General features: G+C 72.9%; 52 protein-coding genes and 1 pseudogene (1 of these 53 running past the window's edge). 20 read left to right on the top strand and 33 right to left on the bottom strand.

Annotated elements, in window-relative coordinates; genetic code table 11:
• Positions 1 to 40 precede the first annotated feature (40 nt).
• Together RNC47_RS09965 and RNC47_RS09960 are read left to right on the top strand one after the other, a co-directional pair.
• The gene (locus RNC47_RS09965) at positions 41 to 583 is read left to right on the top strand and encodes a DUF1707 SHOCT-like domain-containing protein (protein ID WP_311597469.1); all 543 of its coding nucleotides are present in this window, start codon (positions 41 to 43) and stop codon (positions 581 to 583) included.
• A gap of 106 nt (positions 584 to 689) precedes the next feature.
• A complete protein-coding gene (locus tag RNC47_RS09960; protein WP_311597467.1) occupies positions 690 to 1,451 on the top strand; it encodes a DUF899 domain-containing protein in 762 nt (253 codons plus the stop codon).
• Between the two features lie 16 nt (positions 1,452 to 1,467).
• On the opposite strand, the gene RNC47_RS09955 is transcribed toward RNC47_RS09960, so the two are convergent.
• Positions 1,468 to 2,334, bottom strand: a complete 867-nt coding sequence (locus RNC47_RS09955; RefSeq protein ID WP_311597466.1) for a GNAT family N-acetyltransferase — start codon at positions 2,332 to 2,334, stop codon at positions 1,468 to 1,470.
• A gap of 50 nt (positions 2,335 to 2,384) precedes the next feature.
• Complete coding sequence (locus tag RNC47_RS09950) at positions 2,385 to 2,900, bottom strand: hypothetical protein (protein ID WP_311597464.1); 516 nt, start codon at positions 2,898 to 2,900, stop codon at positions 2,385 to 2,387.
• A gap of 148 nt (positions 2,901 to 3,048) precedes the next feature.
• Here RNC47_RS09950 and RNC47_RS09945 point away from each other — a divergent pair, with 148 nt between their 5' ends.
• The gene (locus RNC47_RS09945) at positions 3,049 to 3,684 is read left to right on the top strand and encodes a GAP family protein (protein ID WP_311597462.1); all 636 of its coding nucleotides are present in this window, start codon (positions 3,049 to 3,051) and stop codon (positions 3,682 to 3,684) included.
• On the opposite strand, the gene ppsA is transcribed toward RNC47_RS09945, so the two are convergent.
• From ppsA to RNC47_RS09930, 3 genes are all read right to left on the bottom strand, one after another.
• Entirely contained in the window at positions 3,665 to 6,085 is a 2,421-nt protein-coding gene (gene ppsA / locus RNC47_RS09940) for a phosphoenolpyruvate synthase (RefSeq protein WP_311597460.1), read from the bottom strand. The genes RNC47_RS09945 and ppsA overlap by 20 nt on opposite strands.
• Before the next feature lie 73 nt (positions 6,086 to 6,158).
• Positions 6,159 to 7,139, bottom strand: a complete 981-nt coding sequence (locus RNC47_RS09935) for an Acg family FMN-binding oxidoreductase (RefSeq protein WP_311597458.1) — start codon at positions 7,137 to 7,139, stop codon at positions 6,159 to 6,161.
• A 28-nt stretch (positions 7,140 to 7,167) separates the two neighbouring features.
• Positions 7,168 to 7,821, bottom strand: a complete 654-nt coding sequence (locus RNC47_RS09930; RefSeq protein ID WP_311597456.1) for a pyridoxamine 5'-phosphate oxidase family protein — start codon at positions 7,819 to 7,821, stop codon at positions 7,168 to 7,170.
• Positions 7,822 to 8,002: 181 nt separating this feature from the next.
• On the opposite strand from RNC47_RS09930, the gene RNC47_RS09925 reads away from it, so the two are divergent.
• A complete protein-coding gene (locus tag RNC47_RS09925; RefSeq protein WP_311597455.1) occupies positions 8,003 to 8,842 on the top strand; it encodes a universal stress protein in 840 nt (279 codons plus the stop codon).
• A gap of 75 nt (positions 8,843 to 8,917) precedes the next feature.
• Here RNC47_RS09925 and RNC47_RS09920 read toward each other — a convergent pair whose 3' ends face one another.
• The 4 genes from RNC47_RS09920 to RNC47_RS09905 all read right to left on the bottom strand — a co-directional run bounded on the left by RNC47_RS09920 (position 8,918) and on the right by RNC47_RS09905 (position 13,306).
• A complete protein-coding gene (locus RNC47_RS09920) occupies positions 8,918 to 10,231 on the bottom strand; it encodes an ABC transporter substrate-binding protein (protein ID WP_311597453.1) in 1,314 nt (437 codons plus the stop codon).
• 42 nt (positions 10,232 to 10,273) lie between these two features.
• Positions 10,274 to 11,140, bottom strand: a complete 867-nt coding sequence (locus RNC47_RS09915; protein WP_311597451.1) for a carbohydrate ABC transporter permease — start codon at positions 11,138 to 11,140, stop codon at positions 10,274 to 10,276.
• On the bottom strand, positions 11,133 to 12,077 hold the full coding sequence (locus RNC47_RS09910) for a carbohydrate ABC transporter permease (RefSeq protein WP_311597449.1): 945 nt from the start codon (positions 12,075 to 12,077) through the stop codon (positions 11,133 to 11,135). The genes RNC47_RS09915 and RNC47_RS09910 overlap by 8 nt, the downstream gene beginning before the upstream one ends.
• Positions 12,078 to 12,259: 182 nt before the next feature.
• A complete protein-coding gene (locus RNC47_RS09905) occupies positions 12,260 to 13,306 on the bottom strand; it encodes a LacI family DNA-binding transcriptional regulator (RefSeq protein ID WP_311597447.1) in 1,047 nt (348 codons plus the stop codon).
• Between the two features lie 167 nt (positions 13,307 to 13,473).
• Between RNC47_RS09905 and RNC47_RS09900 the strand changes: the two genes are divergently transcribed.
• Complete coding sequence (locus RNC47_RS09900; RefSeq protein ID WP_311597445.1) at positions 13,474 to 14,766, top strand: glycoside hydrolase family 27 protein; 1,293 nt, start codon at positions 13,474 to 13,476, stop codon at positions 14,764 to 14,766.
• Between the two features lie 19 nt (positions 14,767 to 14,785).
• On the opposite strand, the gene RNC47_RS09895 is transcribed toward RNC47_RS09900, so the two are convergent.
• The 3 genes from RNC47_RS09895 to RNC47_RS09885 form a co-directional block, all read right to left on the bottom strand.
• Entirely contained in the window at positions 14,786 to 15,499 is a 714-nt protein-coding gene (locus tag RNC47_RS09895) for a FadR/GntR family transcriptional regulator (RefSeq protein ID WP_311597443.1), read from the bottom strand.
• Positions 15,500 to 15,574: 75 nt separating this feature from the next.
• Entirely contained in the window at positions 15,575 to 15,877 is a 303-nt protein-coding gene (locus tag RNC47_RS09890; RefSeq protein WP_311597441.1) for a putative quinol monooxygenase, read from the bottom strand.
• A complete protein-coding gene (locus RNC47_RS09885) occupies positions 15,874 to 16,935 on the bottom strand; it encodes an Ldh family oxidoreductase (RefSeq protein WP_311597440.1) in 1,062 nt (353 codons plus the stop codon). The genes RNC47_RS09890 and RNC47_RS09885 overlap by 4 nt, the downstream gene beginning before the upstream one ends.
• Before the next feature lie 228 nt (positions 16,936 to 17,163).
• Here RNC47_RS09885 and RNC47_RS09880 point away from each other — a divergent pair, with 228 nt between their 5' ends.
• From RNC47_RS09880 to RNC47_RS09870, 3 genes are read left to right on the top strand one after another with little or no spacing between them, the layout of a single operon-like run.
• Positions 17,164 to 18,336 carry an ABC transporter substrate-binding protein gene (locus tag RNC47_RS09880; RefSeq protein WP_311597438.1) on the top strand — a complete coding sequence of 391 codons (1,173 nt, stop codon included), beginning with the start codon at positions 17,164 to 17,166 and terminating at the stop codon, positions 18,334 to 18,336.
• Between the two features lie 50 nt (positions 18,337 to 18,386).
• Positions 18,387 to 20,162 (top strand): ABC transporter permease, encoded by a 1,776-nt coding sequence (locus tag RNC47_RS09875; protein WP_311597436.1) that lies wholly within the window; start codon positions 18,387 to 18,389, stop codon positions 20,160 to 20,162.
• Positions 20,155 to 21,252 carry an ABC transporter ATP-binding protein gene (locus tag RNC47_RS09870; RefSeq protein ID WP_311597434.1) on the top strand — a complete coding sequence of 366 codons (1,098 nt, stop codon included), beginning with the start codon at positions 20,155 to 20,157 and terminating at the stop codon, positions 21,250 to 21,252. The genes RNC47_RS09875 and RNC47_RS09870 overlap by 8 nt, the downstream gene beginning before the upstream one ends.
• Before the next feature lie 538 nt (positions 21,253 to 21,790).
• Here the strand turns inward: RNC47_RS09870 and RNC47_RS09865 are convergent.
• From RNC47_RS09865 to RNC47_RS09850, 4 genes are all read right to left on the bottom strand, one after another.
• Positions 21,791 to 22,507 (bottom strand): FadR/GntR family transcriptional regulator, encoded by a 717-nt coding sequence (locus RNC47_RS09865; RefSeq protein ID WP_311597433.1) that lies wholly within the window; start codon positions 22,505 to 22,507, stop codon positions 21,791 to 21,793.
• 53 nt (positions 22,508 to 22,560) lie between these two features.
• Positions 22,561 to 25,236, bottom strand: coding sequence for an aconitate hydratase AcnA (acnA, locus tag RNC47_RS09860; protein WP_311597432.1), 2,676 nt, complete (start codon positions 25,234 to 25,236; stop codon positions 22,561 to 22,563).
• A gap of 76 nt (positions 25,237 to 25,312) precedes the next feature.
• Positions 25,313 to 26,179, bottom strand: a complete 867-nt coding sequence (locus RNC47_RS09855) for a GntR family transcriptional regulator (protein ID WP_311597431.1) — start codon at positions 26,177 to 26,179, stop codon at positions 25,313 to 25,315.
• A 97-nt stretch (positions 26,180 to 26,276) separates the two neighbouring features.
• The gene (locus RNC47_RS09850; RefSeq protein WP_311597430.1) at positions 26,277 to 27,236 is read right to left on the bottom strand and encodes a GlxA family transcriptional regulator; all 960 of its coding nucleotides are present in this window, start codon (positions 27,234 to 27,236) and stop codon (positions 26,277 to 26,279) included.
• Positions 27,237 to 27,305: 69 nt separating this feature from the next.
• On the opposite strand from RNC47_RS09850, the gene RNC47_RS09845 reads away from it, so the two are divergent.
• A complete protein-coding gene (locus tag RNC47_RS09845; protein ID WP_311597429.1) occupies positions 27,306 to 28,265 on the top strand; it encodes an NADP-dependent oxidoreductase in 960 nt (319 codons plus the stop codon).
• A 471-nt stretch (positions 28,266 to 28,736) separates the two neighbouring features.
• On the opposite strand, the gene RNC47_RS09840 is transcribed toward RNC47_RS09845, so the two are convergent.
• Positions 28,737 to 29,381 (bottom strand): DoxX family protein, encoded by a 645-nt coding sequence (locus tag RNC47_RS09840; RefSeq protein ID WP_311597428.1) that lies wholly within the window; start codon positions 29,379 to 29,381, stop codon positions 28,737 to 28,739.
• Between the two features lie 251 nt (positions 29,382 to 29,632).
• Positions 29,633 to 30,727 carry an RNA polymerase sigma factor SigJ gene (sigJ, locus tag RNC47_RS09835; RefSeq protein ID WP_311597427.1) on the bottom strand — a complete coding sequence of 365 codons (1,095 nt, stop codon included), beginning with the start codon at positions 30,725 to 30,727 and terminating at the stop codon, positions 29,633 to 29,635.
• A gap of 170 nt (positions 30,728 to 30,897) precedes the next feature.
• On the opposite strand from sigJ, the gene RNC47_RS09830 reads away from it, so the two are divergent.
• Positions 30,898 to 31,314, top strand: a complete 417-nt coding sequence (locus RNC47_RS09830; protein WP_311597425.1) for a VOC family protein — start codon at positions 30,898 to 30,900, stop codon at positions 31,312 to 31,314.
• 45 nt (positions 31,315 to 31,359) lie between these two features.
• Here RNC47_RS09830 and RNC47_RS09825 read toward each other — a convergent pair whose 3' ends face one another.
• On the bottom strand, positions 31,360 to 32,130 hold the full coding sequence (locus tag RNC47_RS09825) for an SDR family oxidoreductase (RefSeq protein WP_311597490.1): 771 nt from the start codon (positions 32,128 to 32,130) through the stop codon (positions 31,360 to 31,362).
• 59 nt (positions 32,131 to 32,189) lie between these two features.
• Here RNC47_RS09825 and RNC47_RS09820 point away from each other — a divergent pair, with 59 nt between their 5' ends.
• On the top strand, positions 32,190 to 32,570 hold the full coding sequence (locus RNC47_RS09820) for a MerR family transcriptional regulator (RefSeq protein WP_311597421.1): 381 nt from the start codon (positions 32,190 to 32,192) through the stop codon (positions 32,568 to 32,570).
• Positions 32,571 to 32,652: 82 nt separating this feature from the next.
• Here RNC47_RS09820 and RNC47_RS09815 read toward each other — a convergent pair whose 3' ends face one another.
• The 3 genes from RNC47_RS09815 to RNC47_RS09805 are packed head-to-tail and all read right to left on the bottom strand — an operon-like array spanning position 32,653 to position 33,838.
• The gene (locus tag RNC47_RS09815; protein ID WP_311597419.1) at positions 32,653 to 32,853 is read right to left on the bottom strand and encodes a DUF397 domain-containing protein; all 201 of its coding nucleotides are present in this window, start codon (positions 32,851 to 32,853) and stop codon (positions 32,653 to 32,655) included.
• A 2-nt stretch (positions 32,854 to 32,855) separates the two neighbouring features.
• Entirely contained in the window at positions 32,856 to 33,056 is a 201-nt protein-coding gene (locus RNC47_RS09810) for a DUF397 domain-containing protein (RefSeq protein ID WP_311597417.1), read from the bottom strand.
• A gap of 5 nt (positions 33,057 to 33,061) precedes the next feature.
• Positions 33,062 to 33,838 (bottom strand): helix-turn-helix domain-containing protein, encoded by a 777-nt coding sequence (locus RNC47_RS09805; RefSeq protein ID WP_311597416.1) that lies wholly within the window; start codon positions 33,836 to 33,838, stop codon positions 33,062 to 33,064.
• 307 nt (positions 33,839 to 34,145) lie between these two features.
• On the opposite strand from RNC47_RS09805, the gene RNC47_RS09800 reads away from it, so the two are divergent.
• Together RNC47_RS09800 and RNC47_RS09795 are read left to right on the top strand one after the other, a co-directional pair.
• Positions 34,146 to 34,361: a hypothetical protein gene (locus RNC47_RS09800; protein WP_311597414.1), complete on the top strand. Its 216-nt coding sequence runs from the start codon at positions 34,146 to 34,148 to the stop codon at positions 34,359 to 34,361.
• Positions 34,362 to 34,554: 193 nt separating this feature from the next.
• A complete protein-coding gene (locus tag RNC47_RS09795) occupies positions 34,555 to 35,262 on the top strand; it encodes an SDR family oxidoreductase (RefSeq protein ID WP_311597412.1) in 708 nt (235 codons plus the stop codon).
• 101 nt (positions 35,263 to 35,363) lie between these two features.
• On the opposite strand, the gene RNC47_RS09790 is transcribed toward RNC47_RS09795, so the two are convergent.
• On the bottom strand, positions 35,364 to 36,320 hold the full coding sequence (locus RNC47_RS09790; protein WP_311597410.1) for a MarR family transcriptional regulator: 957 nt from the start codon (positions 36,318 to 36,320) through the stop codon (positions 35,364 to 35,366).
• Positions 36,321 to 36,476: 156 nt separating this feature from the next.
• Here RNC47_RS09790 and RNC47_RS09785 point away from each other — a divergent pair, with 156 nt between their 5' ends.
• The 4 genes from RNC47_RS09785 (at position 36,477) to RNC47_RS09770 (ending at position 43,205) form a co-directional block, all read left to right on the top strand.
• Complete coding sequence (locus RNC47_RS09785; RefSeq protein WP_311597408.1) at positions 36,477 to 36,734, top strand: hypothetical protein; 258 nt, start codon at positions 36,477 to 36,479, stop codon at positions 36,732 to 36,734.
• The gene (locus RNC47_RS09780; protein ID WP_311597407.1) at positions 36,731 to 38,128 is read left to right on the top strand and encodes a serine hydrolase domain-containing protein; all 1,398 of its coding nucleotides are present in this window, start codon (positions 36,731 to 36,733) and stop codon (positions 38,126 to 38,128) included. Before RNC47_RS09785 ends, RNC47_RS09780 begins: the two co-directional genes overlap by 4 nt.
• Positions 38,129 to 38,226: 98 nt before the next feature.
• Positions 38,227 to 42,720, top strand: a complete 4,494-nt coding sequence (locus RNC47_RS09775) for an RHS repeat-associated core domain-containing protein (RefSeq protein ID WP_311597406.1) — start codon at positions 38,227 to 38,229, stop codon at positions 42,718 to 42,720.
• The gene (locus RNC47_RS09770; RefSeq protein WP_311597404.1) at positions 42,717 to 43,205 is read left to right on the top strand and encodes a hypothetical protein; all 489 of its coding nucleotides are present in this window, start codon (positions 42,717 to 42,719) and stop codon (positions 43,203 to 43,205) included. The genes RNC47_RS09775 and RNC47_RS09770 overlap by 4 nt, the downstream gene beginning before the upstream one ends.
• 234 nt (positions 43,206 to 43,439) lie before the next feature.
• On the opposite strand, the gene RNC47_RS09765 is transcribed toward RNC47_RS09770, so the two are convergent.
• From RNC47_RS09765 to RNC47_RS09735, 7 genes are all read right to left on the bottom strand, one after another.
• Positions 43,440 to 44,294 (bottom strand): alpha/beta fold hydrolase, encoded by an 855-nt coding sequence (locus tag RNC47_RS09765; protein ID WP_311597401.1) that lies wholly within the window; start codon positions 44,292 to 44,294, stop codon positions 43,440 to 43,442.
• 75 nt (positions 44,295 to 44,369) lie between these two features.
• Positions 44,370 to 45,308 (bottom strand): PfkB family carbohydrate kinase, encoded by a 939-nt coding sequence (locus RNC47_RS09760; protein WP_311597400.1) that lies wholly within the window; start codon positions 45,306 to 45,308, stop codon positions 44,370 to 44,372.
• Positions 45,305 to 46,771, bottom strand: coding sequence for a purine-cytosine permease family protein (locus tag RNC47_RS09755; RefSeq protein ID WP_311597399.1), 1,467 nt, complete (start codon positions 46,769 to 46,771; stop codon positions 45,305 to 45,307). Before RNC47_RS09755 ends, RNC47_RS09760 begins: the two co-directional genes overlap by 4 nt.
• A 62-nt stretch (positions 46,772 to 46,833) precedes the next feature.
• Positions 46,834 to 47,832, bottom strand: coding sequence for an ADP-ribosylglycohydrolase family protein (locus RNC47_RS09750; protein WP_311597397.1), 999 nt, complete (start codon positions 47,830 to 47,832; stop codon positions 46,834 to 46,836).
• Entirely contained in the window at positions 47,829 to 48,548 is a 720-nt protein-coding gene (locus RNC47_RS09745) for a GntR family transcriptional regulator (protein WP_311597395.1), read from the bottom strand. Before RNC47_RS09745 ends, RNC47_RS09750 begins: the two co-directional genes overlap by 4 nt.
• A 77-nt stretch (positions 48,549 to 48,625) precedes the next feature.
• On the bottom strand, positions 48,626 to 49,363 hold the full coding sequence (locus RNC47_RS09740) for a phosphotransferase (protein ID WP_311597393.1): 738 nt from the start codon (positions 49,361 to 49,363) through the stop codon (positions 48,626 to 48,628).
• Positions 49,364 to 49,427: 64 nt separating this feature from the next.
• Positions 49,428 to 50,450, bottom strand: coding sequence for a pectate lyase family protein (locus RNC47_RS09735; protein WP_311597391.1), 1,023 nt, complete (start codon positions 50,448 to 50,450; stop codon positions 49,428 to 49,430).
• A gap of 225 nt (positions 50,451 to 50,675) precedes the next feature.
• On the opposite strand from RNC47_RS09735, the gene RNC47_RS09730 reads away from it, so the two are divergent.
• Positions 50,676 to 51,710 carry a LacI family DNA-binding transcriptional regulator gene (locus RNC47_RS09730; RefSeq protein ID WP_311597389.1) on the top strand — a complete coding sequence of 345 codons (1,035 nt, stop codon included), beginning with the start codon at positions 50,676 to 50,678 and terminating at the stop codon, positions 51,708 to 51,710.
• A 138-nt stretch (positions 51,711 to 51,848) separates the two neighbouring features.
• On the opposite strand, the gene lnt is transcribed toward RNC47_RS09730, so the two are convergent.
• Positions 51,849 to 53,498, bottom strand: a complete 1,650-nt coding sequence (gene lnt / locus RNC47_RS09725) for an apolipoprotein N-acyltransferase (protein ID WP_311597387.1) — start codon at positions 53,496 to 53,498, stop codon at positions 51,849 to 51,851.
• Positions 53,499 to 53,573: 75 nt separating this feature from the next.
• On the bottom strand, positions 53,574 to 54,212 hold the full coding sequence (locus tag RNC47_RS09720) for a class I SAM-dependent methyltransferase (protein ID WP_311597385.1): 639 nt from the start codon (positions 54,210 to 54,212) through the stop codon (positions 53,574 to 53,576).
• Between the two features lie 207 nt (positions 54,213 to 54,419).
• On the opposite strand from RNC47_RS09720, the gene RNC47_RS09715 reads away from it, so the two are divergent.
• Together RNC47_RS09715 and RNC47_RS37600 are read left to right on the top strand one after the other, a co-directional pair.
• Positions 54,420 to 55,055 (top strand): phage tail tip lysozyme, encoded by a 636-nt coding sequence (locus RNC47_RS09715; protein WP_311597384.1) that lies wholly within the window; start codon positions 54,420 to 54,422, stop codon positions 55,053 to 55,055.
• A 114-nt stretch (positions 55,056 to 55,169) separates the two neighbouring features.
• Positions 55,170 to 55,307 (top strand): annotated as a pseudogene (locus RNC47_RS37600) (FAD-dependent oxidoreductase); the annotation flags it as partial.
• Between the two features lie 189 nt (positions 55,308 to 55,496).
• On the opposite strand, the gene RNC47_RS09710 reads toward RNC47_RS37600, so the two are convergent.
• Positions 55,497 to 55,617, bottom strand: partial view of an alpha/beta hydrolase family protein gene (locus tag RNC47_RS09710; protein WP_394814744.1) — the final stretch only. It continues 824 nt past the right edge of the window; only the last 121 of its 945 coding nucleotides appear in the window; the start codon falls outside the window, past its right edge; the stop codon is at positions 55,497 to 55,499.

Genomic DNA, 55,617 nt, shown 5'->3' with positions numbered 1-55,617 from the left:
CGGTGGGTTCGCCTCGGCGGGACCGCACTAGAGTGCCACCGTGACCTCCCTGCCGGCAGACCCGTCCGCACCGCTCGGCGAAGACGACCGCGACTCGGCCGTCCGGCGCCTCCAGGAGGCGTACGCCGAAGGCCACGTCCCGCACGAGGAGATGGACGGGCTGCTCCACCAGGTGCTCACCGCCACCACGCATGGCGAGTTGGCCGCGGCGCTGGCCTCACTCCCGGCGGAGAAGCCGGCCGGCACGTCGACGATCGCCGCGGCCGGCGGGCGGATCACGCGGCGCGGCGAGTGGCGGGTGCCCCGGACCCTCAGGGTGGCGTCCGCGTACGGGAGCGTGCGCCTGGACCTGTCCCGGGCCGTCTTCGAACATCCGGTGGTCGACATCGAGTTGGAGGTCGGCACCGGCAGCGCCAGGATCACGGTGCCGCGCGACGCGGTCGTCGACCTCGACGCGCTGCGGACCGGGTGGAAGGACTCGCGCTACAAGCCCCGGCGGCCCTCGCGCCCCGGCGGGCCCACGATCCGGATCTCCGGGGTCATGGGCTTCGGGCGCCTGACGATCCGCCACGCCCGGCGGTGACGCCGCGGTCCGCGATGAGTTCCGGCCGGGTCGCGGGTCTGCCCTGGTGACCGCCGTGGGGCGGCGTCCGACGCCGCCCCGGCACGAGAACACCACGGAGGACACCATGACCGCCGCACCGCCCGGCCGCCCGCCCGTCGTCGACCTGGCCACCTGGCAGGCCGCCAGGGACGAGCTGCTGGTCCGCGAGAAGGCCCACACCCACGAGGGCGACGCCATCGCCGCGGCCCGCCGCCGACTGCCGATGGTCGAGTTCGACGGCACGGTCGAGGTCGTCGGCCCCGAGGGACCGGTCCCGTTCCTCGACCTGTTCCAGGGCCGCGACGAGCTCGTGGTCTACCAGCACATGTGGTACGACGGGGCGCCGCACCAGGGGCAGTGCGAGGGGTGCACCACCGCGGCCTGGCACCTGCGGGACGCCGTCTACCTGAACGCCCGCGGCGTCTCGTTCGCCGTGCTGACCACCGGCCGTTGGGACGAGGTGGCCTCCTTCGTCGAGTTCATGGGCTACACCCAGCCCTGGTACTCGGTGCGGGACGTGCCCGCGCCGGTCGGCGGGGAGATGGGCCACCTGACCTGCTTCCTGCGCGACGGCGACCGGGTGTTCCTCACCTACTCCACGACGGGCCGCGGCAACGAGCCGGTCAACGGCTCCCTCAGCCTGCTCGACATGACGCCCTACGGCCGCGGCGAGGCGTGGGAGGACAAGCCGGAGGGCTGGCCCGAGGGACACGCCCCGTGCTGGTACTGGCGCACGGACGCGGCGGGGAACGCCACCTGGGGCCCGACCAGCCGCCCCGTGCCGCAGTGGACCCGCCCCGGCGCGACCCCGGTGGAGACCCTCGGCCGGCACGGCCCCCACCACTGACGCCGCGGGACCGGCGTCAGGCGTCCCGGCGTCGGTCCCTTCGCTCGGGGAGCCGCTCGAAGCCGGCCGAGGCGTAGGTGGCGACGCCGCCGACGTTGGAGCTCGGGGTGCAGACGAGCGCGCTCGACGCGCCCAGCTCCCGGAGCTCGGCCGCCGCGGCGAGGGTGATCGCCCTGCCGTGGCCCCGACCGCGGTGTTCCCGGTGCACCCCCATCGGCTCCAGCACCCCGGGCCGCCCGGGGCCGGCCGCCCAGACCGTCACCACGGCCACCGCGGCGCCCCGGTCGTCGTATGCGACCAGACACCTGGCGTCGGCGTACGGCGATCCGGCCGCCATCGCGTGCCAACGCCCAGCCGTGAACGTCGACCCGTCGAACGACGCCCGCAGCACGTCGGCCCACACCGCCGCCCGCCCGGCACCGATCGCCTCGACCCGCACGCCCGAGTCCGCCACCGGCTCACCGAGGTCGCGGCGCAGCGGCGTCCACGGCTCGTCCTCGGGCCAGCCGTCCTCGCCCAGCAGGTCGTGGACCAGGGCGCCAGGGGGCGCCTCGACGTACGCCTTCCCCGCCGGCAGCACGCCGCGCTCCGGGTCGGTGGCGTCCTCGACCAGTCGCCGCGCCAGCTCCTCGTCCCGCCGGGCGTCCGGGGCCGTCGTCAGCCGCAGCAGCTCGGGGCCGTCGAGCAGCCCGACGGCGAGGATCCGCCCGTCCCGGCTCCAGGTCCTGACCGCCGCGGCCGTCGTCTCCGCGCCGAACCGCCAGAACCAGCCGAGGTCCCCCGGGTGCAGCTGCGTCGGCGCCCCCTCGGACTGCCACTCCCGCAGCGCGCCCACGACCTCGCTCAACCGGTCGGCCGCCGGCCTGCCCAACACGATCGTCATGCCGCAGAGCACACACCACGGCGCCGACGCTCCGCACCTGGTTTCCGACGTCAGTCGACGCGCGCGCAGAGGTCGTCGACGGTGCCGGCGGCCAAGGTCACTTCCTTGAAGCCGCCGGGGTCGATCTCCATGGTGTAGGCGCCGTCGATGACGTAGATGCCACGCGGCAGGTTGCCGCCGTGCTCCGCGAAGCCGACCAGCACCGGGCCGAGCACCCGCCAGGTCTGTGCCCCGTCGGCGTGGTAGGTGACGACCGCCGTGCCGCTCGCGTCCGCGTCGTGGGCGGCGCCGGTGTCGGCGTTGGTGACGCGGACGACCAGGTCACCCCGGTAGGCCACGCGCCGGGGCGAGCCGTCCTGGTGCGTGTCGAGGACCAGTCGCTCGACCTCGTCCACCACGGGCGTGCCGCTCACGGGGAAGTCACAGCGCGCGCCGGCCGCCATCTCCCACGGCGCGGAGGGCGCCGGCTCCCAGCCGGCGGCTGGCCGCGGGTCCGCGGCGGCGGTGGTGGCGGGGACCGCGGTGGCAAGGGCAAGGGCAAGGCTGGAAACGAGAGTTGCTCGCACGGTCGTCCTCCTCGGCGCGGCCCGGTCGCAGGCACCGATGGTAGGGCCGCACCGGGACCCTGCCTACCGGTCGAGGCCCTCGGGGTGCGGGCCGCCGGGTGGCGTAACCCGGCTTGCCCGGCGCGGCGGGCTCGGCGTCGATGGCCCCATGGACCTCCCGATCCTCCCGCTGGCCGTGACGATGATGGCGGGCCCGCAGCTCGTCTCCTCGGTGATCCTGGTGACGACCCCGCGCGCCGTCCGGGTGTCGCTCGCCTTCCTGGCCGGCGTCGCGATCGCCGTGGCGGTGGGGGTGACGGCGATGTTCTTCGTCGCCGCGGCGTTCGGCGGCGCGGTGGGGCTCGGCAGCGAGTCGGACCGGGGCTCGGCCGGCAACGTCGTCAAGTACGTCCTGGTGGGGCTGCTCGTGCTGCTCGCGCTGCGGAACTGGCGGGGGCGGGCCACGGCCGAGCCGCCGAAGTGGCTCGGCGCGCTGATGGACGCCGGCCCCGGCCGGGCCTTCCGCACCGGGCTGCTGGTGATCCTGCTGATGCCGTCCGACCTGATCGTCCTGCTGACGGTCGGGGTGCACCTGCGGCAGACCCACGCCACCCCGCTGGCCGCGCTGCCGTTCTGGGCGCTGACCGTGCTGATCGCGGCGCTGCCGCTGCTCGCGCTGCTGCTGTTCCACCGCCGCGCCGCGACCGCGATGCCCAGAGTGCGGGAGTGGATGAACACCCACAGCTGGCTGATCAACATCGCCGTCTGTGTGCTGTTCGTCCTGATCATCCTGTCGGGTGCGTGACCGCCCCTGAGCCGGCCTCGGCGGCGGCGACGTTCTCCTTGACCCGCAGGAAGCTGTCCGGGCTGACGGAGACGGAGTCGATGCCCGCCTCCACCAGCAGTCGGGCGAAGTCCGGGTCGTCGCTCGGGCGTTGCCCGCACAGCCCGACCGGCCGGTGGCCGGCGTGGGCGGCGTCGACCAGGGTCCTGATGCTGTCGGTGACGGCCGGGTCGCGCTCGTCGAACAGCTCGGCCAGCTGCTCGGAGTCCCGGTCGACGCCCAGGGTGAGCTGGGTGAGGTCGTTGCTGCCGATGGAGAAGCCGTCGAAGCGCTCGGCGAACGCCCGGGCGAGCACGATGTTGGAGGGGATCTCGGCCATCACATAGGTCTCCAGGCCGCCCAGGCCCCGGATCAGCCCGTGGTCCGCCATGGTCGCCAGCACCCGGTCGGCCTCGCCCAGGGTGCGGCAGAACGGGATCATCACGACGGCGTTGGTGAGGCCGATGTCGTCCCTGACCCGGGCGACGGCCCGGCATTCGAGGCCGAAGCCCTCGCGGTAGTCCTCGTGGTAGTAGCGGCTGGCGCCGCGCCAGCCCAGCATCGGGTTGCCCTCGGTGGGCTCGAACGGCAGGCCGCCGATGAGCCGGGCGTACTCGTTGGTCTTGAAGTCGCTCATCCGCACGATGACGGGCCGCGGCCACCAGGCGGCCGCGATGCGGGCGATGCCCTGGGCCAGCCGGTCGACGAAGAAGGCGGACTTGTCCTCGTACCCTGCCGTCAGTTCGGCGATCTCCCGCTTGGTGGTCGGGTCGGCGAGCTCGTCGTAGCGGAGCAGCGCCATCGGGTGGACGCCGATGTGGTTGGCGACGACGAACTCCATCCGGGCCAGGCCGACCCCGTCGGCGGGCAGCCGCCACCAGCGGAACGCGGCGGCCGGGTTGGCGATGTTGAGCATCACCCGGGTCCGCGTCTCGGGCACCCGCGTCAGGTCGAGGTCGCGTTCCTCGTACTCCAGGACGCCGTCGTAGACGGCGCCGCGCTCGCCCTCGGCGCAGGAGACGGTGACCCGGCGGTCCTCGGACAGGGTCGCGGTCGCGTCCCCGGCGCCGACGACCGCGGGCACGCCGAGCTCCCGGCTGACGATGGCGGCGTGCGAGGTCCGCCCGCCGTGGTCGGTGACGATGGCCGCGGCCCGCTGCATCACCGGCTCCCAGTCGGGATCGGTGGCGCTGGCGACCAGCACGGCGCCGTCCTCGAACCGGTCGGCCTCGGCCGGGCTGTTCAGCTTGCGGACCGGTCCCGCGGCGATGGCGTCGCCGATCGCGAGGCCGCTGACCAGGCGCTCGCCGCCCGGCTCGGTGAGCCGGTAGGAGCGCAGGGTGGCGGCCTGCCTGCGGGCCTGCACGGTCTCCGGGCGGGCCTGGACGACGTGCAGCTCGCCGGTGTCGCCGTCCTTGGCCCACTCGATGTCCATGGGCCGGCCGTAGTGCTCCTCGATCACCTCTCCCCAGCGGGCCAGCTGGAGGAGTTCCTGGTCGTCGAGGACCAGCGCCCGGCGCTCCGCGTCGGAGGTCTCCACCGTCCTGGTCGGGGAGTCCCCGGAGTCGCCCGAGTAGACGATCTTGGTCTGCTTGCCGCCGACCCGCCTGGCGATCACCGGGCTGAGGTCCGTCTTGTGCAGGAACGGCTTGAAGACCTCGTACTCGTCGGGGTCCACCGCCCCCGAGACGACGGACTCGCCGAGCCCGAAGGCGGCGTTGACCAGCACCACGCGCGGGAAGCCGCTGTCGGTGTCCAGGGTGAACATCACCCCGGCGCCGGCGCGGTCCGCGCGCACCATCTGCTGCACGCCCACGGACAGCGCCACCCGCAGGTGGTCGACGCGCTGGTGCTCCCGGTAGCTGATGGCCCGGTCCGTGAACAGCGAGGCGCAGCAGCGGCGGCAGGCGTCCACCACGGCGTCCTCGCCGGTGACGCCGAGGAACGTCTCCTGCTGGCCGGCGAAGCTGGCCTCCGGCAGGTCCTCGGCCGTGGCGCTGCTGCGCACCGCCACGTCCACGTCGGCCCGCCCGAGGCGCTCGCACAGCTCGCGGTAGGCACGCCTGACCGCCCCGTCCAGGGCCGGCGGCAGCGGCGTGTCCAGGATCCGTTCGCGGATCGTCCGCCCCACGTCGGCGAGCTCGGCCCCGTCGCGCAGGGCGTCGAGCCGCTCGGCGACGGCCGTGCCGAGCCCGTCGGTGGCCAGGTACTCGCGGTAGGCGTCGGCGGTGGTGGCGAAGCCGGCGGGGACCCGGACGCCGCGCGGGGCGAGGTTGCCGATCAGCTCGCCGAGCGAGGCGTTCTTGCCCCCGACCACCGCGACGTCCCCCGCCGACAGGTCCTCGAACCAGCGGATGCGGTCGTCCTCCGTGGTGCCGGTCATGGCGCCTCTCCCTCGGGTTCTCGTCGGCGTGACTCGGTGCGGCGGGTAGCCGCTCGGGTGGGGCGTGAAACCGTCACCAGGGGGTGCGTGGCTCCTCGCCGGTGATCTCGCTCGCCGGGCGGCGCGGGCTCGCCTGGCCGGGCGGCCCGTAGCCGAGCCTGATCAGCATCTGCACGTGCTCCGGCGGCCGGTCGGGGCCGTGGAGCGCGGCCCGCAGGTCGGGCCACTCCAGTGCCTGGTGCAGCAGCGACGCGCGGACCTCGTGGCCGGTGGCGACCAGCAACACGTGCTGCAGGGCCTCGCCGGCCCGCAGCCAGTCGGTGCGCCGGTCGTGCGGGGTGGCGAGGACGGCGATGATCGGGTTGCGCTCGAAGACCCGGGTGGGCAGGGCGGGGGCGAGGCCGGCGAAGTCCCGGACCGGCACGTTCCCGCTCTGGTCGCCGGGGCCGAGTTGCCCGGGGGCGATGCCGTAGGAACCGGCCTCCCGGACCCAGCCGCGGCTCTCCTCGCGTCGCCCCGGCTCGTGGGCGTTGCGCCACTCGCCCTCGGCGGTCAGCCGCAGCAGTCGCGTCACCTCGTCGGCTTCCGGCAGGTACAGCGTGACGTCCTCCACCCGGGCGGCCGCGACCAGGTCGTTCACCACCCCTGGGGGCAGCGGTCGGTTCTCGAAGGGGAAGCGGCTGCTGTGCCGCTGCCACAGCTCGTCGTACAGGTCCGTCTCGCCCCGCCGGTCCGCGGCGTCGGTGATCCGGACGGCGGCCAGCAGCCCCGGCTCGTGCGGGTCGGGCAGCAGCCGGACGGCCGTGCCGCGGCCGAGGTGGGCGGCCGCCACCCGCATGTTGAACAGCGCGGTGCCCGTCGAGACGTGCAGCGCGCGCCCGGTGGGGTCGGTCTCCTGGAGCGTCCTGCTGGGCACGGCGCGGACCAGCAGCGTGTCCCGTCCGGGGGCCCGCCGGAAGCTCCACGGCTGGGTGTTGTGGATCGAGGGGGCCCTGGTCGCGGCCGACACCAGCTTCTCGGCGGTCGCGGTGTCGAGCTCGGCCGTGGGTGCCATGGGTGTTCTCCTCCTCGGGCTCGGACGTTCACCCGGTCCTGATGCGGCGGCCGGTGACGCGGGCGGTCGTGATCCGCACCCAGCGCCGTCGTTCGCCGCCGGCCCAGGGTTGGCTGCGGGCGGCCTCGTCGAGCCGGCTCACCTCGGCCGGGTCGGTCACCTGCCGGGAGGGGCCGGTGACCAGCACGCTCCAGCCCCGGCTGAGCGCGTCGTCGACGTGGTCCACCTCGAAGGCCACCTCGGCGCCCGCGGCCCGGGCGGCGGGGCTGTCCTCCCCCGTCCGGAAGACGATCGCGTCGTCCGCCACCGTGTAGTTCACCGGGAAGATCGCCGGCCCCTCCGGCGTGGGCACGGCGACCCGGCCGACGCCGTGGGTGGCGAGGTGCTCCCGGCACTCCGCCCCGCTCATGGGCACCAGCTCCGGGCGCGGCCCGGCCTCGCCGAGTCCCGGCGGGAGCTCGGAGCCGCCGCCGAGGAGTTCGGCGGCCGAGGTGTCGAGCGCGGCCGCGAGCCGCAGCAGCGCGGCGGTGTCCGGCGCGTCGGGGCGCCGTTCCGCGTAGCGCACGTAGCTGGCGGCCACGCCGGCGCGCTCGGCCACGTCGTCCGGTGTGAGCCCGAGCCTCTCGCGACGGGCGGCCAGCCGCCGCCCCACGTCGCCGCGTCCGCTCCCCGCTGCCGGCACCTCACCGCTCCTCTCACCGACGGTCTCCCCCTCCCGCACCTCACCGATTTGCCGGGAATGCCCGAACGAAACCGGCTGCGGGGCGCGGATCACCGGCCGGTCGGCGGCCGCGTGGCGCGAACCGGCCGGCGGTGCTGTGCTGGGAGGGGAGACACGGACGCCCCAGGAGGCGGTGACAGCGGTGGAGCAGCCCACGGTGGTGGGGGTCGACGGATCGGAACACAGCCTGACGGCGGTCGACTGGGCGGTGGACGCGGCCGCGCGCCACGGCGGCCCGCTGCGGCTGGTCTACGCCTCCTTCTGGGAGCGCTACGAGGTCGCGCCCTCCGCCGGACTCGACCGGCCCGAGAGCGCGACGCCGGCCCGCGACGTGCTCGCCGCCGCCGAGCGGCGCGCCGCCGACCGGCAGCCCGACGTCAAGGTCTCCGTCGACATCGTCCCCGAGCCGCCGGCGCGGGCCCTGATCGAGGAGGGCCGGCACGCCCGCGCCGTGGTGCTGGGATCCCGCGGCCGGGGCCCGCTGACCAGCATGCTGCTGGGCTCGGTCAGCCTCGGCGTGGCCGGCCGCGCCGACTGCCCGGTCGTGGTGGTGCGCGGCACGCCGCCCGCGGTGACCGGCGGCTTCGGCCGCGTGGTGCTCGGCGTCAAGGAGCCGACGCGGGACGCCGAGGCCCTGGAGTTCGCCTTCCGCGAGGCCGCGGCCAGGTCCTGCGAGCTGTTCGCCCTGCACGCCTGGCGCCCCGCCACGGACGAGGCCCGCGTCGCCGACGAGGCCGCCGCCAGGGACCTGCTGAACGACGCGCTGGCGCGGGGGGCCGAGCGGCATCCGGGCGTCCGGGTGTCCCGCGACATCGCCGAGGGGCCGGCGCGCCCGGCACTGCTGAACGCGGCCGAGGCCGCCGACCTCCTGGTGATCGGCGCCCACCGGCGGCGCGGGGAGGACGGCCTGCGCCTCGGGCTGACCGGCCACGCGCTGCTGCACTTCGCGGCCTGCCCGGTCGCCGTGATCCCCCGGCCCTGACCGCCGGGCGGCGCACCACCCCACGCCGCCGGCCTCCCGCCGCGCGGCGAGCGGTGTCCGCCGGGGTTCCTGCGCTCAGCCGGCCGCGGTGATCGAGTCGCCGAGTTCGCCGAGGAACTCCTCCGCCGCCTCCTCGGGCGAGGCGTCGCCGAAGAGGACCCGCTGGTTGTGGCGTTGGAGCAGGGCGTCGATGTCGCTGGCGCCGTTGGGGATGATCGGCGGGGTCTCGCCGACCTCCTCCGACATGGCCTCGGTGAAGGCGAGCGACTCCTGTCCCGTGGCGTCGAGGGTGGGCTGGACGGCCTCCCGGAAGGCGGGGTTGCCCGGCTCCCCCCGGTCGAGGCCGAAGATCTCGGCGACGCGGGTGTCGTTGGTGAGGAAGTCGATCAACAGCGCCGCCTCGGCCGGGTGTTCCGTCGTCGAGGCCGCCGACCAGTACATGGAGGGCTTCAGGTACTGGAAGCCCGGCTCGGTGTCGGCGTCGGCCGGCCAGTTGGCGAGGGCGTAGTCGAAGTCGGGCGCCGTCGACTGGATGGAGACGAACTGTCCCGCGGGGATGAAGCCCATGGCCGTCGCGCCGGTGACGAGGTCCGTCTGGTCCAGCGGCAGGCCCACGCCCTCGCTGATCTGGTTGGCGGAGGGCGAGGCGCCGCTGTCGATGAGGTCGAGTTCGCGCTGCCAGTAGCCGGCGAGTACCTCCGGGTCGAGGGCGAGGTCGCCCTCCGCGTCGAAGAGTCGGGCACCGTGCTGGCGGGCCCAGACGGTGAGGCTGAACGAGTCGCCGCCGAAGGGGCTGAGGCCGTGGACCTCGCCGCCCGATGCCTCCGTCAGCTCGACGGCGGCCCGCTCGAAGTCGTCCCAGGTCCAGGTGTCGGTGTCGGGGAGGTCGACGCCGTACCGCTCGAAGAGCGTGGTGTTGATGGCGATCCCGTTGGTCGTCGCGCCGACCGGGACGGCGTACAGGGTGTCGCCCACCCGGCCCGAGTCGAGGATCTCCGGCGGCAGGGCGGAGGGGTCGAGGATGTTGTCGACGGTGGCCAGGTCGAGCAGGGCGCCCCGGTCGGCGTAGGAGGCGAGGTAGAGCTGGTCGAACTGGCTGACGTCGGGCATGTCGCCGGCGGCGGTGGTGGTCGCCAGCCGGTCCCAGTAGCCGGCCCAGTCCGAGTACACCGGCTCGACGTCGATGTTCGGGTGCTCCTCCTCGAACAGCTCGATCGCCTGGAGCGTCTGCTGGGTGCGGCCGTCCGGCCCCCACCAGCTCAGGGAGATCGTCACGTCCCCCTCGGAGAGCTCGGGGTGGTGGACGGGGTTGGCGCCCACCCCGCAGCCGGCGAGGACGAGTCCGGCGGTGACGGCGGCGCACGCCGCGCGTGGCGCTCGAAGTGTCATGGTCTTCCTCTCTGTTCCGGTTCCGAACCAGTGCCTCGGTCGCTACTTGCCGCCGGTGGTGGCGATGCCGCGGAGCAGGAACCGCTGGCCGAAGAGGAACACCAGGAACACCGGGACCAGCGAGACGACGCTCATGGCGAACATGGCGCCGAAGTCGGACTGCGACTGCGCGTCGATGAAGGACCGCAGGGCCACGGGCACGGTGTACAGGTCGGGCTTGGTGACGAAGATCAGCTGGCTGAAGAAGTCGTTCCAGGTCCAGATGAAGGTGAAGATCGCGGTGGTGGCCAGGGCCGGGACCATCAGCGGCAGCATGATCCGGCCGAATATCCGGACGTGGCCCGCGCCGTCGATCCTGGCGGCCTCGTCCAGCTCCCGGGGTATGCCGCGGATGAACTGGACCATCAGGAAGATGAAGAACGCGTCCGTGGCCAGGAACTTGGGGAGGATCAGCGGCAGGTAGGTGTTGATCCAGCCCAGTTGGGCGTAGGCCACGTACTGCGGGATGATCAGCACGTGGATCGGCAGCATGATCGTGATCAGCATGATCATGAACGCCCACCGCCGCCAGCGGAACTTCAGCCGGGCGAACGCGTACGCCGCCATGGAGCAGGAGACCAGGTTCCCGATCACCGAGCCCAGCACCACGAGGAACGAGTTGAGCAGGTAGGTGCTGAACGGGAAGCTGAGCGCGTCCCAGCCGGTCGGGTAGTGGTCCAGGTCGAAGGTGTCGACGAAGAGCCCCGAGCTCGTGAAGATGTCGTCGTTCGGCCGCAGTGAACTGGCCACCATCCACAGCAGCGGATAGAGCATCAGCAGGCAGACCGCGATCAGTCCCGCGTGCTTGAGGACGCTGGTGACGCGCCGCCGGGCGCTGGGCCTGAAGGTGGGCTGGTAGGTGTCAGTCATTGTAGAAAACCCAATACTTCGAGGCCCAGAAGTTCAGCGCGGTGAAGGCGCCGACGATGATCAGCAGCAGCCAGGCGAGCGCCGAGGCGTATCCCATGCGGAAGCTGGTGAAGCCCTCCTGGTAGAGGTAGAGCGAGAAGAAGAGGGTCGAGTCGCTGGGCCCGCCGGTCCCGTTGGAGACGACGAACGCCTGGGTGAACGACTGGAAGCTGCCGATCAGGCCGAGCACCAGGTTGAAGAAGATGATGGGGCTCAGCAGGGGAAGCGTGATCGAGAACAGCTGCCGGGTCCGCGAGGCCCCGTCGGTCGCGGCGGCCTCGTACAGCTCGCGCGGGATCTGCCGCAGCCCGGCCAGGAAGATCACCATCGGCGCGCCGAAGGTCCACACGTGCAGGATGATCAGCGTGGAGAGCGCGGTGTCCGGGTCGGAGATCCAGCCGGGGCCCTCGACGCCGAACAGCCCGAGGAACGCGTTCATCAGGCCGTCGACGCCGAACACCAGGCGCCACAGCACGGCGATGGCCACGCTGGTGCCCAGCAGCGACGGCAGGTAGAGCACCGACCGGTAGAGGGAGAGACCGCGCACCCCCCGGTCGAGCAGCAGCGCCAGGCCCAGCGCCACGGCCAGTTGCAGCGGGACCGACACGAGGACGTAGCCGAAGGTGACCTGGAGGGACTGCGCGAGCCGGTCGTCGGTGAGCATCCGCCGGATGTTGTCCAGGCCGGTGAACTCGGGGTCCTGCAGCAGGTTGTAGTCCGTGAAGGCCAGGTAGAGCGAGGCGATCATCGGGCCGAGGGTGATGCCGAGCAGGCCGATCAGCCAGGGCGCGAGGAAGAACAGCGCCGCCCTGTTGTCGCGTTTCTCCTCCGCGTCCGGCGGGCCGGCCCGGCGGCCGCGGGACCGGCTGAGCGACCGGAACTCACCCAGCGCGCTCATCGGGCGCTCCCTCGTGTCGGCGGTGGGACGTGTTCACACACATGGCTGGGCCTTCTCCGTGCGAAGGGAGTGGCGCGCGGCGGCGCCACCGGGATCGTTCGCGCGAACGTGGCGTGGACTCTAAGAGGCGAGTGATCGATAACACAAGGCCTGGGAACCCTTGTTTCGCGAAGATTTCGCGACTACGCGCGGGCGGGCGCGGGTCCCGTGGAGTCGCGCAGGATGACGCGGTTGAGCAGCGCCACGTCGGCCCGCCCGGGCGCGGGTTCGCCCCGCAGCAGGGCCAGCAGTTGGTGGACGGCCTCGCGCCCGCGGCGCTGCTGGTCCACGCGGACGGTGGTCAGCCGGGGCGTCAGGTAGCGGCCGAGCTCGTCGTCGTCCCAGCCGAAGACGCTCACGTCCCTCGGCACCTCGACGCCCACGCTCCGCAGCCCGAGGATGACGCCGAACGCCAGCCGGTCGGAGGCGGCGAACACGGCCGTCGCGCCGGAGCCGGCGATGACCTCGGTCGCCGCCCGCCAGCCGGACCCCGTGCTCCAGTCGCCCTCGACCACGGCGCACGACTCGAACCCGAGCTCGGCGACGGTGGCCTCGTACACCGCCCGCCGGTTCCGCGCCGACGCCCACGCCAGGTGCCCGGTGACGTGCACGAAGCGGCGGTGCCCGAGCTCCGCCAGGTGCCGCAGCAGGTCGGCGGCGGTCGAGGCGTCCGCGTACACGCCGAGCGACCGCATCTCGTCGTCGTAGGCGCCGTCGACGACGACCGGCACCGGGAAGTCCGACAGGGCCGGCCCCTCGGTGCCGTCGCCGAGCGGCGTGAAGGAGAGGATCCCGTCCGTGCTCTCCGGCTGCAGCAGCGCCTCCAGGCGGCTGGCGCGGGTGGCGGCGTCGCCCTCCAGGCTCACCACGTCCAGCAGGTAGCCGGCCTCGTGCGCCGCGGCGGCGGCGCCGCCGAGCAGCCCCGTCGGCATGCGCTCGGTGGAGCCGGGGAGGATGACCGTGAGCCGGTTGGAGCGGCGGGTGCGCATCGTCCTGGCCGCCTGGTTGGGCCGGTACCCCAGCTGGGCGACGGCCCGCGCCACCCGGTCCACCGTCCCGGGGCGCATGCCGGGGTCCTTGCGCAGGAAGCGGGAGACGGTCTGGTGGGACACCCCGGCCAGTTCGGCGACCTCGTAGATGGTCGGGGGCTTCTTCGCGGCGCGCGGGCGCGGCAACGACTCGTCCGCCACGTGGTCCCCCCTTCTCCGCGTTCGGCCCGGTCGTCGGACGCCGGGATCACCGCGGCACAGTGTAAGAGAGCGAGCCGGGCGCGGACCCGCGCGAATCCCTTGTGTGATCGATCAACGCGCCTCTAGAGTCCGGCCCGGGAACGCTCGCCCAACAGAAACGATCAGCCATGACCAGAACCGCACGGCCGCTCCCCGACCGCCGGCTGCGCCCGCCGATGGGGTGGAACAGTTGGGACTGCTACGGCACCACCGTCACCGAGGACGAGGTGCTGGCCAACGCGGTCTTCCTGCGCGATCACCTGCTGCCGCACGGCTGGGACACGGTGGTCGTGGACATCCAGTGGTACGAGCCCACCGCCCGCGCGCACGGCTACAACGCCGACGCCCCGCTGGTCCTCGACGGCCACGGCCGCCAACTGCCCGCGCCCAACCGGTTCCCCTCGGCGGCCGGCGGCGCCGGCTTCGGTCCGCTCGCCGCCCGGGTGCACGAACTCGGCCTGCGGTTCGGCCTGCACATCATGCGCGGCATCCCGCGCCGGGCCGTCGCGGCCCGACTCCCCGTGGCCGGCACCGACTTCACGGCCGACGAGATCGCCGACACCGGCTCGGTCTGCCCCTGGAACTCCGACAACTACGGCCTCAACCACGACCACCCCGGCGCCCAGGCGTACTACGACGCGCAGGTCGCCCAGTTCGCCGCCTGGGGCGTGGACTTCGTCAAGGCCGACGACATGCTCTTCCCGTACCACGAGCGGGAGATCGCCGCCTACGCCCGGGCCATCGCCCGCAGCGGCCGGCCCATCGAGCTGAGCCTCTCCCCCGGCACCGACGTCTCCCTCGCCCACCTCGACCACCTGCGGGCCAACGCCACCATGTGGCGGGTCTGCGACGACCTGTGGGACCGCTGGCCGGACGTCGAGGCCCAGTTCGCCCGCATGGCCCGCTGGGCGCCCTGGCAGTCCGAACACGGCTGGGCGGACGCCGACATGCTGCCCCTGGGCCACATCGGCATCCGCGCCGAACGCGGCGAGGACCGCGTGTGCGGCCTCACCGCCCCCGAGCAGACCAGCCTGCTGACCCTCTGGCTGATCTCCCGCTCCCCGCTGATGATGGGCGGCGACCTGCCCACCAGCTCACCCGGGACCATCGCCCTGCTCACCAACGACGAGGCGCTCCAGGTCCTGTTCCACAGCCGGGAGAACCGCGAGGTGCTCCGCGAACGCGACCTGATCCTGTGGACCGCCCGCGACACCGAGGAACACACCCGCTACGCCGCCGTCTTCTCACTGGCCGACGAGCCCCGCCACCTCACCGTCCCCCTCGGCGACATCGGCGCCCACCCCGACGACCGACTCCGGGAACTGTGGACCCACACCGACACCCCCCACGACGGCCACCACCTACGGATCGACCTCCCGGCCCACGGCGCCGCCCTCTACCGGCTGACGCCGCGCGGCTAGCCGGGCGCCGGCGGGGCCGCTACTGGTTCGCGGCCAGCCGCGCCCGTAGTCGTCTCGTCGCCGAGGTCATGTGGGCCCGCATAGCCTCCCGTGCCGCCCGCGGGTCGCCGGCCCGCACGGCGTCCAGGACGGCGGTGTGCTCGGCGAGCCGTCCCTCGCGTGGGTTGCGGATGTTCTGCTTGATCCAGACGGCGACCAGCGTCTCCAGACGCGCCTGGAGTCCGGCCAGCGTCACGTTGTGGGCGGCCTGGGCGAGCGCCCGGTGGAAGGCCAGGTCGGCCTCCAGGTAGGCGGCCGGGTCCTCGTGGGCCGCCGCCATCCGGGAGAAGTGGGTGTCGAGCGCGACCAGGTCGTTGTCGGTGCGGCGCGCGGCGGCCAGCTCCGCCAGGTCGGTCTCCACGCAGGCCCTGGCCTCCAGCAGGTCGTCCACGGTCTGGTCGCCGAGCAGCAGGCCCCACTCCAGCACCTGCGGCAGCAGGTCGGAGCTGGCGTCGCGCACATAGGTGCCGTCGCCCTGCCTGATGTCGACGAGCCCGAGCAGGCTGAGCGACTTCAGCGCCTCGCGGACCGCCGAGCGCCCGACGCCGAAGGTCTCGGCCAACTGCCGCTCGGGCGGCAGCCGGTCGCCGGCGCGCACCTGGCCCGAGGTGAGGAGGTGGTCGAGGAGGCGTCTGGCCACCTCGACGGCCGGCGTCGCCGGTTCGCCCCGCTCGATCCGTGTCAGTCCTGCCATCGCCGTGCTCTCCCCACCTCGGTTGATTGCTGCACCGTAGCCGACCCGGAAGGCGGTAAGGCGTCCGCGCGCCACTCAGGAGTGGTGGAACAGCAGGCGGGACAGCGTGGTGACGCGGCTGCCCGGCACGACGTACGCGGCGACCGCCCGCTGCCAGGCCGGGTAGTGGGGCGCGGCGCGGTGCGCGTCGACCGCGGCCTCGTCGTCGTACAGCTCGTGGAAGACGAAGTGGTGGTCGTCGGCCAGGTCGCAGACGACGTCGAAGTAGCGGCATCCCGGCTCGTCGGTGAAGGAGCGTTCGGCCTGTTCCCGGATGGCGGCCAGGAAGGCGTCGCGGCGGCCGGGGACGACCTGGAGCGAGACGGTCAGCGCGATCACGCCGCCACCTCCTCGGCGGCCGGCAGGGCCACGCCGGTGTCGGCGGCGATCCGGGTGAGCGAGGCCCAGGTCTCGTCGACGACGCGGACGCCCTCCGCGCGCAGCCGCTCGGCGGTACGGGTCTCCGGCTCGCCCGGCACGAGGACCTCACTGACGCCGGGGGCGGTCGGCGTGGCCTTGGTCTGTTCGACGAGCGTCTCGACCCGCCGGGCGAACTCGTCCTGGTCGGCCATGGCCCTGACGTCGAGACAGATGAGCAGGTGTCCGCAGCCGCTGCGCGCGTCGGGCACGTAGGGGCCGACGACGCCGGTGCCGAAGCCGCTGCCGGTCAGCACCCCGGCCAGCACGTCGAACATGAAGGCGATCGCATAGCCCTTGTGGCCGCCCATCGGCAGGATCAGGCCCTCCACGGCCCGGCGCGGGTCGGTGGTGGGCACCCCGTCGGCGTCGGCGGCCCAGCCCTCGGGGATGGGCTCGCCCCGCTCCTTGGCGTGGTAGATCTTGCCGCGCGCCACCCCGGTGTTGGCGATGTCCGTCACGACGACGCCGTGCCGGCCGCCGGGGGCGGCGATCGACCACGGGTTGGCGCCCACCCGCTTCTCGCGGCCGCCCCAGGGGGCCATGGCCGGGCTGCCGTTGGTGCCGAGGATCGCCACGCAGCCCCGCTCGGCCGCCTTGCGGGTGAAGTAGGCGGCGGTGCCGAAGTGTCCTGAGTTGCGGACGCCGACCGCGCTGATCCCGTGGCGCCGGGCGCGCTCGACGCCGAGTTCGACGGCCCGGTCGGTGATCACCTGCCCGATGCCGTCCCGGCCGTCGAGCACCAGCACCGCGCCGTTGTCGCTGACGACGGCGGGCTCGGTGACGGGGGTCATCGCGCCGTTGGCGAGCCGGTCGAGGTACCAGGGCAGCCGCAGCATGCCGTGGGACGGGTGGCCCCACAGCTCGGCGGTCACCAGGGTGTGCGCGAGCAGTTCGGCGTCCCGCGCCGGGACGCCGTGGGCCTGGGTGGTGGCGGTGGCGAACCGGAGCAGTTCCGGGGCGCCGACGAGGTGGGGCATGGCGGGTCCTCACTTCCATGGTGGGGTGCGAGCATGCCCCGGAAACCCCCACGCATGTCAACCGGTAAACCAGATACGAGAGCCACATCCCCGAACCGAAACCCGTGAAACATCCCCATACCCGGCATCGCGCGCCGAAGTCATGCCGTTCAGACGGTTGACAGGTTGACCGGTTGGCATCCATGTTCGTCGCTGACACGCCGTCGTGCCAGATAGGGAAAGAGCCCCATGTTTCGCATTCGTCCCGGCTCAGGCCCCCGACCCGCCCCCGCTCGCGGCCCCTCGCGCCGCGCCGTCCTCCGTGGCGCCACCGCGGCCGGCGCGCTGGTGGCCGCCGGCGGCGCGCTCGGCGGCTGCTCGGGCCCCGACGCCGACGCCGCCGCCCGGCCCGTCCCCGGCTACTACCCGACCGACTACGCCACGCTGGTCGACGGCTCACGCCGGGAGCTGAAGCTGGTCATCTACTCCCAGACCTCGCAGACCGTCTGGCAGCCGATCTTCGACGCGTTCGCCGACCGCTACCCCTGGCTCACCGACGTCCGGGCGACCAACCTCGGCAACTCGGCCGTCTACGAGCGCTACTACAGCGAGGCGGCGATCGGCACCTCACCGGCCGACCTGCTGGTCTCCAACGGCCCCGGCAACTGGGCCGACTACGCCACCCGCGGGCTCGCCGCCGACTACGTCTCGCCCGAGAAGAGCCGGCTGCCGGAGTTCGCGGAGCTCCTGCCCGGGGTCTGGGCGTTCTCCGTCGACCCGGTCGTCATCCTCTACAACCGGCGGACGCTGGACGAGGCGCGCCGCCCCCGCGGGCTCGCGCACCTGGGCGAGCTCTGCGAGGCCGAACCCGCCAGGTTCCGCGGCAAGATCGGCGCCTACGACCCGTCCAACGCCTTCGGCTACGCCACCAACCACGGCTACACCGGGAGCGTCCCCGGCGGCTGGGAGAACATGGCCCGGGTGCTGCCCTTCGCCAGGGCCGAGCACTCCTCGGGGACCCTGGTCGAGAAGGTCGTGTCGGGCGAGTACGACGCCTCCATCAACATCAGCGGCGCCACCGCCGTCTCCGCCGCCAAGCGCAGCGGCGGGCTGCTCGGCTGGACGTACTGCGAGGAGGGCACCGTCCTGGTGCCCCGCGCCGCCTCGATCGTCTCGACCGCGCCGCACCCGAACGCGGCCCGGCTCTTCCTCGACTTCCTGCTCTCCGCCGACGGACAGGCGGCGGCCGCGGCCGGCGTCCTGACGCCCTACCGGCCGGACGTCGAGCAGTCGGACGTCGACAGCCTCCAGGACGTGCGGCGCCTGCTGGGCGCGGACCGCGTGCACATCCACCCCTACGACCCGGTGGACGAGGCGGACCAGGAGTCCTACCTCCACCGCTGGGAGCAGGCCATGGGCTGACGCCCCCTCCGCCGCACCACGAACCGCCCCCGACACACCACGGAGAGCCCATGGCCATCCAGACCAGCCCGGCGCCCCCCGACGCCCCGCCCGGGCCGCCGCGCGCGGGAGAGCTCGGCGTCCCCGGCTACCGCCGCTTCCTCGGCGCCGGCCGCGAGGTCCTCATCCACTACCTGACGTTCCTGGTCACCGTCGCGCTGGTGCTCGCGCCGGTGCTGCCGATCCTGGCCCAGTCGGTGCGCGACCAGCCGCTGTACGCCGCCGGCGGGGTGTTCACGCTGGAGAACTACGGGCGGCTCTTCACCGAGGCCGGCTTCGGCGGGATCATCCTCGACACGCTGCTCTTCGCCCTGCTGACCACCGTCTTCGCGCTGGCCATCGCGGTGCCGATGGCGATCCTGCTGACCCGCACCCGCTTCCCCGGCGCCCGGCTCGTCGAGCAGCTCGTCCGCTGGCCGATCTACATCTCGCCGCTGGTCCTGGCCTTCGGCTGGATCGTGGTCTACGGCCCGGCCGGCTTCGTCAGCACCGCGCTGCGCGCCTACGGCGGCTTCGTGCCCTGGGACCTGTACACGCTGCACGGCATGGCGTTCGTCGAGGCGGTGGCACAGGTGCCGGTGGCGTTCCTGTTCTGCGCCAACGCGCTGGCCTCCTCCGACACCTCGCTGGAGAGCGCCGCCCGCACGGTGGGCGCGGGCCCGGCGCGGATCCTGCGCTCGATCGTGGTGCCGATGCTGCGGCCGCCCATGCTCTACGCGGGGCTGCTGATCTTCGGCACCGCCGTGGAGACGCTGTCCGTGCCGCTGATCCTGGGCGAGCCGGCCGGCATCACGCTGTTCTCCAGCTTCCTCTACGACGAGGGCATCAACTCCATCAACCCGGACTACGGGCTGCTGGGCGCCGCCTCGACCCTGATCCTGCTGGCCACCATCGGCCTCGTGGTGCTCCAGACCCGGCTGCTCGCCCAGGCGCAGCGCTTCGTGTCGGTGCGCGGCAAGGCCAACCGCTCCCAGCTGCTCGACCTCGGCCGCTGGCGCTGGCTCGGCTTCGCGTTCGTCGGCGCCTACCTGGCCTTCGGCGTGCTGCTGCCGATGATCGCCCTGATCCTGCGGGCGTTCACCACGCTGCTCACGCCGCTGGTGAACCCGCTCTCGCTGCTGACGCTCGACAACTTCGAGCTGATCTTCTCCTACCGCCCCTACACCGAGTCCATCGTCAACAGCATCACGGTGGCGCTGATCGGCTCGGTCGCCGTGACCGTCGTCGGCACCTGCGTGGTGCTGGTCGCCAGGCGCTCCGACTTCCGCTTCGCCCGGCTGCTGGAGACGGCCGCGCTGGCCCCGCACGCCATCCCGGGGCTGATCATCGGCATCGGCTTCTTCTGGGCCTTCGCCTGGGCGCCCGGCGGGGACCTGGTGCGCGGCACGCTGCTGGCGCTGATCATCGCCTTCGGCGTCCGGGCGCTGCCCTCCGCCTTCGGCGCCGTCTCCCCCTCGGTCCTGCAGATCGGCCGGGAGCTGGACAACGCGGCCCGGGTCGCGGGCGCCGACTGGTGGCGGACCGTCTCGCGGGTCCTGCTCCGGCTGCTGGTGCCGGCGATGCTGGCGTCGTTCCTGCTGATCTGGACGCAGATGATCCGCGAGTACGCGCCGGCCATGTTCCTGGCCGGCACCGAGTCCCAGGTGATCGGCACCACCGCCATCGACCTGTGGACGCAGGGCGAGACCGGCTCGGTCGCCGCGCTCGCCACCATCCAGATCGCCGTCACCGCCGTCGTCGCCGGCCTGGCCGGCATCCTGCTGAAGGGAAGGCGCACCCATGCCTGAGCTGGTCGTCGAGAACCTCGTCAAGTCCTTCGGCGGCAACGCCGTGTTGGAGGACATCACCTTCACCGTCGCCGACGGCGAGTTCTTCACCCTCCTCGGGCCGAGCGGCTGCGGCAAGTCCACGACCCTGTCGTGCGTGGCCGGCCTGGAGAACCCGGACGCCGGCACCATCCGGGTCGGCGACCGGGTCTTCTTCGACGGCCGCTCCCGCACCGTGCCGCCCGAGGAACGCAACCTGGGCCTGGTCTTCCAGTCGTACGCGCTGTGGCCGCACATGACGATCGCCGACAACCTGGCGCTGCCGCTGAAGCTGCGCAAGGTGCCGAAGGACCGGCGGCGCGAGCTGATCGACGACGCGCTGGCGAAGGTCGACATGCTGCCGCTGCGCGACCGCTACCCGCACCAGCTCTCCGGCGGGCAGCAGCAGCGGGTGGCGCTGGCCCGCGGCATCGTCTACTCCCCCGGCGTGCTGCTGCTCGACGAGCCGCTCTCCAACCTCGACGCGAAGCTGCGCGACCAGGCCCGCTCCTGGCTGAAGACGCTGCAGCGCGAGGTCGGCATCACCACGGTCTATGTGACGCACGACCAGGTCGAGGCGATGTCGCTCTCGGACCGCGTCGCCGTCTTCATGGACGGACGGATGCGGCAGGTCGGCACGCCGGCCGAGATCTACGAGTCGCCGGCCACCCCGGAGGTCGCCGGGTTCATCGGCCGCTGCAACCTGCTGGCCGGCCGCGTCGACCCGGACCCGGGCGACGGCACGACGGTACGCGTCGAACTCACCGGCAGCGGCCAGCACCTGCGCGTCCCGCACACCGCGGGCGCGGGCGCGGCCGCGGGCCGCACGGCGACGGTCGGCCTGCGGTCCGAACGCATCACCCTGGCGGAACACATCGACGACGCCCCGTCCGGCGTCAACGTGCTGCGCGCCTACATCACCCAACGCTCGTACACCGGCGCCCGCTTCGAGTACGAACTCACCCTCGGCGACCTGACCCTCCAGGCGGAGAGCGCGATCTCCTACGACGCCCGCGAAATCAACCTGCTGATCCGCCCGGAAGACTGCCACCTCTACCTGACAACGGCCTGACGCCTTGGCGGCGGCCCCGAGCCGGCGTACTGAGGACGAGCCGGGCCGACGCCTTGGCGGCGAGCCAGGCGGACGCCCGGCGGCGAGCCGGTACCTCGGTGGCGGGACAGGTAGACACCTGACGGCGCGACAGCGCCTCGGCGGCGGGTCGGCGCCTCGGCGGGCACAAGCGAACACCTGAGGGCGCGACAGCGGTTGGCGGCGGGCCCGAGCCGGCGCCATGGGCCGGGTCGAAGTCCACGCCTGGCGGCGGGACAGGCGGACGCCCCGCGGCGCGCCAGCGCCTTGGCGGCGAGCCGGGCGGACGCCCCGCGGCGAGCCGGCGCCTCGGCGGCGGACCGGGCGGACGCCCCGCGGCGAGCCAGCGCCTCGGCAGCGGACCGGCGCCTCGGCAGCGAACCGGGCGAGTGCCTCGCGACGGGCCGAGCGAACACTGACGGCCGGCCTGGGCGAACGCCTCGCGGCGGGCTCAGCCGGCGTCTCGCAGCCGGCCGATGGGCCGATGCGTCCGAGGAGACCGGCCAAACCGCCGGAGGCGTTACGCGTCGCCGGCGGCCAGCGCGGCGCGCAGCCGTTCCGTCGCGCCCGCCATGTGGTCGGCCATGGCCTGCCGCGCCGCGGCCTCGTCGGCTCGTTCGATGGCCTCGAAGATCGGGACGTGGTCGTCGTAGGCGACGCGGCGGCTGCGGGTCGGCACGGTGCGGTGGATCCAGCCGCGCTGGATCATGGCCCGGATTCCCTTGAGCATGTCGCGCAGCACCACGTTGCCGCAGACGTCGGCGATGGCCGCGTGGAACGCGGTGTCGGCCTCCGCGAACTCCGCGTCGGGCGCGTCCCGCATCGCGGCGAGCCGCTCCCGCAGCAGCTCGACGCCGGCCTCGTCGCGCTCGGTGGCGGCCAGTCCGGCCACCACCACCTCCAGCTCGGCCCGCGCCCGCAGCAGGTCCTCCGCGCCGCGCTCGCCCAGCACCAACCCGAGCTCGAACAACCGGTACAGCACGTCGGAGTCCGGCCCGCGGAAGTACGTGCCGCTGCTCTGCCGGATCTCCACCAGGCCCAGGAAGCCGAGCGACTTGATGGCCTCCCGCACCGTCGGCCGGTTGACGCCGAGCAGCTCGGTCAACTGGCGCTCGGACGGGATGCGTTCCCCCGGCTGGACCTCGCCGGACATCAGGTAGTCGATCAGGCGCCGCGACACCTCGGAGGCCAGCGGCTCGCGCGGCTCCATCCTGATCTTCGACAGCTCGGTACCCATGCGCCGATCCTACCGGGATCGGACAACCGGTAAACCGGTCGCACCGGCGGGAGTCAGCCGACGGCCTTGCGCACCACGTACGGCAGGATGCCGCCGTGCCGCAGGTACGCCACCTCCTGCCGGGAGTGCAGCCGCAGCCGGAGCGGGATCCGCGTCTCGCCGCCGCCCCGCGGCCGACGCACCCGCAGCACGACGGGGTTGGTGCCGGGCGTCGGCTCGTCGAGGCCGAGCAGGTCGAACTCCTCCTCGCCGGTGAGCCCGTACCGGCCGGCGCCGTCGCCCGGCTCGAACTCGATCGGCAGCACGCCCATGCCGATCAGGTTGGACCGGTGGATCCGCTCGAAGCTCTCCGCGATCACCGCCCGCACGCCGAGCAGGGCCTGCGCCTTGGCCGCCCAGTCGCGGCTCGACCCGGCGCCGTAGTTGCGCCCGGCGAACAGCAGCAGCGGCACGCCGGCCGCCCGGTAGCCGGCGGCCGCCTCGTACACCGGCAGGACCGCGCCGCCGTCGACGGTGCGGGCGTGCCCGCCCCGGCCCCGTTCGCCCTCCGGCAGCAGGAGGTTGGCGACGGCCGCGTTGGTGAACGCGCCGCGCAGCATCACCTCGTGGTTGCTGCGGCGGGTGGCGTACTGGTTGAGGTCGCGCGGCGCCGTGCCCCGCTCGGCCAGCCAGCGGCCGGCCGCGCTGTCCCGGGGGATGGCGCCGGCCGGCGATATGTGGTCGGTGGTGACGTCGTCGCCGAGCCGCAGCAGCGCCCGCGCCGACGCGACGACGGGCGGCCCGGCGGCCTCGCGGGCCAGGCCGGTGAGGTACGGCGGCCGGCGCAGGTAGGTGGAGTCGGGGTCCCAGGCGTGACGGACGCCGTCCCGGCCGGAGAGCCGCCGCCAGTGCTCGGTGCCGTCCCGCAACCGCTCGGTGTTCTCCCGGAACATCTCGGGCCGCACGGACGCCGCCACCACCTCGGCGACCTCCTCGTCGCCGGGCCAGACGTCGGCCAGGAACACCGGCCGGCCGTGCGCGTCGTGGCCCAGCGGCTCGCGGGTCAGGTCCCGCAGGACGCTGCCGGCCAGCGCGTAGGCCACCACCAGCGGCGGCGAGGCCAGGTAGGAGTAGGAGACGCGCGGGTTGACCCGGCCGGCGAAGTTGCGGTTACCGGAGAGCACGGCCACCGGCTCGTGCCCGGCGTCCGCCAGCTCGGCCATCCGGGGTTCGAGCGGCCCCGAGTTGCCGATGCAGGTCATGCAGCCGAACCCCGCCAGGTGGAACCCGACGCTCTCCAGCGCCGCCAGCAGGCCGGCGTCGGCGAGGTACCGCTCGACCACCCGGGACCCGGGCGAGAGCGAGGTCTTCACCCACGGCCTGGGCCGCAGCCCGGCCTCGGCGGCCCGCCTGGCGAGCAGCCCGGCCTGGATCATCAGCGCCGGGTTGGCGGTGTTGGTGCAGCTGGTGATCGACGCGATGGCCACCGGCCCGGCCGGCACCGGCTCCCCGTACACCGGGTCACTGTGCGCCGCCGTCGCCGCCCGGACGCCGGCCACCGCCCGGTCGCCGGCCGCCGCGCGGAAGGAGGCCGGCACGGACGAGAGCGGCACCCGCTGGTGGGGCAGCGAGGGCCCGGCCAGGCTCGGCTCGACGGAGCCCAGGTCGAGGTCGATGACGGCGTCGAACCGCGGCTCGGGCGCGCCCGGCAGCCGCTTCAGCCCCTGCGCGGTGAGGTAGGCGTCGACCAGCTCGCGGTGCCCGGCGTCGCGGCCGCTCAGCCGCAGATAGCGCGCGGTCTCCTCGTCGTAGGGGAAGAACACGCAGGTCGCGCCGTACTCCGGGGCCATGTTGGCGACCGCGGCGCGCTCCGCCCACCCGAGGGTGTCCACGCCGTCCCCGGTGAACTCCACGAAGCGGTCCACGACGCCGGTGGCGCGCAGCAGTTCGGTGAGCGTCAGCGCCAGGTCGGTCGCGCCGACGCCGGGGGCGAGCCGGCCGGTCAGCCGCACCCCCACCACCTCGGGGAAGGGGATGGCCACCGGCTCCCCGACCATGGCGGCCTGCCCCTCCAGGCCGCCGACGCCCCACCCCACCACGCCGAGCGCGTTGATCATCGGGGTGTGGCTGTCCGTGGCCACCAGCAGGTCGGGGTGGAGCAGCGGCGGGCCGCCGTCGGCCGCCTCCGTCGGCCACACGACCCGGGCCAGCGACTCCATGTTGACCTGGTGGATGATCCCGGTGCCGGGCGGCACCACCCGGAAGCCGGTCAGCGCCCGCTCGGCCCAGCGGATGAACGCGTACCGCTCGTGGTTGCGCCGGAAGTCGACCCGCAGGTTGCGCTCCAGCGCGCCGGCGTGACCGTACTCCTCGACGACCACCGAGTGGTCGACGACCAGGTCCACCGGCACGGCCGGCCGCAACCCGGCCGGGTCGCCGCCCAGTTCGGCCACGCTGTCCCGCATGGCGGCGAAGTCGGCCAGCGCCGGCAGGCAGGTGGTGTCGTGCAGCATCACCCGGTTGGGCAGCACCGGCACCTCGCATGGCGGCCCCTCGCCCCGGATCCGCGCCCGCACCGCGGCCAGCGCCTCGGGCGAGCGCCGGGCCACGTTCTCCAGCAGGATCCGCACCGCGTACGGCACGGCCGCCAACTCCTCGGGCGGCAGCAGCCGGTCGAGCGGCACGTAACGGTACGCGCGCCCACTGATGCGCAGGGCGGCGGTGGACGGCGGGGCTGGCACGGCACTCATACCCGTGATTGTACGAGCACGCGCATTCGTACAACAATCCCCACGCGGGAACCCCCTGCCCCGGCCGCGCTCCGGCCTACCCGTCGATCTTGCGCCGCCGCACCCGGTCCAGGTGGTCCCGGAGGAAGTCGGCCGCCTCCGCCAGCCGTCCCCGCTCGACCAGGTCGAGCAGCGCGAGATGCTCCCTGGCCTGCTCGACGAGGCGCGCCACGTCGCCCTGGAGGCGGTACTCGATCAGCCGCCGCAGCCGGTTCTGCCGGCGGACCGCGTCCAGCAGGAAGCTGTTGCCCGAGCCACCGACCAGCGTCTCGTGGAACGCCGCGTTGGTCTCGAACAGCTCGGCCGGCGTCAACGCGCCGGCACCGCCCGCCGCCAGCGCCTCCTGGCGCGCCCGGTGCGCCGCCAACTCCCCGGCGTCCACCGCGAACCCGGGTTCCAGCAGCGCGGCCGGCTCGACGATCATCCGGAACCGGTAGCTCTGGTCGTGCGCTCCCGCCGTGGTCAGCACCGGCTCGAACACCCAGCCCCGGGCCGGGCGGCGCCTGACCAGCCCCTCCCCCTCCATCCGGGACAGCAGCCGCTGCCCCTGCCGCGGGTTGAGCCCGTACCGCCGGCCCAGGTCGGACGCCGTGAACTCGCCGCCGAACGCGCCGCCGAGGTGGTCCCTGGCGAGCGCCAGGTACGCCGCCTCCACCTCGTCCCCCGCGTCCTCGCCCGCGATCCGCGTCAACTCCGCGCCGGCCCGCCGCAGGAAGAACCCCCGGTTCGCCTCCCGCACCAGCACTCCGCGCTCGGCCAGCGCCGCCATCGCCCGCCGAGCGGGCGTCCGCGAGACGCCGAGCCGCTCGGCCACCCACTCCTCGGTGAGGTGCTCGCCCTCGCCGACCCCCGCGTCCCGGAGCACGGCGGCCAGCCGGGTCGCGAGAGGCGCTGGCTTGGTCACGGAAAACCTCGGTGCTGGCGTACGACGACGGGTCCGAACGGAAACGGCGGCCCATTCTGGCACGCCGCCCCCTGGCGGACGCGGTCAGCGCCGGCCGTCAGCGCCGGGCGGTCAGGTCGCCGCGGAAGGTGCGCCGGTAGGCGAGCGGCGAGATGCCGATCGCGGCGTGCAGGTGCTCGCGCAGCGAGGTGCCGCTGGCGAAGCCGACCCGGGCCGCGACGTCGTCCACCGGCAGGTCGGTGGACTCCAGCAGGTCCCGGGCGCGGTCCACCCGCTGCCGGATCAGCCAGCGCCCCGGGCTCGTCCCGACCTCCTCGTTGAAGCGCCGCACGAAGGTGCGCAGACTCATCCGCGCGTGCCCCGCCAGGTCCGCCAACGTCAGCGGCTCGTGCAGGTTCTCCAGGGCCCACCGGCGGGTGGGCGCGGTGCCGTTGGCGACCGGCTCGGGGACCGGCCGTTCGATGAACTGGGCCTGGCCGCCCTCCCGCCACGGCGGCGCGACGCAGATCCGGGCCGCGCGGTTGGCGACGGCGATGCCGTGGTCCCGGCGCACGAGGTGCAGGCAGACGTCCACCCCGGAGGTGGCGCCGGCCGAGGTGAGCACGTCCCCGTCGTCGACGAACAGCACGTCGGGGTCCAGGCGCACCCTCGGGTACCAGGCGCGGAAGAGGTCCGCGAGCGCCCAGTGCGTGGTGGCGGGGCGGCCGTCCAGCAGGCCGGCGCCGGCCAGCACGAAGGCGCCCGTGCATATGGACACGACCCGCGCCCCCGGCGGCAGGCTCGCCAACGCGTCCCGCACCCCGGCGGGCGGCTCCCGGGTGAGCTTCGCGGTGTCGAAGGGCGGCAGCAGAACGGTGTCGGCCGTCCGCAACGCCTCGGGGCCCTGCGGCGGTGAGACGGAGAAGTCGGCGTTGGTGCGGACGGGACCGCCGTCGATCGAGCAGGTCAGGACCTCGTAGCGACCGCCGGCCGCGTCGAAGACCCGGCTGGGGATGCCGAGTTCGAACGGGTACACCCCGTCCAGCGCGAGCACCACGACCCGGTGCGGAGTTCCCATGGCACGATCCCGTCGAAAGATGGCATTCATGCCATGGTACGGCCGCCGCCGGCGTACCAGGCTGGTCCCATGACGAACACGACCGCCACTATGCGAGCCATCAGCCAGGACACCGTGGGCAGCCCCGAGGTACTCAGGGAGGCCGAGCTGCCCAGACCGAAGCCGGGCCCCAGCGAGCTCCTGGTCGCCGTCCGGGCCGCCGGGCTCAACCCCACCGACTGGAAGCACCGTTCGGGCAGCGGTTTCGTCAACCGCCTCCCGCTCGTCCTGGGCTGGGACGTCTCCGGGGTGGTCGAGGCCGTCGGCTACGGCGTGACCCTCTTCAAGCCGGGCGACGAGGTCTTCGGGATGCTGCCCTACCCGTACGGGGTCGGGGCGCACGCCGAGTACGTCACGGGCCCGGCCCGCGCCTTCGCGCCCAAGCCGGCCGCCGTCGACCACGTCCAGGCCGCCGCGCTGCCGCTGGCCGCGCTCACCGCGTACCAGGCCATCGTCGACACGGCCGACGTGACCGCGGGGCAGCGGGTCCTGATCCACGCGGCCGCCGGCGGCGTCGGCCACCTCGCCGTCCAGATCGCCAAGGCGCGCGGCGCCCACGTGATCGGGACCGCGAGCGGCCCCAAGCACGACTTCCTGCGCTCCCTCGGCGCCGACGAGACGATCGACTACCGCACCACCGACTTCCGGGAGGCCGCCGGGGACGTCGACATGGTCCTGGACACGGTCTCCGGCGACACCCGCACCCGCTCCCTCGACGTCCTCCGCCCCGGCGGCGTCCTCGTCTCCCTGCTGCCGAGCCCCGACCCCGAGGCGGAGGCCACGAAGGCCGCCGAGCGGAACGTGCGGGTGGAGACGCTCCTCGTCGAGGCCGACCACGCCGGCATGACCGCCATCGCCGACCTCGTGGAGTCCGGCGCCCTCCGTGCCCACATCGAGGCCACGTTCCCCCTCGCCGAGGCCGCGAAGGCCCACGCGCTGGGCGAGACCAACCGCACCACCGGCAAGATCGTCCTCACCGTCGGCGGCTAGGGTCCGTCCTCCGGCGGTCGGGCCCGGCCCTACCGGCCGCCCGGGCGGCTGGGCCAGCTGTATATGGGGCGTTCCTCCGCCGGGCAGGCGGTGGCGCTCAGGGTGGTGTCGGAACAGCCCGCGCGCCGCGTTCGGCGTCGGCCGGGCCGAGCGACGCGGCGCTGGGCGACGCGGACTACCTCTCCCCTGAGCAGTTGCTCAGCGAGCCGGAGACCACGGCTCGGCGCGGTGCGCCACTTCGCGGCGGTGGGCCGGATCAGCAGCCGGAGCGGCTTCCGGTGCTCCGCCGTCGATGCCCGCCGCCCCACCCCACGCGCCCGTGGTTCCCCCGCCGCCTCCCGGGCCCTCGGCGGCGAAGCCGGCGGTCGGCGGCGACCCGAGTGGCGTCGACAGCCTCTTGCCGCTGCGGGTCGCCGGGGCGGGCCATATGCCTGCCGACCACGTGGTGACACCGGTGTCGGCGAGAGACGGTCACGGCCGCTGTTCGTCGACCCAGCCGCGCTCGACTGCCCACTCGTCCGTGATGTCCTCCGCGGCGGGCAGCGTGAGGAGCGAGACGGCAGACAGGACGACGACGAGCCCGGCCGAAACGGCCCAAGCGCGAGGACGGGTTTCCGGCCGCCCCGTGCTGTCCTGGCCGGCGTCAGCGGAGCGGTCCCGGCGGAGCCGGGTTGCCTGGAGTCGACGGTCGGCCGGCCTCAGCGTCCACGACACGACGGCGAGCACCAGGAACATCAGCGGCGGCCCCCACGACTCAGGACCGTCGCCAAGTGCCAGATGTGACACGACGGCACCTCCCCAAAGGAAAAGGACACCCGCGTACGCCCATTCCTTGATCAGCTGGAACCCGGGCACGGCGATCGCGACGGCCGCACCGAATTGACACACGCCCAGAACGTAGGCGAAGTAGTCCGGGTATCCGAGGTGGTCCAACTGGGCTTCGACCCAGTCGATCGTCAGAAGGTTCCACGCCGATCCGGCGATCAACTCGAAGACGATGACGACGGTGGTGAACCAGAAGGCCATGGGGCGGACCCGGTTCCGGTCGGCTTGTCCCGCGGTGGCCGACTTCTCGCCGGTCGCCCGCTGTCGGCTGATGGTCGATTGAGTTTGCATCTCGGTCTCCTTGCCGAACTGGTTGCTGGTTCGAGAGCGGCGTCGGCTTCAGGTGGGTGCTGAAGGCCCGGGAGTCGACGTGCTCGTACGGAGCGGCCAGGGCGAGGCGGCGTTGGCGCCGCCACACGTGCCACACCTCGTGATCGTGTGCGCGGGCGAGTTCGGTGATCCGGTGGAACCCGTCCTGCCGCGTCCACAGCGGTAATGCCGGTGCTGGAAGGCGCTGGAACACCACGGGAGGCCGGCTCCCGCTACCGGCCGATCCGGCGTGGCACCGTCAGCGTGAGGAGCTTGTCCGGGTTGCGGATGACGTAGATGTTGGTGATCTCGTCGTTGGTGATCTCGATCAGGAACACGCCCTCCAGGTGGTCGCCGCGGTAGGCGACCAGCGCGGGCGCGTTGTTGCAGTTCACCATCTCGATCCGCAGGCCCGGTACTGCTCGTCCCTTGTGGAAGAGGTTCGCGAGGTGCGCCGCCACCAGCTCCGCGCCCACCACCGGCTGGCGTGCCGCAGGGGTTTTGCCGCCGCCGTCGGCTGTGAAGGTGGCATCTTTCGCGAGCAGCGCGAGCAGCCCCTGCATGTCACCCGTGGTGGCCGCGGTCATGAACTGATCGGTGATCCGTGCGGTCGTCGCGGTGTCGGCGGGTTCGAAGCGCCTGCGCCGCGCCTGCACGTGCTTGCGGGCACGGTGCGCCGCCTGCCGTACCGTCGCCACGGGTTTGCCCACCGCGGCAGCGATGTCGCTGTGGGAGAAGCCGAACACCTCGTACAGCACGAACACCACACGCTCGTCGGGTGTGAGCGTTTCAAGCACCACCAGCATCGCCATGGACACGGACTCGGCCAGCACCACGTCGGCCGCCGCGTCGTTCTCGTCGAGCAGCACGGGCTCGGGCAGCCACGGACCGACGTAGTCCTCGCGCCGACGCGCGCTCGCCCGCAACGCGTTGAGAGCCTGGCGGGTCACCAGCCGCGCCAGATACGACTTGGTGTCTCGCACCGTCGCGAGGTCCACGTCGGCCCACCGCAGATAGCTGTCCTGCAGCACGTCGTCGGACTCCGTTGCCGAGCCGAGCATCTCGTAGGCGATCGTGAACAGCAGTGGCCGCAGCAGGGTGAACCGCTCGGCGTGCTCGTCGGTGGTCATGGCGACGTGACTCCCCCCGGTGCGGATAGCCGGCCGCTCGTGACGGGGGCCGCCGGTGTGGACGTTCACCGGGTCGTCGTCCCTGCCGGCGAGTTGGCGGACGGCGCTGTGCGTGGCACTGTCGACGACCAGCCGGACCTCCTCGCCGAGCAGCGTGCCGTAGTCGACCTTGTTGCTTGGTGGGCTGTGTTCCGTCATGCCTCCAAGACACCGAGGCCGGCCGAAACGTGACACCGATCGATGTGACACGAGGCACATCACCCCGAAGACCGGTGCTGCGGGCTCTGGTGGAGGACGACCGGTGACGATCGCCTGCGGCTGTGAGGCTCTGGGTAGGCTGAGCCCCCGTTCACACCGTTTGGGGAGTCATGACGAGTAGGTTCACCGAGTTGGTTGTCGACTGCCACGATCCGGAACGCCTCGCGGCCTTCTGGTGCGCGGTCCTGGACTTCAGGGTGATCGACCGGAGCGAGGGCAAGGTCGAGATCGGCTCGTGGGAGCCGACCGTGGAGGAGGTCCGGGCCCGCCAGATGCCGCCCACCCTGGTGTTCATCCGGGTGCCGGAGGGCAAGGCCGTGAAGAACCGGCTCCACCTCGACGTCAGCCCGATCGACGGCAGCACCGACGACGAGGTGAGCAGGCTGCTCGACCTCGGCGCGACGAGGGTGGACGTGGGCCGGCACCCCGGCCAGACGTGGGTCGTCATGGCCGACCCCGAGGGCAACGAGTTCGACGTCCTCCGCTCCCTGGCGCCGGCCAACCAAGCGATCGATCCCGAGGGTTAGCGGTCAGCACGGCCGGTGGTCGGGCGCTCGCCGGAGGACGGTCCGTCAGTGCCCGATGCCCTGGCCGAACCCGCCGTCCACGGGCAGTTCCAGGCCGGTGGTGAAGGTGGCCTCGACGGCCAGGTACAGCGCGGCGGCGGCGACTTCCTCCACGGTGCCGCCGCGCCCCATGGGCGTGGACGCGTTGCCTTGTTCGATGAACTCGGAACGCTGCTCTTCGGTCAGTTCGGCGACTCCCATCGTGGGTGTGAGGATGAACCCGGGTGCGATCGAGTTGACGCGGATATCGCGGGGAAGCAACTCCGCCGCGAGCACCTTGGCGAAGGCGGCGACTGCCTCCTTGGCCCCGGAGTAGGCGCTCAGCCCCGGGAAGATCTGGTCGTTGGAGACGGTGGTGAACACGATGGAGCCGCCCTCGGACACCAGAGGCGCCAGCCGCTGCACGGTGAAGAAGGAGCCCTTGGCGTTGACATCGAAGATGCGGTCCCACGAATCCTCGGTGACCTCTTCGAGAGTCTGGAACTCGGCGACGCCCTGGTTCACGAACAGGTAGTCGATGCTGCCGAGGATGTCGGCGACCTGGTCGCCGAGGGCGTCGATGGCGGCCATGTCGGTGGCGTCGGACCGTATCGGGTGGGCCAGCGGGGTGTCGAGCGCCGCTTGAGCCTCGGCCAGTCGGTTTTCGCTACGTCCGGTGTAGATGACCTCGGCACCACGGTCGGTCAGGGCTCGGACAACGGCCTGCCCCATCCCGATGGTGCCACCGGTGACGACGGCCTTCTTTCCTGCCAGGTCTTTGCTGTGCCTCGTTGTCATGGCGGTTACGCTAAAGCTTGACGTTGACGTGAGAGTCAAACTTCTATGGCGGGGGTCACATGTTCATCGGAGAGCTGTCACGCCGCACCGGCGTCAGCCCCAGAGGGCTGCGGTACTACGAGGAACAGGGCCTGCTACAGCCGGAACGCCGGGCCAGCGGCTATCGCGAGTTCGCCGACTCCGACGTGGCGACGGTGCGTCGGATTCGGGTCCTGCTGACGGCAGGGCTGAACACCGAACTGATCCGGGAGATGCTGCCCTGCGTGGCCGACGAGGGGGCCATACTGGCCCCGACCTGCGAGGAGATGACAGAGGACCTGCGGCGCGAACGCGAGCGCCTCGGCCGCTCCATCGAACAACTCCGGGCCGCCCACGCCATGCTCGACTCGATCATCCACGTGGGCGAATCGGCCACCGCCCGGTCCGGGTGTGACGCATAGGGGCGCGCGGGACCGACCCGGTAGTAGTTCACGACCAGGACGGCGTGACGACGGCGACGGCGACCAACGCACGGCCGAGCGTTCAGCCCTTCACGGACACCAGGAAGGCCGCCCACGCACCGGCCGGAACGACAAGCGCCGGACCGGCCACGGCCTTGCTGTCCCGCACGGGCACGACGCTCGGCAGGCCGTCGGCGACCTCCACGCAGTTGTTGGCTCCCCCGTCGCTGTAGCTGGACTTGCGCCAGGTGACACCGCTCAGATCAGGGCTAGGGAGTCGCATCGTCACCCCTTCACGGCCGCGACAAATGCCGCCCATGCGCCCGCCGGAACGACAAGCACGGGACCGGCCACGGCCTTGCTGTCCCGCACGGGCACCACGCTCGGCAGGCCGTCGGCGACCTCGACGCAGTTGTTGGCTCCCCCGTTGCTGTAGCTGGACTTGCGCCAGGTGAGACCGCTCAGGTCGGGGCTGGGGGATCGCATCGTCTCTAGCCGTCCTTCATCAGGTCGCGGATGAACTCCAAGGAGTCCTTCGGGGATAGTGCGAGTGCGCTGACCTCATCGTAGGAGAGTCTGTACTGTTCCACCTCCTCCGGTTCCTCGATCATCTCCCCGGAACTGCTGCCCTCCGAGTAGACGGCACAGGTGCCGTCCGGGAGCCACATGATGGTCAGGGAGCCGCCAAGCAAGTAGTGCAACCCCGTCTCGAACGGCAGCACCTGAATCGTCACGTTCGGCAGCTCGGCGTCGTCGAGCAGGCGCTGCAACTGCCGCTTCCAGGCGTCCCGGTCCCTCAGCGGCCGGCTGAAGACAGCCTCATCGAGCACCGCCCGCAGATGCGGGGCCGAATTGTCACGGCGCAGTATCCGCTGTCGGTTCAAGCGCAGGACCAGTTGCTCTTCAAAGCCATCTGCCTCGTCCGCGCGGTGCGGCATGGACCATAGCTGCTCCCTCGCGTACTCCTCGGTCTGCAGCAGCCCGGGAATGGTCTGCGGCACATACACCTGGAGGACCCGCGCCAGGTTCTCCAGCGCCATGTATCGCTGATACCGCCCCAGGTACGCGTCGTCCTTGGCCAGCGACCACAGGTTCTGAAGGCTGCGCCGCGTCCCGTAGACCTCGTCGAGCCGCTTGGCCGTGTCCAGATCGCCGAGCCGTTCCCCACGCTCCAACTTGCCGAGGTACGACCGGTCGTACGTCGTCGCCTCCGACAGGTCGCCCAGCGACATGCCGGACTCCTCGCGGAGCTGCAGCAGCTCCTCCATGTATTTCCGCCTGGCCGGTGCCACCTGCTCCGGCTCGGACTTGCGTGGCGCCATCGGCCGCCCCTTCCCGAATGCGCGTTTGTGGCCGGTCTGAGAGGCCACAGCTCCGCTCTGGCCAGCGGCCTACCCACGCGGCAAACCTTGTAGTCACGCGACTACAGAGAGAACGCATGTCCATGCAGCCCCAACCGCCTGCCCCGCCGGTCCGTTGCCCCCACCCCGGTTTCCTCCGGGACATGAAACCGTCCCCCGAGGGCCTGCGGTGCCCCGCCTGCGACGCGCTGATCTACGGCCGGACGGTCGTCAGGTGAACGTCCCCAAGGCCGAGTGGGCCACCGAACTCCCCTTCCCCCGAGGCGCTCTGGTCGAGGACGCGCACGGCCGCCGAGGACGACTGATGGCGAGCCTGATCGAGCGCGACCGCACCACCGACCGGATCGTCCGTCGGACCGCGTTCCTCCGCCCCATCGGCGGCGGCCACGAGTGGCAGGCGCCGCTCGACGAACTCAGGGCCGTCGACTGACCGGTTGAACTCCGACGCCCGTATCCAGAACCGCAGTTGGGGGGGACGCCATCCACTGGGTGTCCGGGATGGGAAGATCACGCGGTGGAAGTCCTCCACCGACCCGCCCCAGATCATCCGGGCGTTCCGGAGAAGGCTACCGGCTGAGCCGGCCCGCGGGTGAGCTGTCCGCCGACTCTTTCAGGAGGCTGTGTTGTCAGGTGCGCACGAGCCGGTGGCGGTCGTCACCGGGGCCAACCGGGGCATTGGGCTGGAGGTCGTCCGCCAGCTGGCGGAACGCGGCTTCACGGCCGTGCTGGGCTCGCGTGACGCGGTGAAGGGCGAGGCCGCCGCCGTGTCGTTGGCCGAGGCCGGGCTGAGCGTGGTCACCCACCAACTCGACGTGGCCGACAGTAAGTCCGTCACCGCGTTCGCACAGTGGCTGACCGCCGAGTACGGGCGCTGCGACGTGCTGGTCAACAACGCCGCGATTCTCTACGACACGTGGCAACGGCCGGCCAGCGCCGATCTGGACGTGGTGCGCCAGGCGCTGGAGACCAACACCCTCGGCGCCTGGCGCACGGCGCAGGCCCTGGTGCCCCTGCTGCGCCGCAGCCCGCATCCGCGCGTCGTCAACGTATCCAGCGGTGGGGGTTCGCTGGCCGGCATGGGCGCCGGTACTCCGGCGTACTCGGTGTCCAAGGCCGCGCTGAACGCCACGACCCGCCTGCTGGCGGCCGACCTCAAGCGCGACCGGATCCTGGTCAACGCCGTCTGCCCGGGCTGGGTGGCCACCGACATGGGGGGTGCCGGGGGGCGGCCGGTGAGCGAGGGCGCCCGCAGCGTCCTGTGGGCCGTGGAACTGCCCGACAAAGGGCCCACCGGCGGTTTCTACCGCGACGGGCGACCGCTGGACTGGTAGCGCGCGCCACGGTCGCACGTTCGGACCTCGCGGGGGGAGTTCACCGCCGGCGCTGTCTCGACGGCCCTGTTTCAGCTACCGCGTGGCACGTGATGGCTCTGTCAGTCGAGCCGACCGAGCGCCGCGCGCTGCGCCGGGCTCAGCCGGTCCGGTCGGGTGGTGAGGGTGTACGTGTGGTCCGCGCCCACCCGCAGGGTCAGCGGGTCGGCGATGGCCGGTCGGCGTCGGATGGCGTCGAGCGCGGCGGTGACCCGGGCGGCGGGCCAGTCGAGCGCGCCGGCCAGCGCGCGCACGCTGAGCGGTCGGCCGGCGTGCACGAGGGCGGCGAGCACGGTGAGCGCGTCGTGCGCGCCGGCCTCCGCCAGCGCGCTGCCGGCCATCTGTTCGCTGAGCTCGGCGAAGAACCGGCCCATCGCGCCGAGTCGGGCGCCGGCGGGCGAGTCGGCGCCGAAGATCGCGACGCCCCGCCGCGCCGCGTCCGCGACGTGGCCGTGTGCGCCGGTGTCGGTCCCCCACGCCCGGAGCCAGACGTCCTCGTCGATCACGTACCGGTCGCGGCGGGTGCCGGGGTCCGGTTGGCGGACGACCAGGTCCATGGCTTCGAGCGAGCCGATGGACTTGGACACCGACGCCGGGCTGACCCGTAGCCGGCGGACCAGGTCGGCGGCCGTCAGGCCGTCTTCGTCAGCGGTGAGCAGACAGACGAACACCCGGGCCGTCATCCGGGGCATGCCCGTCGCGGCCAGCACGGTGGCGAACTGGTCGACGAAGCCGCGCACCGCCTCGGCCGGCCGCTCGCCGGTCGTCGGCTCGACCGGTCGCGCCGACCCGCTTCGGCGCGCGCGGTGGTCGGCGGCCCGCTGCGCGCGGGCGGCCCGGTAGTCACCGGGGGTCCCGTTGCGCGCGACCTCGCGGCTGATCGTGGAGGTCGGCCGGCCGAGGTGTCGACCGATCTCGGCATAGCCGAGCCCGTCGGCCAGCCAGGCCGCGATCCGCTGACGGTCCTCGTGGGTCAGCCTGCCGCCCGGCACCGGCGCCCCCTCCCTCCTTGTCTTCATCGACAGTACATTGCAACGAGCTATCCGAGGTAATTGCGTTTTGCCACAAGCTTGTTGCAACGATTCTGGAGCTGACCTGGCATTTCGTGCCGCCGGAGTTGACCCAACAAAAAACGCAACTTAGCTTTTCCGCAACTCGAAAGAGAGGAAGGCGCCATGCACGTGCTGGCCATATCGACCGTCTCGGACCAGGACAGGTTCTGGAGCGGTCTCAAGAAGGCCCACGCCAAGCTCCCCAGGGGCGCCGCCTGGAAGGTGGCGGTCGCGAGCAGGGACGGGGCCAGGGCGGTGAACATCATCACCGACGAATCCGTCGACGCCGTCCGGGACTTCTTCGAGGCACACGCCGGCGCCTATGCCACGACGGAGTACGTCGAGGCGGACGCCGCCAACGCGGTCGGTCTCCCCCGATGAGGCTCGACGTGCCGCGGGCCCGCGCCCGGGTCGCCGAACTCCTCGCGCGGTACGGCATCCCGAGCGCCGCGATCGGCGTGCTCCACGACGGGGAGCTCGCCGAGTTCGCGGTCGGCGTCCGGGACGTGCGGACGCGGGAGCCCGCGACGCCGGACACCGTCTACCAGTGCGGATCCATGACCAAGACCTGGACCGCGCTGGCCATCATGCAGCTCGTCGACGAGGGGGGTGTCGACCTGGACGAGCCGGTGCGGACCTACCTGCCCGGCTTCACCGTCGCCGACCCCGAGGCGGCCGCCACCGTCACCCCCCGCCACCTGCTGCGCCACACCAACGGCATCGAGGAGGACTACGGCGATCCCGGCGAGGACGACGACGTCCTCCAACGCATGGTCGAGAACATCGCCGACGCACCCCAGGTCTTCCCCGTCGGCCACACCCACGGTTACAGCGCCGCGCTCGGCTACGCGATCCTCGGCCGGATCCTGGAGGTCTGCGACGGCAAGCGCTGGGACGACGTCATGCGGGACCGCCTCGTCGCACCGATGGGACTCACCAGCACCAACAGCCGGCACGAGCAGGTGGACCCGACCCGGGCCGCGACCGGGCACCTGCTCAACTCCCTGGAGGAGGGCCCCGTCGTCACACCGGTGGACCACCTGCCACGCGCCTTCGGCCCCGGCGGCACCATCACCTCGACGACCCGGGACGTGCTCGCCCTGGCACACGTCCTCCTCAACGAGGGCGTGGCGCCGAACGGAAACCGGATCGTCTCCGCCGAAAGCGTCCGGGAGATGCAGCGGTCCCGGGTGCCCGTCCCGGATCCGTACCTGTTCGGGCCCGAATGGGCGCTCGGCCTCATCGTGTGCGACTGGCACGGCCAGACCGTCTACGCGAGCGACGGCAGCACCATCGGCCAGAACGCCCGCCTACGGCTGCTGCCGGACTCGAACACCGCCCTCACGATGCTGACCAACGGCGGACCGCGAGAGAGCTTCTACCACGCGGTGTTCAACGAGATCCTGACCGACCTCGGCGCGCCCACCATCCCCGCCCCACCCACCCCGAACCCGACACTGAACCTCGACCCGGCCCGGTACGCGGGCGTCTACGAGCGCCCCGGCACCCGCTACGAGGTGTCCGCCGAAGGAGGAAAGCTGTACCTGACCCTGGTCCTCGACCCCGTTCAGGCACAGTTCCTCCAGCAACCCGACCGCATCAGGTACGAACTGCTCCCGGTGAGCGAGACGCACTTCCTGATGCCGCCGACCCGTCCCCTGGAGGACCCCCAGACGGTGGCGATCTACGACTTCACGGCCGCGAACGGCACCGCCCGGTACCTGCACACCAACTGCCGGGTACACCCACGAACGGGACCGCTGCCGCCTCGCTGAACTCGGCGCCCCCGCATGATCACTTGAACCCAACGTGACCTGCCGTTTACCGTACAGTCGGGCACAACGCGTCACTTGATCGTCACGGGGGAAAGATCATGGCTCGTCCGTCTGACTGGTCGCCTGTCGACATGGACCGGGACCCGACACCCGGGAACCCGGACGAAGTACGGGAACTCGCCGACGACCTCCAGACCTTCGCGGACGACGTCGGCGAGGCACTCGGCCGCATCCGCGGCATGGCGGAGGACCGGGCCGTGCTCGACTGGGCAGGACTGTCCGCCGAAGCCTTCCGCTCCGAGTTCGACGGCGTCCCGCCCAACCTCCAGAAACTCCAGACCTCCTACGACATGGCCGCCCAGGCCCTCCAGACCTACTGGCCCAAGCTGGAGACCGCCCAGGGCATGGCCGACCGCGCCCTGGACCGCGCCATCGCCGCCCAAGCCGACCTCTCCACCGCCCAAGCCGCCCTGACCGACGCGCAGGACTGGGTCTCCCGCGCCGGCGACGAGGCCGAACGCCTGGAACGCGAGGGCGAACGCGAGAACGTCGAACCGCCATCCGAGGCGGAGGTCCGCGCCGCCACCCGCGATGCCACCGCCGCCAACGAGGCCGCCTCCTCCGCCCAGTCCCGCGTCGACGCCGCCGAGGAAGCACTCTCCGCCGCCCGCCAACTCGCCCTGGATGCCAAGGAGATGCGCGAGGAGGCCGCCCGCACCTGCGCCTCCGAGATCGACGCCGCCTCCGACGCCGGCATCCAGAACCGCCGCTGGTGGGAAGACGCCATCCACTGGGTCTCAGAAAACTGGGACACCATCGTCGAGATCTGCAAAGTCGTCGTCGCCGTCCTCGGCATCGTCGTCATGATCATCGGCGGACCCCTCGCCTGGGTCGTCCTCGCCGCCGCCCTCGTCGTCCTCGCCGACACCCTCTACGACTACGCCAACGGCCGCGCCTCCCTCTGGGACGTGGCGTTCGCGGCGCTTGACTGCATCCCCGGCATGAAGGGTCTCACCACCCTCGGCGGACTGGCCGTCGGTGTACGGGCGTTGGCGCGTGGCGGGCTGCGCGGCATGGCCGCCGGGGTACGCGGCCTGGCAACCCGTGGCCGCACGATGATCGCGGACGGCATGCAGTCCGCGTACTCGCGCGCCCGCACCATGATCCGCAGCGGCGGCACCGACCCCGTCGACCTGGCCACCGGCCACATGTACCTGCCCCAGACCGACGTCACCCTGCCCGGCACGCTGCCGTTCGCCTTCACCCGCCGCGTCCAGTCCGGCTACTACGCCGGCCGGTGGTTCGGCCCGTCCTGGTCCTCCACCCTCGACCAGCGGCTGGAAGTCGACGAGGAGGGGGTGGTGTTCCTGGCTGAGGACGGCCTGGTCCTCGCCTACCCCCACCCGAAGGCGCCGAGCACGGCCGTGTTGCCCGAGAGCGGCCCCCGCTGGCCGCTGGCCCGGCAGGAGGACGGCGGCTACGCGCTCACCGACCCCGTCACCGGCCACATCCGGCACTTCCGACGTCCGGACGGGGACGGCGACTGCCGCATCCTCGGCATATCGGACCGCAACGGCAACCGCGTCGACATCGACTACGACCCCCACGGCGCCCCCACCGCCATCCGCCACTCCGGCGGCTACCACCTCACCCTCACCACCGAACACGGCCGCGTCACCACGCTCGCCCTCGGCGACACCCTCATCCGCCGCTACGCCTACACCGACGGCAACCTCACCGCCGTCCTCAACCCCGCCGGCCAGCCGCTCCAGTTCACCTACGACCACCGCCTACGCGTCACCTCCTGGACCGACACCAACAACCGCCGCTACGCCTACACCTACGACGACCACGACCGCTGCGTCGCCGAAGGCGGCGAAGCCGGCCACCTTGCCCTCACCCTCGCCTACGACGGCACCCACCCCGACTGGCCGGACGCCCGCGTCACCACCCTCACCACCGCCCAAGGCACCACCAGCCACTACATCATCGACGACCACCACGACGTCATCGCCGAGATCGACCCCCTCGGCAACGTCACCCGCACCGAATACGACGCCGACCACCACACCGTCGCCGAAACCGACCCCCTGGGCCATGCCACACGTGTGAGTCGCAACGCTGACGGCCAACCGCTCATCGTCCGGTTCCCCGACGGCACCTTCACCCGCTACGAGTACAACGACCTCGCCCTCCCCGTTTCCATCGCCCTTCCCGACGGGACCACCTGGCTACGCGAGTACGACGAGCGCGGCAACTGCGTCTCCGTCACCGACCCGCTCGGAGCCACCACCCGGTACACCCACGACGCGTTCGGTGGAATCGCGTCGGTAACGGACCCGCTGGGTGCGACGACCCGGATCCGCTGTGACGGCGCCGGGCTCCCGACCGAACTGACAGATCCGCTGGGCAACACGGCCACCCGTCGCTACGACTCCTTCGGCCGCCCCGATCGGATAACCGACTCGTCGGGAGCCGAAACGCGGGTGTGGTGGAGCGCGGACGGCCATCTGACCCGGCTCGTCGATGCCAGCGGCGCGGAGCAGACCTGGCAGTACGACGGCGAGGGCAACTGCGTCCGACACACCAACGCGGCAGGCGCCGTCGTCGAGTACGAGTACACCCACTTCGACGCACTTACGGCCCGTACCGAGGCGGACGGGGTCCGTTACGAGTTCGAGCACGACGCGGCGCTCCGTCTCGTCCGCGTTACCAACCCGCAGGGACTCGCCTGGGAGTACGACTACGACGCCGCCGGCCGGTTGATCGCCGAGACCGACTTCGACGGACGTCGTGTCGGCTATGCCTGGGACGCCGCCGGCCGTCTGGCCGAACTGACCAATCCGCTCGGCCAGACGATCGCCTACGAGCATGACTCCATGGGCAGGCTGATCGCCAAGCACTTCGGCGACCACAGCCTCACGTACGGCTACGACCCTTTGGGACGGCTGCTTCACGCTTCCGGCCCGGATTGCGAGGTGCGGTGGGAACGCGACCTCGCGGGACGGGTGCTCGCCGAGACGATCAACGGCAGGACGCTGTCCCTGGAACTCGACGCGGCCGGTCGACGCGTCTCCCGGACCACGCCAGGCGCGGGCCGTACGTCCTACGACCATGACGCCGCGGGGCGGCGGGTGGCCCTCGATGTCTCCGGGCATGTGTTGTCCTCCACCCATGACGCGGTGGGGCGCGAGACCACCCGTGTGCTGGGGGACTCCTTCACGCTGAACAACGTGTGGGACCCGGTCGGACGCCTTACGCATCAAGAGCTCGCCGGAGGCCGTGACCAGCCTCTGCTGACCCGCGCCTGGACCTACCGGGCCGACGGCTACGTCACCGCCCTCCAGGACTCCGTGCGAGGCGATTCCGCCTTCGCCCTGGACGCCAGCGGGCGCGTCACGGGGGTGGACGCACGAGGTTGGACCGAGTCCTACGCGTACGACGTGGCGGGTAACCAGAGCCACGCCACCTGGTCCTCACACCACCCCGCGCAGGAAGCCACTGGCGCCCGAACCCTTGAGGGCACACGGCTGGTGGCGGCTGGTGGCGTGCGCTACGAGTACGACGACGCCGGCCGAGTGACCGTCAAGCGCAGGACCCGCCTCTCCAGGAAGCCGGACAGCTGGCGTTATTCGTGGGACGCGGAGGACCGCCTCACCTCCGTCACCACCCCCGACGGCGCCGTGTGGCGCTACCGCTACGACCCGCTCGGCCGCAGGATCGCCAAGCAGCGGCTCGGCGAGGACGGCACGACGGTGGTCGAGGAGACCAGTTTCGTATGGGACGGGGTCACGCTGGCCGAGCAGACCACCGTCTCGTCCGACGCGCCGAACCCCGTCACGCTCACCTGGGAGCACGACGGGCTGGCTCCCGTCTCGCAGGCCGAGCGCATCACCGACGCGACGACACAGGAGACCATCGACAGCCGGTTCTTCGCCATCGTCACCGACCTCGTCGGCAGCCCCACCGAACTCGTCGGCGAGGACGGCGACGTGGCATGGCACGTTCGTCGAACCCTGTGGGGGCTGAGCGTGTGGCGCGCGGACGCCCGGGCCTACACTCCGCTGCGCTTTCCAGGTCAGTACCACGACCCGGAATCCGGGCTCCACTACAACCACCATCGCTACTACGACCCGGAGACCGCTCGCTACACGTCACCGGACCCCCTGGGCCTGCGCCCGACGCCGAACCCCGTCGCCTACGTCCACAACCCGCTGAACTGGGATGACCCGCTGGGCCTGTCTCCCTACCCGGCCGGAGACGCCATCGACGACATGATCGGGCGGATCGATCCGGACAGCCTGACCATGACGCGGACCGTCCGGAACCACCTCGATGACATGGCGGATCGGCCCGTCCCCAGGCCCGACGGCGGCCGTTACGTCTCTCGTTCACGCCCCTTCATGGACTCGACGATCCTGATCCGGGAGATCATGCAGGGCAGCCGCCCGGCACTCGACCCTCGCGGCGCCTCTGGGGCACTCCGATGGGATACTCCCGGCGCGTTCAACGGCAGCCCTGGAACATGGGAGCTGGTGATCGACACGAACAGCAACACGATCCTGCACTTCAACTTCGTGGGGACACGATGACTCTGAGCTTCACGGTCAACCCTGGTGACGCGATCGAGGGACGGCTGAGCTACATCAGGTCCGAACACAGCTTCATGTACCAGGTGGCGGACCGGTCTGGACTGGCCGTGGAGACGGGAGACCAGGGTGTCACCAGCCTGGTGATCGACACGCTCCAACTCGAGGTGGGGGTGGAGCACGGTCGGGTGCTCTTCGCGTGGGGGTACCACCCGATGGGCGGCTGGTCCAAGGCGGAACTGACCGAGCCCGAGTGCGCCTCCGGGCAGGTGTCCGTGCGGTCGGAGGAACCACTTCTGCCGGGAGTGTCCGTGCCCGTTTCCGGCGACGCGTGGGTCACCCAGTTCGACCCGGCCCGCCAGTTGGTGCGGGTGTCCCCCGCCGTCGGCGCGTCAGACCGATGCGTACGGATCGCGCAGGGGGTGGCCCTCGGTCTCACCGGTTCGCGCCTGACCGAGGTGTGGCTCCGCCCGACCTTCGAAGAGTGAGGCCGACCATGCTCCTCGGCTGCACGTCGTGGGGGCCGCAGAGCAGGCGCGGGTCACGGATTCCCTCCGCCGACCGGTACCTCCCACGTGGCGTGCCTAGTCGGGACGTCGATGGCCGGTCGACGCCGGATGGCGGCCGCGCTCGCCAACACACCGGCCGGAGATCAACGCATCAGAGCAGACGACCAGTCCGGCGTCTGACCTCCTGCCGGCTTCGCGGTGAGTAGTCCGCGTTCAGCGCCCCTGCCGGTTCGTGGCGAGCGCCGCGCGCAGGATCGCGCGCAGCTCGGTCGGTCGTTCCCGCCACGGGTGGTGGCCGGCGTCGCGCAGCGCGTGGAGTCGGCCGTGGGGCAGGGCGGCGGCGAGCGCGGCCGCGGTGGTGATGGGGCGTGGGTCGCCCGTGCCGTGGACGACGGTCACCGGGGCGGTGACGCGGCGGCACCCGTCGCGTACGGCTTCCTCCGGCCACGCGTCCGTCTCCGCGGCCAGCCGGCGGTTGGCCGTCCAGTTGACGGCGTGGGGTGCGGCGGCGTCCTCGGCGGCCCAGGCCCAGGCCCGTTCGCGGTCGGCGTGGTCGGTGAACCAGGCCAGGGTCCGGAACTCCCGTTCCCGCACGGCGGAACGGTGCGGTTCCGCCTCCAGTTCGGCGAGCCGGGCGACCTGCCGTTCCGTCATGCGGCGAAGCCGCTCGGCCCGGTAGGGGGTTCTCCAGTCGCCGAGTCCGGTGCCGCTGAGGTGGACCAGGGACGCGACCCGGTCGGGGTGGGTCCACGCGTAGTGGAGTCCGAGCAGGGCGCCGAAGGAGTGGCCCACGACGGCCCACCGCTCGTACCCCCAGTGGCGGCGCAGGGCTTCGAGGTCGGCGACGAGGCGAGCCACGCGCTGGTCGTCGGAGGCGTCGGACCGGCCGCAGCCGCGCTGGTCGAAGCGGTGGACGACCGTGCCGTCGTCGAGCAGCCGGGCGACCGGGCCCAGGTAGTCCCACAGTCCTGGCCCGCCGTGGAGCAGGACGACCGGCCAGGACGGCCCGACGCTGCCGGTGGTCGCGGTCCACAGGCGTACCCCGTCGTCCATGGTCACGAAGGTCATCGCACCACCCTAGGGTTGACGTTCACCGATGACACGGGCGCCGGCCGCGCGGGCGTCACTCGTGGCCGCGCTCTGTCAGGCGCCGCCCCCGGCGAGGAACTCCGCCAGCTGCGCGCTCGTCGGGGCCGTGGCCGGGCCGGTGCGGGTGACGGCGTAGGCGGCCGCCGCGTTGGCGGTGCGGGCGGCGGTGGCCGGGGTCTCGCCCTGGGCGAGGCGGGCGAGGAAGGCGCCGACGTGTGCGTCGCCGGCGCCGTTGGTGTCGACGGCGTGGACGGGGAAGCCCGGCACGTGCCGGGGTTCGGCGCCCGGCAGGGCGAGCCAGCAGCCGGCGCCGCCGGCGCGGAGCACGGCCCCGGCGCCCGGCGCGAGCCGGGCGCGGAGGGCCGCCGCCGCGGCGGCGGGGTCCTCGTGGCCGGTCATCAGCCGCGCCTCGCGGGCGTTGGCGCTGAGCCAGTCGGCGCGGGCGAGCACCGGTTCGAGGACGGCCGGCGGGATGTCGGCGACCAGCGGCGCCGGGTCGAGGCAGAGGGTGACGCCGGCCGGCAGCCCGGTCGCGAGCCGGGCGAGCAGCGGCCCGACGGCCGGCAAGGCCAGGGCGTAGCCGGAGAGTTGGACCAGGTCGCCGGGGCGGATCTCGGCGGCGACGGCGGCCGCCTCCGGCTCGGCGAGCCGGGCCTCGACGCCGAAGCTGGTGACGAAGGTGCGTTCGCCGCCGCCGTCGACCAGGGCCACGGTGAACCCGGTGTCGCCGTCGACGCGGACCGGCAGGAGGGTTTCGACGCCCTCGGCGGCCAGCGCGGCGCGCACCAGGTCGCCGTGGGGTCCGGTGCCGTGCGGCCCGGCGAAGACGGCGGGGGTGCCGAGCCGGCGGGCGGCGACGAGGGTGTTGAAGCCGCCGCCCGCGGTGAGTTCGGTGCGCGAGCCGACGACGTCGCCGCCGCGCTCCGGCAGGGCCGGGATCTCGATGACGAGGTCGGCGATGACGTTCCCGACCAGGACCAGGCGGCGGCTCACCGGCCGGCCCCCTGGAGGGCGGGCGCCGGGGTGGCCTCGGCCTCGGGCCCCGTGGCCCGGCCGGCCAGCGCGTAGACGGCGGCGCCGGTGGCCATCGCGATCGCCCAGCCCAGGCCGTTGGCGCCGGCCCAGGTGTCGGCGAACGGACCCTCGAACCACACGTCGGTGCTGGTGGCGGCCTCGGTGAAGAGCAGTCCGGCCACGATGGCGGCGGCCCAGCCGAGGACGGCCGGCAGCCGGAAGCCGCCCGTGTACCAGTAGCGGCTGCCGCCGGTGGTGTCCATCAGCGCCTCCGGGTCGTAGGCACGGCCGCGCAGCGAGTCGACGGCGACCACGCCGATCCACGCCGAGATGGGGACGGCGAGGAGGGTGAGGAAGGTGGAGAACGGGCCGTAGAAGTCGTCCGCGATCAGCATCAGGTAGATGCCGCCGGCGAACATCAGCACCACGTCGAGGGCGACCGCCCACACCCGGGACACCCGCAGGCCGAGGGTGATCATGGTCAGGCCCGCGGAGTAGGTGGACAGGTGGTTGGACATCAACAGCCCGCCGAACGCCGCGACGAGGTAGGGGATGGCCATCCAGGACGGCAGCATCTCGTTGATGGCGGCGACCGGGTCGGAGGAGGTGGCGAGCGTGTCGTCGCCGGCCGTCAGCAGGGAGCCGAGCGAGATCAGCAGGAGCAGCGGGATGCCGGCGCCGAACGCGGAGGCCACGACCAGCCGGCTGCCGGGGATCTCCTTCGGCAGGTAACGGGCGTAGTCCGCGCCCGCGTTGGCCCAGCCGATGCCGGTGCCGGCGGCGACGAAGCCGATGCCCGCTATCACGCCGCTGGTGGCGCCGGCCGGCGCGTCCAGGACGCGGCTCCACTCGACCGTCGCGACCAGGAAGCCCATCACGATCAGGTTGAGGACGCCGAAGACGACGGTGGCCCACTTGTTGATCCACATGATGGTGGCGTGCCCGAGGCCACTGATCAGCAGCGTGCAGGCGATGAAGACCAGCAGGCAGAGCAGCGTGAGCACGGTGCCGCGGTCCAGGCCGAACGCGATGTCGAGCATGGCGAGCAGGGCGTAGGCCGCGGTGGTGGTGGAGATGATCTCCCAGCCGATCCGGCTCAGCCAGCTGACCAGCGTCGGGCCCGCGTTGCCGCGCTGCCCGAAGACGGCCCGGGAGAGGGTGAGCGCCGGGGCGCCGCCCTTCTTGCCCGCCAGGCTGAGCGCGCCGACCAGCGCGAAGGAGCCGAAGGAGCCGATGAGGGCGACGAGTACCGCCTGCCAGATGTTGAGCCCCCGGAAGGCGACCAGGGTGGCGCCGAGCGGAAGGCCGAGGATGCTGATGTTGGCGGCGAACCAGGTCCAGAACATCTGTCCCGCGTGGCCGTGCCGTTCGTGGTCGGGCACCGGCTCGATGCCGCGGGTTTCAACGGCGCCGACGCGATCGTTCGTCTTCGAAACGCTCATCTTCGGTGCCTCCTTCGGTGGTGCGATGGGACGGGGTGGTGGTGGGGCGGGTCGGCGGCGCGTCAGCGCAGGGCGATCAGCCGGGCGGTCAGGGGTTCGAGGTCGAGGGAGTTGACCTCGCGCAGGGTGCGCACGGCGTCGGTGGGCAGGGCGGAGAGTCCGGCGACGGAGCCGGCGATCGCGCCGGCGACGGCGCCGATGGTGTCGGTGTCGCCGCCGAGGTTGGCGGCGAGCACGGCGGCGCGCCACGGGTCGCCGTCGGCCAGGGCGAGGACGGCGAAGGCCGCGGGGACGGACTCCTGGGTGGCGACGCTGGTGCCGACCAGGGTGGAGATCAGGTCCACGGCCGGCTCCTCGGGCAGCCCGTCGACCAGCCGCCAGGCCCACTCGATGCGGGCCGCCACGTCGGCGCCGGCGATCCAGTGCCCGCGCCTGGCGCCGGCCCGGGCGGCGGCGACGGCGGCGCGGACGGCCTCGTCGAGGGTGCCGCCGGCGACGCCGGTGCTGACGGCGGCGGCGACGGCCGCGGCGCCGGCGATCCCGATCGTCGTGTCGTGGGTGACCTGGCAGGACTCCACGACCCGGTCGAGGAACGGTTCGAGCGGCTCGGCGGGGAAGGCGACGCCGACCGGGGTGACGCGCATGGCGGCCCCGTTGGTGGTGCCGAACCTGCCGGCCTCCGCCGGCGGCACGCCACGGGCGACGGCGTCCAGGGCCGCCTTGGTGGAGGGGCCGAGCAGGTCGAGCGACCCCCTGGCCCTCATCTCCTTCTCCCAGTCGAGGAGTTCCCGGGCCAGGCGCAGCGGGTCGATCCGGCCGAGCCCCTCGACGAGGAGCCGGCCGACGAGCACGGCCTGTTCGGTGTCGTCGGTGACGGAGCCGGCCGCCATGCCCGCGCTGATCGGGTTGTCGGGCGCGGAGTCACGGAAGCCGGTGATGGTGCCGTACACGCGGCGGACCTGCTCCCGCGACATCGACTGGGTCGGCATGCCGAGCGCGTCGCCGAGGGCGAGTCCGTAGGTGGCGCCGAGCGCGCGGTCGAGCTGGGGCGGGGCGGTCACCGGGGGTCTCCCTCGTGGGAACGTATCCGCAGCTGGAACCTGGCGGGGTCGAGGAGGCTGGTGATCCGCTCCACGACCGAGCCGTCGGCGGCGCGGTTGACCTTGGCCAGCTGGAGGAAGGGCTCGCCGGGCGAGCGGTGCAGCACGGCCGCCTCACCGGCGTCGATCGCCCGGACCGACACCAGGCCCTCGCCCGAGACGGTGATCCGGCCGGCGGCGACGAGCGCCGTGTTGAGCGAGCCGTCCGCCAGGCCGCGCCGGGGCAGCTCGGCGAGGTCCCCGGTGGCGGGGACGCGGCTGCGCTCCAGCGAGACGCCCTGCCCGTCGGGGAGCCGCCTGACCCGGTCGAGCGCGACGAAGACGTCCGAGTCGACGCCGAGCTCGGCGGCCAGCGCCGGGTCGGCGACCGTCTCGAACCGGTGGATCTCGGTGGTCAGCCGCACGCCCTGCTCGGCCAGCGCCTGGGTCCAGCCGCGTCGCCCGTCCAGCGGCGTACCGTCGAAGGTGACGAACGAGCCGATGCCGGCGTGGGTGGAGATCAGCCCCTCGTCGCCGAGGACCTTCAGGGCCTGCCGCAGCGTGGTCCTGCTGACCCCGAACCGCTCCCGGAGCGCGTGCTCCCCCGGCAGCCTGCTGCCGTCGGAGTGCACCCCGGCGCGGATCTCGTCGGCGAGGACGCGCGCGATGCGCTGATGCTTGTGTACCTGTCCAGGCATGTCTAGAACATAGGCGCGGGCATCCCGTCCGGTCCATAGCCGCCGACAAGATTTTTCGCCCGGCCCCTCGGGCCCGCTCAACGCAGCGCGCGCTCCAGAGCGTCGCGGTGGGCGGAGACCCAGCGGTACGCCGCCCGCACCTCCTCGACGACGCCGCTGTCGCGCAGCCGGACCATCGCGGGGTCGCCCGCCTCGGCCTGGGCCTCGATGCCGCGCCAGCACCGGTCCTGCCACCACAGCACCGTCGCCACCAGATCGCCGCGGTCCGCCAGGCCGTAGCCGTCGGCGACCAGCCGCAGCCGCCGCCCCGCCTCCGCGACGTCGGTCACCGAGGGGCCGAGACCGAGGTACTGCCAGCAAACGTGGGCGACGTCGTGCACCCGGGCGCCCGGCGCCGCGAGGTCCCAGTCGATGAAGGCCACCGGCCGCAGCGCGCCGTCGACCGGCCGGTAGACGGTGTTCTTCGGCGACAGGTCGTTGTGGCACACGACCTCTCCCGCCCCGGCGAGCGCGGTGCCCGCCGTCAGGTCGTGGAACTCGCGCACGAGCCGCGCGACGGCCAGCAGGCTCTCGTCCGAGGAGACGGCGGCGGGCTGGCCCGGCTCCCAGGCGACGTGCCCTTCGAGGTAGCCGAGTATCTCCCGACCCCGCTCGTCCACGCCGAGGTGGCGCGGGGCGCCCGCCCAGCCGCCGGCTTCGAACAGCCGCAGCAGCTCACGGACGAACGCCGCCCGGGCGGGCGCGGGGCGGCGGACGGTGTCCCCGACGCGGACGACGGCGTTGACGAAACCCCCGGGCAGCGACGACTCGTTCATGCCCCCAGTCTGCCGGGGCCGGGCACGCGTTGGGGGTGTGGTGGGCGTGCCCGGCCCCGGTGCCTCAGTTGCCGATGTCGGGCCGGGGTCCCGCGCCCTGGCCGACGATGGTGGGGACCTGGCTGGCGGGGTCGAGGGTGTAGGAGTAGAAGTCGCGGGGGTTGAAGGTGGTGCCGCCGGCCTCCTGGCGTCCGGTGGTGCCGGTCAGGATGGAGCCGGTCTGGGTGAGGGTGGCGGTGGAGTCCCGGTAGTAGGGGTCCTTGACGTTCTGGAAGTAGCCGTTCTCGATGACCATCCGGGTCTGGCCGCGGGAGTAGTTGCCATAACCGGTGATGTTCTGCATGTAGTTGTTGTAGAGGTGCGCGTAGGCGACGTTGTCGGTGCTGGGGTTGCGCGAGTTGGTGTTGCGGATCCAGTTGTGGTGGATCGTGATGCGCGCGGTGACGTTCTCCGTCCAGCCGATCCCGAAGGACTTGTTGCCCTCGTTGAGGATGTTCCAGGAGACGGTGAGGTTGGTGGTGTCGCGGCGGCTGTCGATCAGGCCGTCGTTCATCCGCTCGATCCGGTTGTGGTCGATCCACACGCGGTTGGCGCCGTCCATCTGGATGCCGTCGTAGTCGTAGGCGTCGTCACCGGGGTCGTCGTCGGGCATCCGGGTGTCGCGGATGGTGAGGTTGCGGATGATGACGTTGGAGACCCCGTTGAGGAAGAAGCCGCCGTTCACGATGTGTCCCGAGGTCCCGACCCCGACGATCGTCTTGTTCGAGGTCACCCGGATCTCGTGCCCGAACGGCGTCACCGTGATCGGCGCCGCCACCCGGATCACGTAGGGGGTGGACGCGGTGGCGTAGCGGTTGAGGTCCGCGAAGTTCGTCACGGTCACCGTCGGGCCGGCCGCGCCGCCCGTGGTGCCGCCGGACGTCGAGGCGAAACCGTCAGGCGTGTTCGGCCAGGCGGCGACGCCGGGCCCGGCCGCCGGCGCGGCGTCGCCGGCCCGCGCCGCGGGGACCCCGAGCAGCGAGCCGCACAGGGCGGCCACGAGCGCGACGAGCAGCGCCCAGCGTCGCGTCACGGTTGTCTTGGACATGGACACTCTCCAGTTGTCGTGGGGGGCCGACAGGCCATGGGAGCGCTTCCATTCATGGTCACCGCCCTGCTCCGGCCGTCGAAAATATCGGCGACCGGATCGGTAGTGAGCGGTGTCCGAAACCGTAGGAGCATTCCGAGGGGCCGTCAAGGACCCTGGAACCAGGGGAATTTGAAGGAAAGAGGGCTTCGAAAATTTCGACGCCTCGGGCTAGACTTCCCGGCCATGTCGAGCACCGCAGCGGGCGACCCCCGCGCCGAGCCGCTGACCAGCGCTGAGATCGCCGAGCGGGCGGGCGTCTCCGTCTCGACGGTCTCCAAGGTGATCAACGGCCGGTCGGACGTCGCCCCCGACACCCGCGCCAGGGTCGAGGAGTTCATCCGCCGCCACGGCCACCTGCGGCAGAAGCGGCGCGCGGGCGGCCCCGCGCCGCTGCTCGAACTCGTCTTCCGGCAGACCCGCGACGCCTACGCGATAGAGGTCATCAACGGGGTCCAGCGGGTGGCGCGCGAGCACCGGCTGGCCGTGGTGCTGTCCGAGCTCCAGGGCCGGCACACCCCGGACCAGGGCTGGGTCGAGCAGGTCCTGGCACGCCGGCCGACCGGCGTCATCTCGGTGTTCGCCGTGTTGACCGACGCGCAGAGCGGTCAACTCCGCAGCCGTGGCATCCCGTTCGTCCTCGTCGACCCGGGCGGGGAGCCCGCGCACGCCGCCCCCTCGGTCGGCGCCACCAACTGGGGCGGCGGCCTGTCGGCCACCCGGCACCTGCTCGGGATCGGGCACCGGCGCGTCGCCGTCATCACCGGGCCCGACCGCTCCATGGCCAGCCGGGCCCGGCTGGACGGCTACCGCACCGCGCTCGACACCGCCGGCATCGCGGCCGATCCGGCGCTGATCAGGACCGGGGACTTCACGACCGAGGGCGGCCTCGCGCACGCCAGGGCGCTGCTGCGGCTGCCGGAACCGCCCACCGCCGTGTTCGCCTGCAACGACGCCCAGGCGCTCGGCGTCTACCTCGCCGCCGCCGAGGCGGGGCTGCGCATCCCGGACGAGCTCAGCGTGGTCGGCTTCGACGACCTGCCGCCGGCCCAGTGGACCGTGCCGCCGCTGACCACGGTCCGCCAGCCGCTGACCGAGATGGCCGCGACCGCCGCGACCATGGTGCTCGCCCTGGCGGGGGGTCGGGTGCCGGCCCAGCCCCGGGTCGAGCTGGCCACCGAACTGGTCGTGCGGGCCTCCACCGCGCCGCCGGGCGGCTGACGCCGCACGACGCCGCACGACGCCGTGGGAACAACCGCCGCACGGCCGGCGCTTTCCGCCGCGTCCAGGCGTAGGGTCTGCTGCGCCCCCCGTCGGGCCCCGCCTTCGTCCTCCCCGCAGCGGGGCCCGACCATCGCCTCAGTCGTTCGCCGAGCCGGGCTCCGGCGCCGTCCGGTCCGCCGGTGGGCGGCGCTCGCGGCGGGCGCGGACCACGCCGAGGGCGGTGGCCGCCGCGGCGGCCAGGGCGACGCCCGTCTCCGGGACGGCGCCCAGGCGGGTGGCGAGGGTGGTGTCGGTGCGCAGCGGCACGGTGGCGGTGAGCACCTCGCGGGCCCAGGGGCCGGTGGCCGCGGTGACCGAGCCGTCGGGGGCGATGACGGCGCTGATGCCGGTGGTGGAGGCGACCAGGACGGAGCGGTCGTGTTCGACGGCCCGGAGCCGGGACATGGCCAGCTGCTGTTCGGGTTGGGCGAGGTTGTCGTCGCGCATGTAGGTGGCGTTGTTGGTGGGCACGGCGATCAGGTTGGCGCCGGTGCGCACGGCCTCGCGGACCTGGCCGTCGTAGGCGACCTCGTAGCAGATGGAGGAGGCCAGCCGGACGGGCCCGACGTCCAGGCGCACCGGTCCGTCACCGGGGGCGAAGTCGCGCGGGATGAGCTGGAGGTCGCCGAAGCCGCCGAGGAGGCCGCGGGCGGGGATGTACTCGCCGAAGGGCACGAGGTGCTGCTTGGTGTAGTAGGGCCCGGGGCCGGTCTCCGGGTCCCACAGCAGGCTGGCGTTGCGGATGCGGTCGCCCGGGCCGTCCAGGATGGCGCCGACCACGATGGGCGCGCCGACCTCGGCGGCCGCCTGGGAGATGGGACCGCGCAGGGTGGGGTCCTCGCGCGGGTCGCGGTCGGTGGCGTTCTCCGGCCACAGCACCAGGTCGGGCTGGGGTGCCCGGCCGGCCTGGATGTCGGCGGCCAGTTCGCGGGTGGCGGCGACGTGGTTCTCGGCGACCTGCCGGACCCTGGCCTGCTCCTCCAGGGTGCGCCCGCGCGGCACGTTGCCCTGCACGACGGCGACCGTGGCCTGTTCGTCGCCGCTTCTGGCGGCGGCCGGGAGGAACGCGGCGCCGGCGGCGCAGGTGGCGAGCGCGGCCAGCAGGCCGGTCGCGGCGACGGCGCGTCCGCGCCGGGTCGCCGTGGGGGCCGCGGCGGGGAGCGTGGTGAGGACGGCGGCCAGGCAGGCGGCGGCGAGCGCGACGACCGCGCTGACGGCCGGGGCGCCGCCGATCGCGGCCCACCCGAGGGTGGGCGCGTCGGCCTGGCTGAAGGCGAGCCGGCCCCAGGGGAAGCCGCCGAGCGGCACGCGGGACCTGAGGGCCTCGACCGCCACCCACCAGGCGGCCGCCCACAGCGGCCAGGCCGGCAGTCGGGTCAGGACGGGCACCGCGCAGCTGAGCCCGCCGAGCAGCAGGGCCTGGATGACGGTCAGGGCCGCCCACGGCAGTGGGCCGAGGTTGGTCAGCCACACCAGGTGCGGGCCGAAGAACGCCAGCCCGAAGACGGTGCCGAGGGCGAAGGCCGCTCGGGCCCGGCGCCGCCGGAGGACCACGAGCAGCAGCGCGGGCCCGACCGCGGCCAGCGGCCACCAGCCGAGGGGCGGGAAGGCCGCTGCCAGGAGGAGTCCGCCGGCGGCCGCGGTGGCGCCCGCCGTGAGGGTGCTCCGGTCGAGGCGCCGGCGGCGGCCGGTGGGCTCCGCCTCGGGGGCGCCGGTGGTCCGGGTTGGTTGGTCAGTCGTGGTCACAGGTGCAGTCTTCTCCGCGGTGGTCTGCCTTGCCCAGTGTGCCCCCTGGTTCCGGTGGGCGGTCGGGCGCCCCGGTCAGGGGCGGGTGGCGGCGCCGATGACGTGGCTGAGGCGTGGGGAGAGCGGCGAGAAAGCGAAGGCGAGGCGGTCGACCCGGTCGACGGTGAAGCCGGCGGCGCGGATCGCGGCCTCGGTGTCGCGGTTCGGGTGGCAGCCGCCGGCGGCCAGCCGCCACACCGGGGTGACGGCGTCCTGGAGGAGCGCGGCCCAGCGGCGCGGGGAGCGGACGTGCTCGTAGAAGCGCAGCTGGCCGCCGGGGCGCAGCACGCGGGCGGCCTCGGCGAGCGCCGCGAGCGGGTCGTCGACCGTGCAGAGCACGAGCGAGCAGACGACGGCGTCGAAGGTGCCGTCGGCGGCCGGCAGCCGGCCGGCGTGCCCGGCGGTGACGGACACCGGGACCGGCGCGGCGGCGGCGGTTCGGCCGGCCTCGGCGCGCAGCGTCTGGTCGGGCTCGACGGCGACGACCTCCCGCACCTCGGGCGGGTAGTGGGCGAAGTTGCGGCCCTGGCCGGCGCCGACCTCCAGGACGCGGCCGCGCAGCCCGGCGAGCAGGCGGTGCCGGTGCCGCGCGCCGCCCCGCCGGTCGGCCCGCTCCGCGATGCCGAGGTAGGCCCGCGCGAAGCGGGGGTGCTGGAAGGGCTCCCGGCGAACCATCGATCGCTCCTGATCCTTCGGCGGCGTGGGCGGCGACGCCTCCGACGATAGGGGCCGGCACGGCCCTCGGACCCGGATCGGGGCGTCCCGAGAACGGCGATGTGGGGGCCTTCCGTGGGGTTATCGATGCCGCGCGGCGGAAACCCGGGGGGTACATCGACAAAGCGACACATCGATACGACGTGACAGGAGGAGGATCGGAGGATCATGGGCACGAAAGACGCGCACTGGGAGAAGAAGAGCCTCGACCAGCGGATGCTGCACGTGGTGGAGCGCCTCGTGGACCACTACCACTACCCGGTGAACGGGGCGGCCGGGATCGTCGGCAACCTGGTGGCCGAGTCCGGGGTGATCCCCAACCGGGTCGAGGGCAGCGCCGAGGGCACCCCGATGCGGTCGAAGAACTTCAACGGCGCCGTGGTGAACCACACCCCGCAGGCGATCATGAACCGGAACGCCGCCCACCACGTCGGCCCCGCGCGGCCGGGCATCGGCCTGGCGCAGTGGACGTCGCCGCCGCGGCGCGCCGGTGTGTTCACCCACAAGCCCGAGGGCCATCCCGCCCTGGGGGCCGACGCGGTCTTCGACATGGACGACCAGATCGACTTCCTGGCGGAGGAGCTGAAGACCAGCTTCAAGGGGGTCCAGGGCGTGCTGAAGAAGCCGGGGGTGAAGGTGGACGAGGCCTGCGACGAGGTCACGTACAACTTCGAGGTCCCGGGCGCCGTCCTGCAGGGCGGCCACAAGCTGCCCCGTTCGGACTCCCGGGTGCAGCAGGTGTTCCACCAGCGCCGCCCCTTCGCGCAGCGGGCTCTCTCCGCCTTCCACGCCGCGCACCCCTGAGCGGCCGCGGCCCGGCACCCGCCTGTGGGGTGATCTGACTCACACGCTGTCACAGCGATTGGCCGTCCGGTGTCTTGAGGCCGACCCCGTGAACGCGGAGGAGACGCGGCGCGCGACGTGACGGTGACGCTGATCAACCCGCGCCCGACCTTCGTCGAGCGGATCCGCCTGCACCAACTGGTGGGCGGGTCCGACGACGCTGGGGTTCCACGTCGCAGGCCGGCCCGGTGCGCGGCTGAAGGAGTTCGTGTGCCGGGGCATCGTCAAGCACCTGGCCGGCGAGGCGCGCAAGCCGGGTTCGTGCGGCCTGCGCCGGGTCTCGGGAGGCCCAGGCGGCAGCGGCTGCTGGCCGCGCGCGCCGCGGAGCCGGCCACGGGCGGCTCCTCCGTCCGCACCCCGGGAGGCTGACCCGCGTCGCGTCCGGCGCCGCCGGGGCGCGGGTCACTTGGACTCGATGCGCCCCAGCGGCGCGTCGCTCTCCGCCAGCGCCCTCCGCACCGCCGTCCAGTCGGCGTCCCCGACGCCCAGCGCGTGGCGGAGGTAGGCCAGGGTGACGCGCTGG

Origin of the sequence: Streptomyces millisiae (assembly GCF_031845425.1) — a bacterium.
Classification (GTDB): Bacteria; Actinomycetota; Actinomycetes; order Streptomycetales; family Streptomycetaceae; genus Streptomyces; species Streptomyces millisiae.
Note: the sequence above shows the minus strand (reverse complement) of the source record. Positions and strands in the feature narration are given on the sequence as shown.

Bases quoted from the DNA above. Each gene is read 5' to 3' on its own strand.
- RNC47_RS09900 (WP_311597445.1), top strand. From the start codon at position 13,474: ATGACCAGAACCGCACGGCCGCTCCCCGACCGCCGGCTGCGCCCGCCG.
- RNC47_RS09820 (WP_311597421.1), top strand. From the start codon at position 32,190: ATGTTCATCGGAGAGCTGTCACGCCGCACCGGCGTCAGCCCCAGAGGG.
- RNC47_RS09915 (WP_311597451.1), bottom strand. From the start codon at position 11,140: ATGACTGACACCTACCAGCCCACCTTCAGGCCCAGCGCCCGGCGGCGC.
- RNC47_RS09845 (WP_311597429.1), top strand. From the start codon at position 27,306: ATGACGAACACGACCGCCACTATGCGAGCCATCAGCCAGGACACCGTG.
- RNC47_RS09920 (WP_311597453.1), bottom strand. From the start codon at position 10,231: ATGACACTTCGAGCGCCACGCGCGGCGTGCGCCGCCGTCACCGCCGGA.
- RNC47_RS09745 (WP_311597395.1), bottom strand. From the start codon at position 48,548: ATGCCTGGACAGGTACACAAGCATCAGCGCATCGCGCGCGTCCTCGCC.
- RNC47_RS09825 (WP_311597490.1), bottom strand. From the start codon at position 32,130: ATGACAACGAGGCACAGCAAAGACCTGGCAGGAAAGAAGGCCGTCGTC.
- RNC47_RS09875 (WP_311597436.1), top strand. From the start codon at position 18,387: ATGGCCATCCAGACCAGCCCGGCGCCCCCCGACGCCCCGCCCGGGCCG.
- RNC47_RS09735 (WP_311597391.1), bottom strand. From the start codon at position 50,450: ATGTCCAAGACAACCGTGACGCGACGCTGGGCGCTGCTCGTCGCGCTC.
- RNC47_RS09955 (WP_311597466.1), bottom strand. From the start codon at position 2,334: ATGACGATCGTGTTGGGCAGGCCGGCGGCCGACCGGTTGAGCGAGGTC.
- RNC47_RS09885 (WP_311597440.1), bottom strand. From the start codon at position 16,935: ATGCCCCACCTCGTCGGCGCCCCGGAACTGCTCCGGTTCGCCACCGCC.
- RNC47_RS09840 (WP_311597428.1), bottom strand. From the start codon at position 29,381: ATGCAAACTCAATCGACCATCAGCCGACAGCGGGCGACCGGCGAGAAG.
- RNC47_RS09790 (WP_311597410.1), bottom strand. From the start codon at position 36,320: ATGAAGACAAGGAGGGAGGGGGCGCCGGTGCCGGGCGGCAGGCTGACC.
- RNC47_RS09830 (WP_311597425.1), top strand. From the start codon at position 30,898: ATGACGAGTAGGTTCACCGAGTTGGTTGTCGACTGCCACGATCCGGAA.
- RNC47_RS09740 (WP_311597393.1), bottom strand. From the start codon at position 49,363: ATGAACGAGTCGTCGCTGCCCGGGGGTTTCGTCAACGCCGTCGTCCGC.
- ppsA (WP_311597460.1), bottom strand. From the start codon at position 6,085: ATGACCGGCACCACGGAGGACGACCGCATCCGCTGGTTCGAGGACCTG.
- RNC47_RS09720 (WP_311597385.1), bottom strand. From the start codon at position 54,212: ATGGTTCGCCGGGAGCCCTTCCAGCACCCCCGCTTCGCGCGGGCCTAC.
- RNC47_RS09785 (WP_311597408.1), top strand. From the start codon at position 36,477: ATGCACGTGCTGGCCATATCGACCGTCTCGGACCAGGACAGGTTCTGG.
- sigJ (WP_311597427.1), bottom strand. From the start codon at position 30,727: ATGACGGAACACAGCCCACCAAGCAACAAGGTCGACTACGGCACGCTG.
- acnA (WP_311597432.1), bottom strand. From the start codon at position 25,236: ATGAGTGCCGTGCCAGCCCCGCCGTCCACCGCCGCCCTGCGCATCAGT.
- RNC47_RS09775 (WP_311597406.1), top strand. From the start codon at position 38,227: ATGGCTCGTCCGTCTGACTGGTCGCCTGTCGACATGGACCGGGACCCG.
- RNC47_RS09815 (WP_311597419.1), bottom strand. From the start codon at position 32,853: ATGCGACTCCCTAGCCCTGATCTGAGCGGTGTCACCTGGCGCAAGTCC.
- RNC47_RS09810 (WP_311597417.1), bottom strand. From the start codon at position 33,056: ATGCGATCCCCCAGCCCCGACCTGAGCGGTCTCACCTGGCGCAAGTCC.
- RNC47_RS09960 (WP_311597467.1), top strand. From the start codon at position 690: ATGACCGCCGCACCGCCCGGCCGCCCGCCCGTCGTCGACCTGGCCACC.
- RNC47_RS09910 (WP_311597449.1), bottom strand. From the start codon at position 12,077: ATGAGCGCGCTGGGTGAGTTCCGGTCGCTCAGCCGGTCCCGCGGCCGC.
- RNC47_RS09780 (WP_311597407.1), top strand. From the start codon at position 36,731: ATGAGGCTCGACGTGCCGCGGGCCCGCGCCCGGGTCGCCGAACTCCTC.
- RNC47_RS09850 (WP_311597430.1), bottom strand. From the start codon at position 27,236: ATGGGAACTCCGCACCGGGTCGTGGTGCTCGCGCTGGACGGGGTGTAC.
- RNC47_RS09770 (WP_311597404.1), top strand. From the start codon at position 42,717: ATGACTCTGAGCTTCACGGTCAACCCTGGTGACGCGATCGAGGGACGG.
- RNC47_RS09880 (WP_311597438.1), top strand. From the start codon at position 17,164: ATGTTTCGCATTCGTCCCGGCTCAGGCCCCCGACCCGCCCCCGCTCGC.
- RNC47_RS09895 (WP_311597443.1), bottom strand. From the start codon at position 15,499: ATGGCAGGACTGACACGGATCGAGCGGGGCGAACCGGCGACGCCGGCC.
- RNC47_RS09765 (WP_311597401.1), bottom strand. From the start codon at position 44,294: ATGACCTTCGTGACCATGGACGACGGGGTACGCCTGTGGACCGCGACC.
- RNC47_RS09945 (WP_311597462.1), top strand. From the start codon at position 3,049: ATGGACCTCCCGATCCTCCCGCTGGCCGTGACGATGATGGCGGGCCCG.
- RNC47_RS09870 (WP_311597434.1), top strand. From the start codon at position 20,155: ATGCCTGAGCTGGTCGTCGAGAACCTCGTCAAGTCCTTCGGCGGCAAC.
- RNC47_RS09715 (WP_311597384.1), top strand. From the start codon at position 54,420: ATGGGCACGAAAGACGCGCACTGGGAGAAGAAGAGCCTCGACCAGCGG.
- RNC47_RS09865 (WP_311597433.1), bottom strand. From the start codon at position 22,507: ATGGGTACCGAGCTGTCGAAGATCAGGATGGAGCCGCGCGAGCCGCTG.
- RNC47_RS09730 (WP_311597389.1), top strand. From the start codon at position 50,676: ATGTCGAGCACCGCAGCGGGCGACCCCCGCGCCGAGCCGCTGACCAGC.
- RNC47_RS09935 (WP_311597458.1), bottom strand. From the start codon at position 7,139: ATGGCACCCACGGCCGAGCTCGACACCGCGACCGCCGAGAAGCTGGTG.
- RNC47_RS09805 (WP_311597416.1), bottom strand. From the start codon at position 33,838: ATGGAGGAGCTGCTGCAGCTCCGCGAGGAGTCCGGCATGTCGCTGGGC.
- RNC47_RS09755 (WP_311597399.1), bottom strand. From the start codon at position 46,771: ATGAGCGTTTCGAAGACGAACGATCGCGTCGGCGCCGTTGAAACCCGC.